Annotated in this window: 50 protein-coding genes and 1 pseudogene (2 of these 51 cut by a window edge); 30 read left to right on the top strand and 21 right to left on the bottom strand. The window is 73.6% G+C overall.

Annotated features, from left to right (window positions below; translation table 11 throughout):
• Window positions 1-741 carry the 3' portion of a sensor histidine kinase gene (locus C8E97_RS01155; protein ID WP_121000810.1) on the top strand. Its footprint begins 429 nt before the window's first position, so the window shows 741 of its 1,170 coding nt (coding positions 430-1,170); the start codon falls outside the window, past its left edge; it ends in the stop codon at window positions 739-741.
• Window positions 742-1,035: 294 nt separating this feature from the next.
• Window positions 1,036-2,337, top strand: coding sequence for an amidohydrolase family protein (locus C8E97_RS01160; protein WP_121000812.1), 1,302 nt, complete (start codon window positions 1,036-1,038; stop codon window positions 2,335-2,337).
• On the opposite strand, the gene C8E97_RS01165 is transcribed toward C8E97_RS01160, so the two are convergent.
• The 7 genes from C8E97_RS01165 to C8E97_RS01195 all read right to left on the bottom strand — a co-directional run bounded on the left by C8E97_RS01165 (window position 2,338) and on the right by C8E97_RS01195 (window position 10,289).
• Window positions 2,338-3,018, bottom strand: coding sequence for an SDR family oxidoreductase (locus C8E97_RS01165; RefSeq protein WP_121000814.1), 681 nt, complete (start codon window positions 3,016-3,018; stop codon window positions 2,338-2,340).
• A 290-nt stretch (window positions 3,019-3,308) separates the two neighbouring features.
• On the bottom strand, window positions 3,309-5,390 hold the full coding sequence (locus tag C8E97_RS01170) for a PhoX family protein (protein ID WP_121000816.1): 2,082 nt from the start codon (window positions 5,388-5,390) through the stop codon (window positions 3,309-3,311).
• A 134-nt stretch (window positions 5,391-5,524) separates the two neighbouring features.
• Window positions 5,525-6,685, bottom strand: a complete 1,161-nt coding sequence (locus C8E97_RS01175; protein ID WP_121000818.1) for an MFS transporter — start codon at window positions 6,683-6,685, stop codon at window positions 5,525-5,527.
• A gap of 337 nt (window positions 6,686-7,022) precedes the next feature.
• Entirely contained in the window at window positions 7,023-7,454 is a 432-nt protein-coding gene (locus C8E97_RS01180; protein WP_121000820.1) for a peptidase inhibitor family I36 protein, read from the bottom strand.
• Window positions 7,455-7,789: 335 nt separating this feature from the next.
• Window positions 7,790-8,233, bottom strand: a complete 444-nt coding sequence (locus tag C8E97_RS01185) for a peptidase inhibitor family I36 protein (protein ID WP_170211563.1) — start codon at window positions 8,231-8,233, stop codon at window positions 7,790-7,792.
• 379 nt (window positions 8,234-8,612) lie between these two features.
• The gene (locus tag C8E97_RS01190) at window positions 8,613-9,704 is read right to left on the bottom strand and encodes an inositol-3-phosphate synthase (protein WP_121000825.1); all 1,092 of its coding nucleotides are present in this window, start codon (window positions 9,702-9,704) and stop codon (window positions 8,613-8,615) included.
• Window positions 9,705-9,746: 42 nt separating this feature from the next.
• Window positions 9,747-10,289 carry a PadR family transcriptional regulator gene (locus tag C8E97_RS01195; protein WP_121000828.1) on the bottom strand — a complete coding sequence of 181 codons (543 nt, stop codon included), beginning with the start codon at window positions 10,287-10,289 and terminating at the stop codon, window positions 9,747-9,749.
• A 166-nt stretch (window positions 10,290-10,455) separates the two neighbouring features.
• Between C8E97_RS01195 and C8E97_RS01200 the strand changes: the two genes are divergently transcribed.
• From C8E97_RS01200 to C8E97_RS01210, 3 genes are all read left to right on the top strand, one after another.
• Window positions 10,456-10,860, top strand: a complete 405-nt coding sequence (locus C8E97_RS01200) for a DUF5318 domain-containing protein (protein ID WP_170211565.1) — start codon at window positions 10,456-10,458, stop codon at window positions 10,858-10,860.
• A 91-nt stretch (window positions 10,861-10,951) separates the two neighbouring features.
• Window positions 10,952-13,930, top strand: a complete 2,979-nt coding sequence (locus C8E97_RS01205; protein ID WP_281275304.1) for a transglycosylase domain-containing protein — start codon at window positions 10,952-10,954, stop codon at window positions 13,928-13,930.
• A 183-nt stretch (window positions 13,931-14,113) separates the two neighbouring features.
• Window positions 14,114-15,667, top strand: a complete 1,554-nt coding sequence (locus tag C8E97_RS01210; protein ID WP_121000832.1) for a glycosyltransferase family 87 protein — start codon at window positions 14,114-14,116, stop codon at window positions 15,665-15,667.
• A 38-nt stretch (window positions 15,668-15,705) separates the two neighbouring features.
• On the opposite strand, the gene C8E97_RS01215 is transcribed toward C8E97_RS01210, so the two are convergent.
• From C8E97_RS01215 to C8E97_RS01225, 3 genes are read right to left on the bottom strand one after another with little or no spacing between them, the layout of a single operon-like run.
• Window positions 15,706-16,383 carry a class I SAM-dependent DNA methyltransferase gene (locus tag C8E97_RS01215; RefSeq protein WP_246018592.1) on the bottom strand — a complete coding sequence of 226 codons (678 nt, stop codon included), beginning with the start codon at window positions 16,381-16,383 and terminating at the stop codon, window positions 15,706-15,708.
• Window positions 16,380-17,777, bottom strand: coding sequence for a glycosyltransferase family 87 protein (locus C8E97_RS01220; protein ID WP_246018593.1), 1,398 nt, complete (start codon window positions 17,775-17,777; stop codon window positions 16,380-16,382). Before C8E97_RS01220 ends, C8E97_RS01215 begins: the two co-directional genes overlap by 4 nt.
• The gene (locus C8E97_RS01225; RefSeq protein ID WP_121000834.1) at window positions 17,774-18,544 is read right to left on the bottom strand and encodes a deoxyribonuclease IV; all 771 of its coding nucleotides are present in this window, start codon (window positions 18,542-18,544) and stop codon (window positions 17,774-17,776) included. The genes C8E97_RS01220 and C8E97_RS01225 overlap by 4 nt, the downstream gene beginning before the upstream one ends.
• Before the next feature lie 152 nt (window positions 18,545-18,696).
• Here C8E97_RS01225 and C8E97_RS01230 point away from each other — a divergent pair, with 152 nt between their 5' ends.
• The 6 genes from C8E97_RS01230 (at window position 18,697) to dnaB (ending at window position 23,290) form a co-directional block, all read left to right on the top strand.
• Window positions 18,697-19,695, top strand: coding sequence for a hypothetical protein (locus C8E97_RS01230; RefSeq protein ID WP_121000836.1), 999 nt, complete (start codon window positions 18,697-18,699; stop codon window positions 19,693-19,695).
• Window positions 19,696-19,928: 233 nt separating this feature from the next.
• Window positions 19,929-20,240: a 30S ribosomal protein S6 gene (gene rpsF / locus C8E97_RS01235; protein WP_121010531.1), complete on the top strand. Its 312-nt coding sequence runs from the start codon at window positions 19,929-19,931 to the stop codon at window positions 20,238-20,240.
• A 12-nt stretch (window positions 20,241-20,252) separates the two neighbouring features.
• Window positions 20,253-20,750: a single-stranded DNA-binding protein gene (locus C8E97_RS01240; RefSeq protein WP_121000838.1), complete on the top strand. Its 498-nt coding sequence runs from the start codon at window positions 20,253-20,255 to the stop codon at window positions 20,748-20,750.
• A gap of 45 nt (window positions 20,751-20,795) precedes the next feature.
• A complete protein-coding gene (gene rpsR, locus C8E97_RS01245) occupies window positions 20,796-21,035 on the top strand; it encodes a 30S ribosomal protein S18 (RefSeq protein WP_015105786.1) in 240 nt (79 codons plus the stop codon).
• Window positions 21,036-21,050: 15 nt separating this feature from the next.
• Window positions 21,051-21,506, top strand: a complete 456-nt coding sequence (rplI, locus tag C8E97_RS01250) for a 50S ribosomal protein L9 (RefSeq protein WP_121000840.1) — start codon at window positions 21,051-21,053, stop codon at window positions 21,504-21,506.
• Window positions 21,507-21,928: 422 nt separating this feature from the next.
• Window positions 21,929-23,290 carry a replicative DNA helicase gene (gene dnaB / locus C8E97_RS01255; RefSeq protein ID WP_374202988.1) on the top strand — a complete coding sequence of 454 codons (1,362 nt, stop codon included), beginning with the start codon at window positions 21,929-21,931 and terminating at the stop codon, window positions 23,288-23,290.
• Window positions 23,291-23,465: 175 nt separating this feature from the next.
• Here the strand turns inward: dnaB and C8E97_RS01260 are convergent, their stop codons facing one another.
• A complete protein-coding gene (locus C8E97_RS01260) occupies window positions 23,466-23,837 on the bottom strand; it encodes a MerR family transcriptional regulator (protein WP_121000842.1) in 372 nt (123 codons plus the stop codon).
• Window positions 23,838-23,905: 68 nt separating this feature from the next.
• On the opposite strand from C8E97_RS01260, the gene C8E97_RS01265 reads away from it, so the two are divergent.
• On the top strand, window positions 23,906-25,135 hold the full coding sequence (locus C8E97_RS01265) for an MFS transporter (RefSeq protein ID WP_281275305.1): 1,230 nt from the start codon (window positions 23,906-23,908) through the stop codon (window positions 25,133-25,135).
• A 36-nt stretch (window positions 25,136-25,171) separates the two neighbouring features.
• On the opposite strand, the gene C8E97_RS01270 is transcribed toward C8E97_RS01265, so the two are convergent.
• The gene (locus C8E97_RS01270) at window positions 25,172-25,738 is read right to left on the bottom strand and encodes a dihydrofolate reductase family protein (protein WP_121000844.1); all 567 of its coding nucleotides are present in this window, start codon (window positions 25,736-25,738) and stop codon (window positions 25,172-25,174) included.
• Between the two features lie 319 nt (window positions 25,739-26,057).
• Between C8E97_RS01270 and C8E97_RS01275 the strand changes: the two genes are divergently transcribed.
• A complete protein-coding gene (locus C8E97_RS01275; RefSeq protein ID WP_121000846.1) occupies window positions 26,058-27,113 on the top strand; it encodes an LLM class flavin-dependent oxidoreductase in 1,056 nt (351 codons plus the stop codon).
• A gap of 29 nt (window positions 27,114-27,142) precedes the next feature.
• Here C8E97_RS01275 and C8E97_RS01280 read toward each other — a convergent pair whose 3' ends face one another.
• Window positions 27,143-28,252 (bottom strand): FAD-dependent oxidoreductase, encoded by a 1,110-nt coding sequence (locus tag C8E97_RS01280; protein WP_121000848.1) that lies wholly within the window; start codon window positions 28,250-28,252, stop codon window positions 27,143-27,145.
• A gap of 65 nt (window positions 28,253-28,317) precedes the next feature.
• Between C8E97_RS01280 and C8E97_RS01285 the strand changes: the two genes are divergently transcribed.
• Complete coding sequence (locus C8E97_RS01285) at window positions 28,318-28,998, top strand: TetR/AcrR family transcriptional regulator (protein WP_121000850.1); 681 nt, start codon at window positions 28,318-28,320, stop codon at window positions 28,996-28,998.
• A gap of 493 nt (window positions 28,999-29,491) precedes the next feature.
• Here the strand turns inward: C8E97_RS01285 and C8E97_RS01290 are convergent, their stop codons facing one another.
• The 3 genes from C8E97_RS01290 to C8E97_RS01295 form a co-directional block, all read right to left on the bottom strand.
• On the bottom strand, window positions 29,492-30,262 hold the full coding sequence (locus tag C8E97_RS01290) for a GbsR/MarR family transcriptional regulator (RefSeq protein ID WP_121000852.1): 771 nt from the start codon (window positions 30,260-30,262) through the stop codon (window positions 29,492-29,494).
• A gap of 164 nt (window positions 30,263-30,426) precedes the next feature.
• Window positions 30,427-30,588 (bottom strand): hypothetical protein, encoded by a 162-nt coding sequence (locus tag C8E97_RS34225; protein ID WP_170211567.1) that lies wholly within the window; start codon window positions 30,586-30,588, stop codon window positions 30,427-30,429.
• Window positions 30,585-33,725 (bottom strand): ATP-binding protein, encoded by a 3,141-nt coding sequence (locus C8E97_RS01295; RefSeq protein ID WP_121000854.1) that lies wholly within the window; start codon window positions 33,723-33,725, stop codon window positions 30,585-30,587. Before C8E97_RS01295 ends, C8E97_RS34225 begins: the two co-directional genes overlap by 4 nt.
• Window positions 33,726-34,222: 497 nt before the next feature.
• Between C8E97_RS01295 and rox the strand changes: the two genes are divergently transcribed.
• The 4 genes from rox (at window position 34,223) to C8E97_RS01315 (ending at window position 38,177) form a co-directional block, all read left to right on the top strand.
• The gene (rox, locus tag C8E97_RS01300; RefSeq protein WP_121000856.1) at window positions 34,223-35,653 is read left to right on the top strand and encodes a rifampin monooxygenase; all 1,431 of its coding nucleotides are present in this window, start codon (window positions 34,223-34,225) and stop codon (window positions 35,651-35,653) included.
• Window positions 35,654-35,819: 166 nt separating this feature from the next.
• Entirely contained in the window at window positions 35,820-36,377 is a 558-nt protein-coding gene (locus tag C8E97_RS01305; RefSeq protein WP_121000858.1) for a TetR/AcrR family transcriptional regulator, read from the top strand.
• A gap of 25 nt (window positions 36,378-36,402) precedes the next feature.
• Entirely contained in the window at window positions 36,403-37,239 is an 837-nt protein-coding gene (locus C8E97_RS01310; protein ID WP_121000860.1) for an exonuclease domain-containing protein, read from the top strand.
• A 104-nt stretch (window positions 37,240-37,343) separates the two neighbouring features.
• Window positions 37,344-38,177: a sensor domain-containing diguanylate cyclase gene (locus C8E97_RS01315; RefSeq protein WP_121000861.1), complete on the top strand. Its 834-nt coding sequence runs from the start codon at window positions 37,344-37,346 to the stop codon at window positions 38,175-38,177.
• A 181-nt stretch (window positions 38,178-38,358) separates the two neighbouring features.
• Here C8E97_RS01315 and C8E97_RS01320 read toward each other — a convergent pair whose 3' ends face one another.
• From C8E97_RS01320 to C8E97_RS01330, 3 genes are all read right to left on the bottom strand, one after another.
• Window positions 38,359-41,979, bottom strand: coding sequence for a hypothetical protein (locus C8E97_RS01320; protein WP_147454970.1), 3,621 nt, complete (start codon window positions 41,977-41,979; stop codon window positions 38,359-38,361).
• Between the two features lie 186 nt (window positions 41,980-42,165).
• Window positions 42,166-42,969: a hypothetical protein gene (locus C8E97_RS01325; protein ID WP_170211529.1), complete on the bottom strand. Its 804-nt coding sequence runs from the start codon at window positions 42,967-42,969 to the stop codon at window positions 42,166-42,168.
• Between the two features lie 212 nt (window positions 42,970-43,181).
• The gene (locus C8E97_RS01330) at window positions 43,182-45,356 is read right to left on the bottom strand and encodes a translocation/assembly module TamB domain-containing protein (protein ID WP_121000867.1); all 2,175 of its coding nucleotides are present in this window, start codon (window positions 45,354-45,356) and stop codon (window positions 43,182-43,184) included.
• A 144-nt stretch (window positions 45,357-45,500) separates the two neighbouring features.
• Between C8E97_RS01330 and C8E97_RS01335 the strand changes: the two genes are divergently transcribed.
• Window positions 45,501-46,832, top strand: coding sequence for an AI-2E family transporter (locus C8E97_RS01335; protein ID WP_246018594.1), 1,332 nt, complete (start codon window positions 45,501-45,503; stop codon window positions 46,830-46,832).
• A 52-nt stretch (window positions 46,833-46,884) separates the two neighbouring features.
• Here C8E97_RS01335 and C8E97_RS01340 read toward each other — a convergent pair whose 3' ends face one another.
• A complete protein-coding gene (locus tag C8E97_RS01340) occupies window positions 46,885-48,081 on the bottom strand; it encodes a GGDEF domain-containing protein (RefSeq protein ID WP_121000869.1) in 1,197 nt (398 codons plus the stop codon).
• A 169-nt stretch (window positions 48,082-48,250) separates the two neighbouring features.
• Between C8E97_RS01340 and macS the strand changes: the two genes are divergently transcribed.
• From macS to C8E97_RS01360, 4 genes are read left to right on the top strand one after another with little or no spacing between them, the layout of a single operon-like run.
• The gene (macS, locus tag C8E97_RS01345; protein ID WP_121000871.1) at window positions 48,251-49,390 is read left to right on the top strand and encodes a MacS family sensor histidine kinase; all 1,140 of its coding nucleotides are present in this window, start codon (window positions 48,251-48,253) and stop codon (window positions 49,388-49,390) included.
• Entirely contained in the window at window positions 49,387-50,040 is a 654-nt protein-coding gene (locus C8E97_RS01350) for a response regulator (RefSeq protein WP_121000872.1), read from the top strand. The genes macS and C8E97_RS01350 overlap by 4 nt, the downstream gene beginning before the upstream one ends.
• Complete coding sequence (locus tag C8E97_RS01355) at window positions 50,037-50,609, top strand: DUF1707 SHOCT-like domain-containing protein (protein WP_121000874.1); 573 nt, start codon at window positions 50,037-50,039, stop codon at window positions 50,607-50,609. The genes C8E97_RS01350 and C8E97_RS01355 overlap by 4 nt, the downstream gene beginning before the upstream one ends.
• Window positions 50,606-51,169, top strand: a complete 564-nt coding sequence (locus C8E97_RS01360; protein WP_246018595.1) for a GNAT family N-acetyltransferase — start codon at window positions 50,606-50,608, stop codon at window positions 51,167-51,169. Before C8E97_RS01355 ends, C8E97_RS01360 begins: the two co-directional genes overlap by 4 nt.
• A gap of 60 nt (window positions 51,170-51,229) precedes the next feature.
• Here C8E97_RS01360 and C8E97_RS33930 read toward each other — a convergent pair whose 3' ends face one another.
• Entirely contained in the window at window positions 51,230-51,496 is a 267-nt protein-coding gene (locus tag C8E97_RS33930) for a hypothetical protein (RefSeq protein WP_147454971.1), read from the bottom strand.
• Here C8E97_RS33930 and C8E97_RS01365 point away from each other — a divergent pair.
• The 7 genes and pseudogenes from C8E97_RS01365 to C8E97_RS01395 form a co-directional block, all read left to right on the top strand.
• Window positions 51,482-52,024, top strand: coding sequence for a DUF5753 domain-containing protein (locus C8E97_RS01365; RefSeq protein ID WP_147454972.1), 543 nt, complete (start codon window positions 51,482-51,484; stop codon window positions 52,022-52,024). The genes C8E97_RS33930 and C8E97_RS01365 overlap by 15 nt on opposite strands.
• Before the next feature lie 16 nt (window positions 52,025-52,040).
• Window positions 52,041-52,244, top strand: coding sequence for a DUF397 domain-containing protein (locus C8E97_RS01370; RefSeq protein WP_121000878.1), 204 nt, complete (start codon window positions 52,041-52,043; stop codon window positions 52,242-52,244).
• A 78-nt stretch (window positions 52,245-52,322) separates the two neighbouring features.
• A pseudogene (locus C8E97_RS01375) lies at window positions 52,323-53,522 on the top strand (SDR family oxidoreductase); the annotation flags it as partial.
• A gap of 36 nt (window positions 53,523-53,558) precedes the next feature.
• Entirely contained in the window at window positions 53,559-54,593 is a 1,035-nt protein-coding gene (gene tdh, locus C8E97_RS01380; protein WP_121000880.1) for an L-threonine 3-dehydrogenase, read from the top strand.
• 1 nt (window position 54,594) lies between these two features.
• Window positions 54,595-55,785 (top strand): glycine C-acetyltransferase, encoded by a 1,191-nt coding sequence (locus tag C8E97_RS01385; RefSeq protein WP_121000882.1) that lies wholly within the window; start codon window positions 54,595-54,597, stop codon window positions 55,783-55,785.
• 153 nt (window positions 55,786-55,938) lie between these two features.
• A complete protein-coding gene (locus C8E97_RS01390) occupies window positions 55,939-56,553 on the top strand; it encodes an RNA polymerase sigma factor (RefSeq protein ID WP_121000884.1) in 615 nt (204 codons plus the stop codon).
• On the top strand, window positions 56,546-57,671 hold the 5' portion of the coding sequence (locus C8E97_RS01395) for a CU044_5270 family protein (protein ID WP_121000886.1). The gene runs 35 nt beyond the window's last position; the window shows 1,126 of its 1,161 coding nt (coding positions 1-1,126); it begins with the start codon at window positions 56,546-56,548; its stop codon lies off the right edge, out of view. Before C8E97_RS01390 ends, C8E97_RS01395 begins: the two co-directional genes overlap by 8 nt.

Consider the following 57,671-nt stretch of genomic DNA (forward strand, 5'->3'; position numbering starts at 1 on the left):
TACACCGGGCCGAGCACCACGGGGCAGCTCATCGCCGGGACGGTCCTCCTGACGCTCTCGATCGGGACCGGCCTGTACTTCCGCGCCCGCGACCGGGAGCGCGCCACGCTGATGCGGTCCGAGGTGGCGGCGGCGCAGCACGCCGAGCGGATGGCGCTGGCCCGCGAGCTGCACGACGTGGTGGCGCACTACGTGACGGGGATCGTCGTGCACGCCCAGGCGGCGCAGGCCGTGCCCGGTGCGGAGCGCGACGTGCTGCCGCTCATCGCGCGGAGCGGCAACGAGGCGCTGACCGCGATGCGGCGGCTGGTGGGCACGCTGCGCGGGTCGGAGACCGACGCGCCCGCCGCGACCAGCGACCTGGCGGACGACGTGCGGCAGGTGGTGGCGCAGTCCGGGCAGCCCGTGCGGTTGAGCCTGGACCTGCCGTCGGTGGTGCCGCCCGCGCTGGGGCGCTCGGTGCTGCGGCTGGTGCAGGAGTCGCTGACCAACACGCGCAAGCACGCCGGCGGGGTGACCGGCGTGGACGTCTCGGTGTCGGTCGTGTCCGACGTGGTGCACGTGGTGGTCACCGACGACGGCCGCGCGCCGAAGTCCGCGCCGGTGGGCGGGTCCGGCGGGTTCGGGCTGGTCGGGATGCGGGAGCGCGTGGAGCTGCTGGGCGGCCGGTTCAGCGCCGGTCCCCGGGAGTCGGGCGGGTGGGAGGTGCGGGCCGAGCTGCCCGTGGCCGAGGAGCCGTGACGCGCCGACCCGGTGGCCGGGCGCGGGTGGCGACGGCGGACCCCGGTCGGTGACACGGTGCGGCGGCGCGCCGGTGCGTGCGACTTGGCGGTGCGGTGGCGCGGCGGTGCGAGCGGCTTGGTGGGCGGCACGGCCTGGCGAGCGGCACGGCTTGACGCGGTGGCGGGGGTTTCAGGGCGGCGCGGCTCGGCGGCTTTCGGCCGGCGGTGCGGCGGGGTGGTCGGCGCGGTTCGTGGTCGGTGATCGGCCGAGCGCGGGAGTGCCGGCGCCGGCGCGTGCGGCAGGATCAGTGGTATGTCGTTGCGCCTGCACGCCCCCGTGGTCCTGCCGTGTGATCCGTCCTGCACCGTGCTGAGGGACGCGGTCGTCGACGTCGTCGCCGGCCGCGTGACCCACGTCGGACCCGCCGCCGACGCGCCCGCCTTCGACGGCGAGGTCCGCGAGCTGACCGGGATCCTGCTGCCCGGCCTGGTGAACACCCACGCGCACAGCCCGATGGTGGTGCTGCGCGGCCTGGGCGGCGACCTGCCGCTGCTGCGCTGGCTGCGGGAGGCCATGTGGCCCGCCGAGGCGAAGATGGTCCCGTCGGACATCCGCGCGGGGATGCTGCTCGGCGCGGTGGAGATGCTGCGCAACGGCGTGACGACGAGCGCGGAGATGTACTTCCACGGCGCGGAGCTCACCGAGGCCGTGCTGGCGGCCGGGTCGCGGGTGGTGTTCGGCGCGGCGATCATGGACCTGCCGGGGCTGCCGTGGCGGCCGATGACCGACGAGATCACGCGGTGGATCGACGCCGACGGCCTGCGGTTCGGGCCGCACGAGCGGGTCGAGCTGTCCTACGGGCCGCACTCGGCCTACCTGCTGTCGCCCGACGCGCTGGCGACCATCGCCGGCGAGGCGCGGGACCGGGGCGCGCTGGTGCAGATCCACGTGGCCGAGTCGCCGGAGGAGGACACCGCCCAGCGCGCCTCGTTCGGGTCGGTGCCGAGGCTGCTGGAGCAGTCCGGGGTGCTCGGCGGGCGGGTGCTGTCGGCGCACTCCGTGCACCTGTCGGAGGAGGACGTCGCCATCTACGCCCGGCACCGGGTCGGCGTCGCGCACTGCCCCGGCTCGAACACCAAGCTCGCGTCCGGCATCGCGCCGCTGCGGGGCTACCTCGACGCCGGCGTGCCGGTGGGGCTCGGCACGGACGGGCCGGCGTCCAACGACGACCTCGACCTGTTCGAGGAGGCCCGGCTGGCGGCGCTGCTGTCGCGGGTGACGACGATGGACGCCACCTCGATGCGCGCGGCGGACGCGCTGCTGCTGGCCACGCGCGGCGGCGCGGCGGCGCTCGGGCGGGACGACCTCGGCGCGCTGGAGGCCGGGCGGTGGGGTGACGTCGTGCACGTGGACGTCGACGACCCGGCCTTCGCGACCGGGCTCGACGCGCCCGACGAGCAGGTGCTGGCGAACCTCGTGTGGGCGTCCGGCACGCGCCGGGTCAAGGACGTGTGGGTCGCCGGCGAGCAGGTCGTGGCGGACGGCGAGACCACCCGCGTGGACCGGCGGGAGGCCCAGGCGGGTGTCGCGGCGGTGTCCCGTCGGCTGCGCTAGCTAGCGGGGTCGCGGGCGCAGGACGACCTCGGTGACGTGCGCGTCCTCGTCGGCCTCGACGGCGGCGAGGACGGCCTTCGCGACCGAGTCGGCGGTCAGGTACCGGTCGGGCTCGTAGTCGCCGGCCTCCTGGGCGCGGATGCCCCGCTGCATGTCGGTGTCGACGCGGCCGGGGTGGATCGAGGTGACGCGGAGGCCGGGCTCCTCGGCGCGCAGGACGTCGGCGTAGGCGCGGAGGGCGAACTTGCTCGCCGCGTACGCGCCCCACCCGGGGTTGGCGCGCAGGCCCGCGCCGGAGTTGACCAGGACGACGTGGCCGTTGGCCGCGCGCAGCAGCGGGAGGGTCAGCCGGGTCAGCTCGGCGACCGCGACCACGTTCAGCTCCAGCGTGCGCCGCCAGGTGTCGGCGGTGGTCCCGACCAGCGTGCCCAGTTCGGCGAGGCCGGCGCTGTGGACGAGGAGGTCGAGGCGGGACAGCGCCGCCGTGGCGTCGGCGAGGGCCCGGTCGTCGGTCAGCTCCACCGGCCACGGCGTGGCGTTGGGCAGGTCGGTGGCGCGGGACAGGGCGTCGGCGTCGCGCCCGCCGAGGAGCAGGTCGTGGGTGGGCGCGAGCCTGCGGGCGACGGCGAGGCCGATGCCTCGGGACGCGCCGGTGATCAGTGCCACGGGTCGATCGGTCATGGGCAGACCCTAAGCTCGCGCGGGGGTGCTCGCGGTGTGAGCACCCCCGGCGCACAGCCGACCACGGGGGTACGACAGAGCCGGGCGGGCGGCTGGAGGAGCCGGACAGGTCGTGGACCCGCCCGGCTCCCGTGGTGGTCCAGCGCCGCCGCCCGCGCGCCGCCGGGACCACCCGTCGGGCACCGCACCGGCGTTCGACCAGGGCCGGCGGTCGGCTACCGCACCGCCGAGGCCACCGTGCCGCCGAGGCCGGCGGTCGGTCACCGCGCCGGTGGTCCACCCACCAACGGTCAGCCGCAGATGCGGCCCCGGTCCTTCTTCCACGCCGCGACCACGGCCGGCCGGGGCTGGCTCGCGCCGCCGTCCGGCCAGTGCGACAGCGGGTTCTTCGCCGACGCCCCGTCGATCTCGCCGGGGTGCTGGACCGACACCAGCACGAAGTCGTCCTCGACCACCGGGCCGCACGTCTCCGCGCCCTTCGGCACCGTCAGGAACTGCTTGACCCTGCCCCGGTACCGACCCTCCACCGGCACGGCGAAGAGGCCGTCGTTGGACTTCAGGGCGTTGCCGTCGGTCGAGATCCACAGGTTGCCGTGCGAGTCGAAGGCCAGGTTGTCCGGGCACGAGATCGGCGACACCTGCGTCTTGTCGTAGCCGCCGAAGTAGGTGTCGGGCGACGTCGGGTCGCCGCACACCAGCAGCAGCTTCCACGAGAACGTCAGCGCGGTGTTGTCGCCGCGCCGCTCCTCCAGCTCCAGCACGTGCCCGTGGCGGTTGTTCACGCGCGGGTTCGGCTCGGTGGCGCCCTCCTTGCCCGCCTTGCCCCGGTCGGTGTTGTTGGTCAGCGCCGCGTAGACCCGCCGGTTGCGCGGGTTGGGCTCGACGTCCTCCGGGCGGTCCATCCTGGTCGCGCCCGCCTTGTCCGCCGCGAGGCGGGTGAAGACGTAGACCTCCTCCGCCGTGAAGCCGTCCACGTGGGACTTGTCGCCGGACGCGAGCGGGATCCACTGGCCGCTGCCGTCGAACTCGCCGTCCGCCGGGAGCTTGCCGGTGCCGTCGATCTCCGCCGCCGGGCTGTCGCCGCTGAACTTCGCGACGTACAGGGTGCCGCGGTCGAGCAGCTTCTTGTTGTGCTCACGGGCGTGGCGGCTGTTGCCCGGCTTGTACCGCTCGGCGGAGACGAACTTGTACATGTAGTCGAACCGCTCGTCGTCGCCCATGTACGCGACGACCCGGCCGTCACGGGCGATGATGACGTTCGCGCCCTCGTGCTTGAAGCGGCCCAGGGCGGTGTGCTTGACCGGCGTCGAGTCCGGGTCGAGCGGGTCGACCTCGACGACCCAGCCGAACCGGTTGACCTCGTTCGGCTCCTGCGCCACGTCGAACCGCTTGTCGAACCGCTCCCACTTGCGGGTCGACGCCGCGCCGGACAGGCCGTAGCGGGCCAGCCGCGCCTTCTGCTCCGGGTCGGTGACGCTGCCCGCGTTGGCGAAGTACTGGTTGAAGTTCTCCTCGCCGGACAGGATCGTGCCCCACGGCGTCACGCCGCCCGCGCAGTTGTTCAGCGTGCCCAGGACCTTCGTGCCGGTCGGGTCGGCCGACGTCTTGAGGTACCGCGAACCGGCCGCCGGGCCGGTCACCTTGAACTCGGAGGTGACCGTGATGCGGCGGTTGTAGCGGCGGTCCACCTTCGGGACGAGCTTGCCGCTGCGGCGGTCGCGCTCCACGAGCACCACGGACAGGCCGTGCGCGGCCCACGCGATCTCGGTCTGCTCGCGGGTCGGGTTGGCGGGGTCCCAGTCGCGGAACAGGAACTCCTCGGTCGTGTACTCGTGGTTGCTCACCATGAGCCAGCGGTTCCAGTGGTCGAGCGGGACCAGGCCGCAGAAGTCGTTGTTGTAGCCGAACTGCTTCGCCTGCGCGGCGGGCGTCTGCCGGTCGAAGTCGAACTCGGGCGCGCCGGGCAGCACCGGGTCGCCCCAGCGGATCACGACGGCCGACTCGTAACCCTCCGGCGTGACGACGCGGTCCTCGGTGTTCGGCGCGACCGGCGCGAAGTTCAGGCCGTCCCGGCGACGGCCGCCGCCGAGGTCGCGGTCCGCCTCGACCTCGGGCGCCGCGCTCGCGGCGCCCGCACCGACCAGCCCGACGCCCGCGCCCGCGACCGCGAGCACCGCGCCCGCCTTCAACAGGCCGCGCCGGCGCACGACCTCGCCGACGACGTCACCGAAGTAGGCGTTGCCGGACGTGTTGGGAGCCTCGTGCGCGCAGGCGTCGCCGCAGCGGTACTTGCAGGTGATCGCCGACCGCCCGAGGGGGTGGTCGGGCAGCAGGGGCAGCAGGCGACGGCCCCGATCGGTGGATGAGGACACGCGGACCTCCGAGATCGCTCAGTGGGAACCCGGCGACCGTAGGTCGGCAACCACTCATCCAACGGACGACGAGGTGAACGGCAGGCGAACACCTCACCCCTTCGCCAACCGGAACCGGCTGGTCACGGCACGTGTCAGCCCACCACGTCCTCGCCGACGAGCACGTCCTCCGCCGTGACCGGCCGGTCCGCCGACCGCCCGACCACCAGCAGGCCGGCGGCGAGCACGCAGCACGCGGCGGCGACCACGAACGGCTGGGCGAGGTGGCTGACGAACGTCGCCGCCAGCGCGCCGCCGAGCCAGCGCAGGAAGTTGTAGCCCGCGCTCGCGACCGGCCGCGGCGCCGGGCTGACGCTCATCGCCGTGCCGGTGAACAGGGTGTTCAGCAGCCCGCTCACCAGGCCGCTGACGATCACCGCGACCACCAGCAGCGACTTGTTCGGCACCGCCATGACCAGCATCAGCGCCGCGAACGCGAGCACGGCGACGACGGTCGCCCGGCGCTCGCCCCACCGGTCGGCCAGCCGCGGCGCGAGCCACACGCTGGACACCGCGACGCACACGCCCCAGCCGAAGAAGATCAGGCCGATCTCCACCGCGCCCCAGCCCAGCACGAACGGCGACCACGCGAGGACGGCGAAGAACGCGGCGGTGTAGAGGGCGGAGCCGAGGGCCGTGCGCAGCAGGCCGGGGTGCTTGAGCGCCTTCAAGGGGTCGAGCAGGCCGATGGACTGCCGGGGCTTGTCGTTGGCGAGGAAGACCGAGCACAGCACGAACGCGACGGCCATCAGCACGGCCGTCCCGACGAACGGGCCGCGCCAGGAGATGCTGCCGAGCAGCGCGCCGAGCAGCGGACCGACGGACAGGCCGAGGCCGAGGGCGGCCTCGTAGAGCAGGATCGCCTTGCCCTGGCCGCCGGAGGCCGCGCCGACGATGACGCTGAGGGCGGTGGCGATGAAGAAGGCGTTGCCCAGGCCCCACACGGCGCGCAGGGCGACGAGCTGGGTGATGTTCGCCGCGAGCGAGCAGAGGAGGGTCGCGACCACGATCAGCGCGAGGCCCGCGACGAGCGTCCGCTTGGCGCCGTACCGGGCGCTGGCCGCCCCGGTGAACAGCATGGCGACCACCTGGACGCCGAGGTAGGAGGAGAAGAGCAGGGTGACTTGCGACGGCGTGGCGTGCAGGCCCTCCGCGATCGACAGCAGGATCGGGTCGACGAGCCCGATGCCCATGAACGCGATCACCGCGGCGAACGCCGTGACCCACACCTGACGGGGTTGGTCGAGGAAACTCACTTAGCTACCCTAACAAACTTTGGTTAGGGTAGCTAAGTAAGTCTGCTCACAGCGGGTGAGCGGAGATCGACGGAAGGCCGGCACCGCCGTCACGGGATGCGGATGCTCCGCAGGGAGCCCACCGGCTGCCCGCCGGCGAAGTCGCTCCACTGGACCCCGCCCCACCAGCGGGGACGCTCCCGATCGCGGCTTTCCACCGGCTGCTCCGACCCGACCACGCCCGGCCCGTCCGGGTGGGATCGCCCACCGATCAAGAAAAGACGGACCCCGCGACCGACCGGGGCCGGGCGCGGGGTCCGGGCAGGGTGAGCGGTGATCGACGCCGGAGCGTCACCGCCTACCGCGGGACGCGGAAGCTCCACACCTGCGAGTCCATCGGCTGCCCGCCGGCGAAGTCGCTCCACTGACCGGGCTGCAACGTGAAGTTGCGGCCGGTGCAGTTGTTGTTGCGGAAGTAGGTGACGGCCTTGCGCGTGTTGTTGTAGACCGAACGAGCCGGCGCGCCCAGCTTGTTGTTGTCCGTGACGTTGTAACAGCCCGGTTGTGACTCGTGGACCTGCCAACCCTTGCCGAGCCCCTTGGGCTTCGTCCACGCGCAGGCGTTGCCCTTGTCGCAGCGGGTGATCACGGGGGACGGCGGAACGGGTTCGGCGGCGGCGACCGGGGCGGCGACGACCGGGGCGGCCTGGGCGTGGGCGACGGGGACGAGCACGGCGGCCAACGCGACCACCGGCACGACCAACGCCAGGCGCAACTTGGTGAGGGCCATCGAAGGGTCCTTTCGAGCTGGGAACCCGGGGCCGACCGACCCCGGCACCCACTGTGTCTACCTCCGACGGAAAACCCCCGCCCGAGCAGCGCGAACCACGATCACGAACACCCTGAGCGGCCGGTGACGGGCGGCGCCACCCACACCGGGCGCGCACCACCTCTGTGAGTGGCTGCACCACCCCACCGGCGGGGGACGTCCCCGATCGCGGCACCCCGCCCGCTGCTCCAACCCGACCACGCCCGGCCCGTCCGGGTGGAATCGCGCACCGATCAAGGAACGACGAACCCCGCGGCCGACCGGGGAGGCCGGGCGCGGGGTTCGGGACCTCCGGGTCACCTGCCGGCGGGGATCAAGAAGCTCCTGATCGACAGGTTCCCGGCGTTCTCGCTGTAGTAGTGGGGGTTCAGGTAGAAGTTGTTCGTCTTCGGGTTGCAGCCCGTGCCTTCGTAGAACCACACGCGCTTGTTGGTCTGGTTGCTCACCGCACGCGCGGGGTTGGGCAACTTGCCCTTGCCGATCACGTTGTAGCAGACGTTCTGGTTGGTGTGGTGATCTTTCTGGTCGTACCTCGCCCCGCCACCGCCGACCTTCTCCCAGACGCAGACGTAGTCGTTGCCACAGACCGGGAACCGGGGGTCACCCGGAAAGGTCGGTTCGGCGTCGACAGCCGGGGCGGACGATGTCGGCGGCTCCGCGGCGTGTGCGGTGGGGGCCAGCGCGGCGGTCAGGAGCATCGCCGGCACCACCAGGGCCGTGCGTAGAGCGGTGGAAGCCATGAGGGAAACCCTTCCGAGCGGAGTAGACGGGCGCCGGAGCCGACCGACCCCGGCACCCACTGTGTCTACCCGCGCCGAAAAACCACCGCCGATCAGCGCGAACACCGATCCCGGCCGCCCTGCGCGGCCGGTGACGAGCGGCGCCACCCACATCGGCGGCCACCACCGCTGTGGGTGGCGCCGACACCGCGCGTGCGGGGGACCGACCGGTCGCGGCACGCCACCGGCTGCTCCGGTCGGCCACGCGCGGCCCGTCCGGGTGGAGCGGTGGACCGATCGGGGAGACGACGAACCCCCGTGCCCGACCGGGAGGCCGGGCACGGGGGTTCGGGTGCGGACGCCGGACGCGGCGGCGAGCCGGCGCGTGCGCGGGGTCAGGTCAGCGTTCGACGTCGCCGCGGATGAACGCCTCGACGGCCTCGTGCGCCGCCGAGTCGGAGTACTGCACCGGCGGGGACTTCATGAAGTACGACGACGCGGACAGGATCGGCCCGCCGACACCCCGGTCCAACGCGATCTTCGCCGCCCGCACCGCGTCGATGATGATCCCCGCCGAGTTCGGCGAGTCCCACACCTCCAACTTGTACTCCAGGTTCAACGGCACGTCACCGAACGCCCGACCCTCCAACCGCACATACGCCCACTTCCGGTCGTCCAACCACGACACGTAGTCCGACGGCCCGATGTGCACATTCCGCCTGCCCATCTCCCGATCGACCTGCGACGTCACCGCCTGCGTCTTGGAGACCTTCTTGGACTCCAGCCGCTCCAACTCCTTCATGTTCAAAAAGTCCATGTTGCCGCCCACGTTCAACTGCATGGTCCGGTCCAACTGCACACCCCGGTCCTCGAACAGCCTGGCCAGCACCCGATGCGTGATCGTCGCACCCACCTGCGACTTGATGTCGTCACCCACGATCGGCACACCCGCCTCCTCGAACCGGCGCGCCCACTCCGGATCCGAGGCGATGAACACCGGCAACGCGTTGACGAACGCCACCCGCGCCTCGATCGCGGCCCGCGCGTAGAACCGGTCCGCCTCCTCCGACCCCACCGGCAGATACGACACCAGCACGTCGACCTCCGCGTCACGCAACGCGGCCACCACGTCCACCGGCGCCTCGTCGGACTCCTCGATCGTCTCCCGGTAGAACCGCCCCAGACCGTCCAACGTCGGCCCCCGCTGCACCGTCACACCCAACGGCGGCACATCGGCGATCTTGATCGTGTTGTTCTCACTGGCCCCGATCGCCTCGGACAGATCCGTGCCGACCTTCTTGGCATCCACGTCGAACGCGGCCACGAACTCCACGTCCCGCACGTGGTAGCCACCGAACTCGACGTGCATCAACCCGGGCACCCGGGTACCCGGATCGGCATCGCGGTAGTAGTGGACACCCTGCACCAGCGACGCCGCGCAGTTGCCAACCCCGACAATGGCCACTCGAACCGTGCGGCGGTTGTCGCCCATGCCGAGTCCTCCTTCTTGTTCACTCCGTCAGTGCCCAGTGGGCTATTCGTCCCGCTCGCGCTGTTCGGCCTGTTCGTGCGCGATCAGCTCGTTGAGCCACCGCACCTCGCGCTCGGTGCTCTCCAACCCCATGCGGTGCAGCTCACGCGTGTAGCGGTCGATCCGCTCGCTCGCGCCCGATAACGCCGTCCGCAGCCCTTCCCGCCGCTCCTCGACCCGCCTGCGCCTGCCTTCGAGGATCCGCATCCTGATCTCCGCGGGCGTGCGGGAGAAGAACGCCAGGTGGACGCCGAACGAGTCGTCGTCCCAGGTCTGGGGGCCCGCGTTGGCCAGCAGGTCGGCGAACCTCTCCTTACCCTCGGCGGTGAGCTGGTACACCTTGCGCGCGCGACGGCCCCAGGACCGGACGTCCTCGGGCGCCTCCTCGACGATCCACCCCTCGCGCTGCAACCGGCGCAGCGTGGGGTACAGCGTCCCGTAGGAGAACGCGCGGAACGCGCCCAGCAGCTCGTGCAAGCGTTTGCGCAGCTCGTAGCCGTGCATTGGAGCCTCGTGCAGCAGCCCGAGGATCGCGAACTCCAGCACCCGGCACCTCCCCGCGCGCACACGCCGATGGGTGTGGCCAGTATATCGGTGCGATACATCCGTCCACGACTTGAGAAGGCCGGTGTCGGCGCAGGTCACACCGTGATCACGACCACTGGCCCGAACGGCCCAACGAAGGGGTTGGGCCGCCACGTACTCTGGTCCCGTGCTGACCCAACGGCAGGTGGTGGACTACGCCTTGCAGCGCCGCGCGCTGCTGGCGGAGGTCTACGCGGGCCGGGTGGGCACGATGGAGGTCTGCGACGCGAGCCCGTACCTGCTGCGAGCCGCGAAGTTCCACGGTCGACCGAGCGACGTGACCTGCCCGGTGTGCCGCAAGGAACCGCTGACCCACGTGTCCTGGGTCTACGGCGACGAACTCAAGCACGCGGCCGGCTCCGCGCGCACCGTCGACGAGCTGACGCGCATGGCGACCCTCTTCGAGGAGTTCACCGTGTACGTGGTGGAAGTCTGCCGCACATGTAGTTGGAACCACCTGGTGCAGTCATACGTCCTGGGAACGCGTGGTGTGGGCTCGCGCAAGCCACGGAGGAGGACCGCGGCGGAGTGAACCGTCTCCGACCTCGGGCGTCGTCCACCCGGACGACGGCGTACGACCACCGAACCGCGTGCGACGGCACGCTGGTCTGGGAGGCCATTTCGTGAACGACCAGCATGACGACAGGCACCGTGGCGCGGAGCCGCAGTGGCCGACCGGGGAGGACCCGGACGGTGGCGCGCACCCGCCGCGGCACGGTGCCGGGGATCAGCCGGAGCGTCCGAACACCTCTCCAGGAGGTTTCGCACGCCCGGAAGGCCCGCCACGGCACGGCACGCCCCCCGGCGGGTTCTCCCGGCCGGGCGCGGGCGGACCGCCTCCGGGCGGCAGGCCGCCGGGCACCCCTCCGGGCGGCATCCCGCAGGGCCCCGGCACCCCGCCCGGCGGTCTGCCGCAGGGCGGCCCGCCGCACGGCACCCCGCCCGGCGGCATCCCGCAGGGTGGCCGCCGTCACGCGCCCGAGCCGGGCGGGCGGCCCGGCGGCCCGCCCGCGGACGGCAGGCGCGGCGGCCCCGGCGTGCCCGGCCCCGGCGTGCCCGGTGGTCCCGGCGCCCGTCCCGGCCCGCACGGCCCCGGCGCACCCGGCCCCGGTACACCCGGCCACGGTGTGCCCGGCGCGGCCAACGCCGACCCCAACGCCACGCGGCAGGTGCCCCGGCCCGCCACCCCTCCCGGCGGCCTGCGCAGGCCGCCCGGCCCGAACGGCCCCGTGCCCCCCGGACGCCCGCCCGCGGGCGGCCCCGGCGGCGCGCGCAGGCCCGGCGAGGAGCCGACCGACCTGCTGCCCCCGGTGCACCAGACGGTGGCGCGCGAACCCGAACTCCTGACCCACCGCGAGGACGAGCTCCCGGTCGAGCCCGTCTACGACGACGACTACGCGGACGAGCCCAGCGAGCAGGAGGTCAAGGCCCTGCGCCGGAAGAAGGTCTGGCGGCGGGTGCGGCGCATCTCCTACGTCGGCATGTTCCTGATGATCCTCGCGCCGGTCGTCGCGTTCGCCATCGCCTACCAGGTCGTGGACGTGCCGAACCCGGAGAAGGTGGCGTTCGACCAGGCGAAGGCCGTCACCATCCTGTACTCCGACGAGTCGGTGATGACCAAGATCGCCCCGGTGGGCGCGAACCGCACCCTCGTCAAGTACGACGACCTGCCCGAGCAGGTGAAGCGGGCGGTGTTCGCGGCCGAGGACCCGACGTTCGAGACCAACCCCGGCTTCGACTTCCGCGCCATCGGGCGCGCCGTCTGGTACCAGCTGACCAACCGCGACAGCGGTGGCTCCGGCCTCACGCAGCAGTACGTCAAGCAGGCGACCGAGGACGACTCCACCACGCTGAGCCGGAAGTTCAACGAGGTCGTCAAGGCGTACAAGATGTCGGAGCAGCAGGACAAGCGCGACATCCTCACCGCCTACCTCAACACGATCTACTTCGGGCGCTCCGCCTACGGCATCAAGGAAGCCGCGAAGGTCTACTTCAACAAGGACAACCTGCACGACCTCACGCAGTCCGAGGCCGCGCTGATCGCCGGCATGATCCAGAGCCCCAGCCGGTCGGAGGAAGCCGCCTACCGCGACGAGCGCTGGAACTACGTCATGGACCAGCTGCTCAAGCACAAGTGGATCGACCAGTCCTACCGCGACGCCGAGAAGCTGCCGCCGCCCCGGCCGCTGGCGGAGACCGTGGAGAACGGCCTGGACGGGCCGCGCCTGCTCATCCGGTTGCAGATCGAGGCCGAGCTGGCGAAGAACAAGTGGGACTCCGAGAAGATCCAGCGGGCCGGCGCGATCGTCCACACCACCATCGACCCGCGGATGCAGACCGCCGCCGAGGAGGCGGTCAACGAGGTGATGGAGGGCCAGCCCGACGTGCTGCGGACCTCCATGTCGGCCATCGAGCCGGGCACCGGCGCGGTCCGGGCCTACTGGGGCGGTGACGGCAACGGCATCGACTACCAGCTCGGCACGCTCCAGGAGCCCGGCTCGTCGTTCAAGCCGTTCGACTTCGTCGCCGCGCTCCAGAAGGGCGAGGGCGCGGGCAAGCTCTACGACGGCAGCTCGCCCCGGACGTTCCCCGGCCGCGGCGAGAACAACCCCGTGCGCAACTCGCCCGGCGTCAAGTGCGACAACCCGAAGCACTGCAGCGTCCGCGAGGCGATGGTCAAGTCGGTCAACACCGTGTTCTTCGACATGGCGATCCAGCTCGGCACCGGCAAGGTCGCGGAGGCCGCCTTCCAGGCGGGCATCCCGCGGCAGATCCAGATGGACGGCAAGACGCGACCGCTGCTGGTCTCCGAGAGCGGCGGCCAGCCGGACGGCAACATCTCCATCGGCGGTGGCCAGACGCTCGTGCGACCGTTCGACATGACCTCGACGTACGCGACGTTCGCGGCGCGCGGCGTGTACCACGAGCCGTACTTCGTCTCGAAGATCACCGACGCCGCGGGCGAGCCGCTGTACACGCACACGGACGTCACCCGCTCGGCGTTCGACCCGGACCCGAAGAAGAGCCAGGACATCGCCGACAACGTCACCGACGTGCTGAAGGCGATCCCCTCCGGGAAGATCGCGTGCGCCGAGAAGCGCGAGTGCGCGGGCAAGACCGGCACGCACGAGCTCGCCAACAGCACCAAGAACGCCAAGGCGTGGATGGTGGGCTACACGCCGACCCTCGCCGCCGGCGTGTGGGTGGGCACCGACGCGGGCAACATCGCGCTGGTCGACAAGGACGGCGACGACATCTACGGCAGCGGCGTCCCCGGCAAGATCTGGAAGACGTTCATGGACAAGGCGATGGCCGGCGCGCCGATGGACAAGTTCCCCAAGCCGAACCCGATCGGCCAGCTGGAAGCGCCGAAGATCACCACCACGGTGCCGACCACCACGGTGCCGAAGGACGAGGACGAAGAGGACGACAAGGACAACCGGACGACGACCACGACGCCGACCAGGCCGACGCGGGACGAGACGACGGCCCCGACGACCCCGACGACCAAGCCGTGCGTGGGCCTGCGGTGCCAGACCACGACGGTGCCGACGGACCCGCCGGACCCGAACCCGATCAACGGCAACCCGCCGACGAGATAGCGCCGGCACCGGTCGGAGGACGGCGAGGCACGCGATTCCCGCGTGCCTCGCCGTTTTTCGCGCCCGGGGGCGGACCACCGAGGTCGCGGCGTCGAGGTCGCGGCGAGCGGCACTTCGGGCCGCGGTGATCGGGAAGGCGCTCCTTCACCGCGATCGTCGACCGCTGCCCGTAGCATCCGGCACGTGGTGAGTCCTTCGCAGCACGTGCCGGTGCACGCCGACGACACCGATTCGCTCGGCGCCGACGAGCGCGTCCGCCCGACGTGGACCGAGCCGTTGGCGCGAGCGGCGGCCAAGCCGCTCGGCGGACCGGTGGGCAGGCACGCCGCGGTCGGCAGGCAGTGGTTCTGGACGCCGCTGCGGGTCGTGCTGCTGCTGGCCGTGGTGACGCTGTCGTTCGCGTACCTCCAGAAGTCGCCGTGCATCCAGCAGTACGTGGACGCCAACGGCACCGTGCAGCTCGACTGGCGGGGCAGCAAGCAGTTCACCGCACTGTGCTATTCGGACACCGTGCCGCTGTACACGGCGGAACGGCTCGACAAGCCGGACACCTTCCCCTACAAGACGTCCTGGGTGGACGACGAGGGCAAGCCGACCGAGCACGTCCGGTACATGGAGTACCCGGTGCTGACCGGGATGTTCCAATGGCTCAACGCGCGGATGGCGCAGGGCTGGACGCGGATCGCGGAGACCGGCTGGCTGCCGAACCCGATGACCGTGATCGTCTACTTCGACATCACCGCGCTGTGGCTGGCGCTGGCGTGGCTGGTGACGACGTGGGCGGTGGTGGGGCTGGCGCGGCGGCGGCCGTGGGACGCGGCGCTGGTCGCGGTGTCACCGCTGGTGGTGGTGCACGCCTTCACCAACTTCGACACGCTGGCGACGGCGTTCGCGACCGCCGGCCTGCTGGCGTGGGCGCGGAAGAAGCCCTTGGTGGCGGGCGTCCTGCTGGGCCTCGGCGGTGCGGCCAAGCTGTACCCGCTGTTCCTGCTCGGCCCCCTGCTGCTGCTGTGCTGGCGCGCGGACCGGATGAAGGCGGGGCTGACGACGCTGAGCGCGACGCTGGCGACGTGGGCGGTGGTGAACGCGCCCATCGCCTACCTGTACCCGGACGGGTGGCGCGAGTTCTTCCGGCTCAACACCGAGCGCGGGGTCGACCCCGACTCGCTGTACAACGTGGTCGCGCAGTGGACCGACTGGCGCGGCTTCGACCCCGGCCTCCTGCCGGGGCAGGCGCCCGAGGTGCTGAACACGGTGAGCGCGGTGCTGTTCCTCCTGTGCTGCGCGGCGATCGGGTACGTGGCGCTGTCCGCGCCGACCCGCCCCCGGTTGCCGCAGCTCGGTTTCCTGGTGGTGGCGGCGTTCCTGCTGACGAACAAGGTGTGGAGCCCGCAGTACTCGCTGTGGCTGGTGCCGCTGGCCGTGCTGGCGCTGCCGCGCTGGAAGCCGCTGCTGGCGTGGATGGCGGTGGACGCGCTGGTCTGGGTGCCCCGGATGTACTTCTACCTGGGCGTGGAGAACAAGGGCCTGCCGATCGACTGGTTCCTGGGCGCGGTGCTGGTGCGGGACGTCGCGGTGATCGCGCTGTGCGTGCTCGTCGTGCGCGAGGTCTACCGGCCGTCGCTGGACCTGGTGCGGCGGACGGGCGACGACGACCCGTGCGGCGGTTTCCTGGACGAGGCCCCGGACAAGCGGGTGCTCCGCGTGCCGCGCCGCGCCGCGCCGCGGCACGCCTGACGCACCCCGGCCCGTCCCCCGGCGCGCCGGGGGACCGGTCAGGGCTTGCGCACGAGCAGGTACGCCTGCGGCGTCTTCTCGTTCGGCGGTTCCGGCGCGCGCACCAGCGTGGAGTGCGGCTCGAAGCCGGCGTCGACGAGCTGCTCGGCGACCCGCTCCGGCCGCAGCCGGTAGGCGCTCAGGGTGATCTCGTGGCCGTACCCCTCGGTGAAGTCGCGGCGCTCGTCGCCGACCTGGAACGCCACCAGCAGGTGCCCGCCCGGCCGCAGGACGCGGTGGAACCCCGCGAACACGCCGGGGTGCAGGTGCGGCGGGACGTGGATCACCGAGTACCACGCCACGACACCGCCCAGGCCGCCGTCCGGGTGGTCGAGGTCGGTCATCGAGCCCACCTCGAACCGCAGGTCCGGGTACCGGGTCCGGGCCACGGCGACCATTCCGGGCGACAGGTCGACACCGGACACGTCCAGGCCGAGGCCGGCCAGGTGGGTGGTGACGCGGCCGGGCCCGCAGCCGACGTCCAGGACCGGCCCCGACGCCGATTCGGCGAACGCGCCCAGCACCGCCCGGTCCACCACGCCGCGCGCGAGCTGGTCGCGCAGCAGCGCCTCGTAGTCGACCGCCACCGCGTCGTACGCGGCGCGGGTCGTGTCCAGGAAGGCGGGGTCGGCCCCGGCGGGCCCGGTCGAGGACACCGCCGGTGGGAGTTCGGTCACGCGTCGATCACCCCCGCGGTCGGGGACCGCGCCGGCGGCCGGTCGCGGAAGGACACCTGCGACCTCAGGAACAGGAAGAACAACACCGCGAGCAGCGCGGCCCGGCCCCACACGCCGATCACCACGGCCTGCGCGGAGAAGCCGTCGTAGATGCCGGACGGCTGGCCGAACTGGATCGCGTAGTACCAGCGGAAGATGCCGATGCCCATCGCGAGGTCCGCCGCGAAGTACGCGAACACCCAGCCCAGCGGGACGCGCAGCAGCACGAACATGGGCACCAGCCACAGCGTGTACTGCGGCGAGTGCACCTTGTGCAGCAGCAGGAACCCGCACAGCATGGCCGCCGACACCGACACCCACGGGTACACGCCCTCGCGCCGGTACCGCCGCCAGCCGATCCAGCACGCGAGCGCGAACGACAGCAGGATGCCCACCGGCGACAGGACGTTCACCAGGGCCTGCATCGTGTCGTCCGGCATGAACGGCCGCATCGACCAGAACCAGACGGAGTTCGTGGTGATGTCCACCCGGCGCAGCTGCTGGAAGGTGAACGACGCCTGCCAGCCCTCGAACCCGACCACCGCGAACGGCAGGTTCACCAGGGCGACGGTCGCCACCGACGCGAGGGCGACCTTCACCGCGCCCTCCCAGTCGCGGGCGCGGCCCTCGGCCGGGCCCTCGCGCCCACCGGTCAGCACGTACAGGCACAGCGGCAGCACGAAGGCCGCCGGGTAGAGCTTGAACGCGAACCCGAGGCCCAGCAGCACGCCCGCCACGACGGCCCGGTCGACCAGCGGTCTCGGCGTCCGACCCCAGCCCCGGTGCACCACGTACACGGCGGCCACCGAGCAGAACGCCACCGGCAGGTCCCAGTTGTGGTACGCGTAGAGCACCATCGGCGGCCCGATCGCCCACAGCAGCGCCCGCCACCCGCTCAGCTTCCCCAGCAGCCACGCCGCGGCCAGCCCGAACGGCGCCATCAGCAGCGCCGAGAACAGCAGGAAGCCCGCGTCGTCGTGCGCCGGGATCGCGCCCGCCCAGATCAGCAGGCCCGTCAGCACCGGGTACTCGACCGTGCCGCCGGTCAGCACGCCCTTGTCGGTGATGCCGCCGTCGACGTAGGGGAACACGTGCCGGTCGATGTCCCGGCCGATCCACAGGTGCTGGATGTCCGAGTAGCAGACGTCCGCCTTGTTGCGCTGCTCGTAGTGGGGCTGGCTGCGACCCCACTGGTCGAACGCCGGCCCCGTGCAGCGGTCCTTGTTCGCGAACCCGAGCAGCAGGGTGAGCCCGCACAGCAGGACCAGGGCGGCGAGGGCGGCGCGGCCGAACCGGTGGGACCGCCGCTCGGAGCGGTGTCCGGGCACGGTCGCGCCCACCCGCGTCGCGCTCACCGGGCCAGGTGCTCGCGGAGGAACGCGATGTCCTCCGCCTGCCCTTCCTCCGGGGTCTCGACCAGTGCCGGCGCGCCCGCCGCGGCGACCACCGCGACCAGCTGCGCCGGGTCGATCGTGCCCGACGCGAGGTTGGCGTGCCGGTCGCGGCCGGAGCCGAACTCGTCGCGCGAGCTGTTCAGGTGCACGAGGTCGATGCGGCCGGTGATCGCCTTGACCCGGTCCACGATGCCGACCAGGTCCTCGCCGGACGCGAACGCGTGGCAGGTGTCCAGGCAGAACCCGGCGTCGAACTCGCCGACCGCGTCCCACAGGCGGCCCAGCATGTCGAACGTGCGGGCCATCGCGTTCTCGCCGCCCGCGGTGTTCTCGATCAGGATCGGGACCGCGAACCCGCCGTCCGCGGCCTGGCGCTCGAACATCTTGCGCCAGTTCGCGATGCCGTCGGCCGGGTCCTCGCCCTTGGCGACGTGGCCGCCGTGCACGATCAGGCCCTTCGCGCCCACCTTGGCCGCGGCCTCGGCGTGCTGGAGGACCATCTTGCGGGACGGGATGCGGATGCGGTTGTTGAGCGACGCCACGTTCGCCAGGTACGGGGCGTGGATGAAGACGTCGAGGTCGGAGGCCACCAGCTCGTCGGTCCGCGGGTGCGGCTTGGGCGCCTTCCAGCCCTGCGGGTCGGCCAGGAAGAACTGGACGACCTCGGCCCCGCGAGCGACCGCGGCGCCCAGCGGGTCGTCGTCCCGGACGTGGGCTCCGATGCGCATGGCTGAAGCGTAGTCGGGTGCACCGACAAGCCGGCCGGCACCGCCGACGCGAAATTTTGTCGCTTCCGGCATGACGCACGTCACCACGAGGCCCTAGGCTCGTTACTTGCAAGTAGGGACGGTGCGGAGCCGAGTACAGGGGAGGCCCAGCCATGCGGACCCGAGTCACCCGGCTGTTCGGCGCGACCGCCGTGGTGTGCGCGGTCGCCGGTGCCGGCGCGGGCACCGCGTCCGCCACCGAGCCCGTGGTGGTCGGCGAGTGCGCCACCACCGTCCAGGGCGCTCCCGGCGCACCGGTGTCGCTGAGCCCCACCGCGGTCGTGCAGCCGGTGGTCGACCTGGTCCGCGCCGTACCGCTGCTCGGGCCGCCGCTCGCGGAGCCGTTCAAGGCGGCGTTCACCGCGCTGCCGCCCATCCCGATCGGCGCGGTGCCCACCGGCTCGGGCGTCATCACCGGCGGCGAGATCGCGGACAGGGTCGTGGCGGAGTTGGACAAGCTCCCGCTGCTCGGCCCGGTGATCACCACGCTGACCACCAGCGTGCGGACCACCCTGACGAAGCTCTGCGGCGTGACGGTGACCGGCGTGAACGCCGCCGCCGCGCCCGTGCAGGACGGCTCCAAGGCGGTCGCCGACGCGTCCGGGCAGGTCACCGGTCGGCTGCCGGGCCTGCCGGAGGGCAAGCCCACGCCCAACCCCGGCACGCCGCCGACGGGCCGGCCCGGCACCGGGCAGCCCGGCGGCACGCCCGGCCTCGGGCAGCCCGGCGACGCCCGGCCGGGCTCCACCCCGGTCGGCGGCGTCGGCGCGCTGGACCTGCCGCTGTACGGGGCGGACCCGTTCGGCGGGAACTTCGGCCGCGTGCCGCTGGTCGGCTACGGCTCGCTGCCGTTCGCCGTGCCCGGCCGGTTCGCCCCGTCGCCCGGCGTGCGCTACGGCGGCACCGTGCCCGGCTACCGGCCCGGCCACGGCCTGCCGGGCGCGGACGCCGACGGCGTGCAGACCGCGGGCCGCGCCCAGGCCCTGCCCGGCACGGGCCGGGGTGGCGGCGGCGTGGCGGCGCCGGTGCTGCTGGCCGTGCTCCTGCTGTCGTGCGTGACGGGCGCGCTGGTCCGCACGTGGGTCCTGCGCCGCGCGGTCCGGACCGGCTGACCCCGCCCCACCTCCAGCGGCGACCCGGCCCCTCGCGGTCGCCACCGTGCGCGGACGCCCACCGGTCGCGGGCCCTCCCGCGACCCGGCCCACCCCGCCCCGGCCGCCCGCCGGCCGCCCTGGCGCGGGGTCCACCCGGCGGTTTTGCTAACCTCTCCGGGTTGCTGACGCAACGACCCCTCCTGCCACGGAGAGTCCGTGGCCGCCGAGTCCACAGGAGGTGAGTGGTCTTCATGCGTCATTACGAAGTCATGGTCATCCTGGACCCCAGTCTCGACGAGCGCACCATCGCGCCCTCGCTCGACACGTTCCTCAACGTCATCCGCACCACGGGCGGCAACGTCGAGAAGGTCGAGGTGTGGGGCAAGCGCCGGCTGAGCTTCGAGATCAGCAAGAACACCGAGGGCATCTACGCGGTGCTCGACCTGATCGCGACGCCGGACGCGGTGAAGGAACTGGACCGCCAGCTCGGTCTACAGGAGACGGTGCTCCGGACCAAGGTCCTGCGCCGCGAGCCCGCCAAGGCCGCACCCGCCAAGGCTTAGGAGCACTCCGACATGGCCGGCGAGACGACGATCACGGTGGTCGGCAACCTGACCGCCGACCCCGAACTGCGCTTCACCCAGTCCGGTGCCGCGGTGGCGAGCTTCACCGTCGCCTCCACGCCCCGGACCTTCGACCGCCAGAGCGGCGAGTGGAAGGACGGCGAGGCGCTGTTCCTGCGGTGCAACGTGTGGCGGCAGGTCGCGGAGAACGTGGCCGAGTCGCTCACCCGCGGTTCGCGGGTGATCGTGAGCGGGCGGCTGCGCCAGCGTTCCTTCGAGACGAAGGAAGGCGAGAAGCGCACCGTCATCGAGCTGGAGGTCGACGAGATCGGCCCCTCGCTGCGGTACGCGACCGCGAAGGTCAACAAGGTGAGCCGGGGAGACGGCGGCGGCGGCTTCGGCGGCGGCGGCCAGACCCGCGGCGGTGGCGGCGCGCCGGCCGACGACCCGTGGGGCTCCGCGCCCCCGGCCGGTTCGGGCGGCGGCTTCTCCGACGAGCCCCCCTTCTAGACCCGCACCCATCAACTTCACCGCGTTATCCCAGGAGTGACCCACATGGCCAAGCCGCCTGTGCGCAAGCCCAAGAAGAAGGTCTGCGCGTTCTGCAAGGACCGCAACGCGCACGCGATCGACTACAAGGACACCACCCTGCTCCGGAAGTACATCTCGGACCGGGGCAAGATCCGCGCCCGCCGGGTGACCGGCAACTGCTCGCAGCACCAGCGCGACGTCGCCGTCGCGGTCAAGAACGCCCGCGAGATGGCGCTGCTGCCCTACACCTCGACCGCTCGCTGAGAAAGGGGAGACACCGTGAAGCTCATCCTCACCGCTGACGTCAGCGGCCTCGGTGGCCCCGGCGACATCGTCGAGGTCAAGGACGGCTACGGCCGGAACTACCTGCTGCCCCGCGGCCTGGCGATCCTCGCCACCAAGGGCGCGGCCAAGCAGGTCGAGGTCATCCGCCGTGCGCAGGAGACCCGCCGGGTCCGCGACCTGGACCACGCCAAGGAGATCAAGGCCAGCCTGGAGGGCCTGGGCTCCGTGACCCTCAAGGCGAAGGCCGCCGTCGGCTCGAAGAAGCTGTTCGGCTCGGTCACCTCGTCCGACGTCGTGTCCGCCGTGCGCAACGCCGGTGGCCCGACGCTGGACAAGCGCGCCGTGGAGATCGGCGGCCACATCAAGACCCTGGGCAAGCACACCGTGTCGGTGCGCCTGCACCCGGAGGTCACGGTGTCGCTGGCCGTCGAGGTCGCCGCCGCCGGCTGATCGCACCCGCGATTCGTCACCGAGAGCGCCGTTCCGCCGGATACTCCGGTCGGGCGGCGCTCTCGTGCGTCCGCCTGTGGACAACCCGTGTGACAGGTCCACCGCGACACGCCGTGCGGCCGGTTACACGCGACACGCCGAGGGTGTGACGAAGGACTTTTCCACAAAGTTATCCACAGGGTGCTACCTGCGAAAACTTCTGTCACGGCCCGAGTTGTACCCAGGTTGTCCACAGCTTTCCACGGCACTGTGGCCAATCCGCGGGAACCATCCCCAACCTGTCCACCGGTCTGTCCCCAGGGGCGGTTGCCTGCGCCATCCGGGTGCCTCTAGCGTCCGCGAGGTCACGGGGTGTGGCTCGCGGGAATTGTCGTACCCGCGGGGTAGAACTGGGGACTCGGACTGATTGGGGTGAGTGCGCGGTGGCGCTGGTGGACGACCGGGGCATGGCCGAGCCCGGTTTCGAACGGCAGCCGCCACAGGACCTGGCCGCGGAGCAGTCCGTGCTGGGCGGGATGCTGCTGAGCAAGGACGCCATCGCCGACGTCGTCGAGGTGCTCGCGCCCAACGACTTCTACCGGCCCGCGCACCAGGCGGTGTACGACTGCATCCTCGACCTCTACGGGCGGGGCGAGCCCGCCGACCCGATCACGGTGTCGGCGGAGCTGGAGCGCCGGGGCGAGCTGCTGCGCGTGGGCGGCGCGCCGTACCTGCACACGCTGATCGCGACCGTGCCGACCGCCGCGAACGCCTCCTACTACGCCGAGATCGTGGCGGAGAAGGCCGTGCTGCGGCGGCTGGTGGAGGCGGGCACCCGGATCGTCCAGCTCGGGTACAACGGCGCGGAGGGCGCCGACGTGGACGAGGTCGTCGACCGCGCGCAGGCCGCCATCTACGAGGTCACCGAGCGCCGCACGACCGAGGACTACGTGGTGCTGGAGGAGCTGCTCCAGCCGACGATGGACGAGATCGACGCCATCGCCTCGCGCGGCGGCTCGTCGCTGGGCATCCCCACGGGCTTCGCCGACCTGGACGAGCTGACCAACGGCCTCCACCCCGGCCAGATGATCATCGTGGCGGCCCGCCCCGGTGTCGGCAAGTCCACCCTGGGCCTCGACTTCGCCCGGTCGTGCTCGGTGAAGCACGGCCTGACCAGCGCGATCTTCTCGCTGGAGATGAGCCGCACCGAGATCGTCATGCGGATGCTGTCCGCCGAGGCCCGCATCCGGCTCGGCGACATGCGCGGTGGCCGGATGAGCGACGACGACTGGACCAGGCTGGCCAGGCGGATGAGCGAGATCAGCGAGGCGCCGCTGTTCGTCGACGACTCGCCGAACCTGACCATGATGGAGATCAGGGCCAAGGCCAGGCGCCTCAAGCAGCGCCACGACCTGCGCCTGGTGGTGGTCGACTACCTCCAGCTGATGTCGTCGGGCAAGCGCAGCGAGTCGCGCCAGCAGGAGGTCTCGGAGTTCTCCCGGAACCTGAAGCTCATCGCGAAGGAGCTGGAGGTGCCGGTCATCGCGATCAGCCAGCTGAACCGCGGCCCGGAGCAGCGGACCGACAAGCGGCCCCAGCTGTCGGACCTGCGCGAGTCCGGTTCGCTGGAGCAGGACGCCGACATGGTGATCCTGATCAACCGCCCGGACGCGTGGGAGCGCGACGACCCGCGGGCGGGCGAGGCGGACCTGATCATCGCGAAGCACCGCGCCGGCCCGACCGCGACCATCACGGTGGCCCACCAGCTGCACTACAGCCGGTTCGCCGACCTCGCCCAGGGCTGAGCACCGCCTGCGCAGGGTCTCGAACCCGACTTCATCTTGAGCTGCTCGGCCTATGGGAACGGTGATGGCGAGTACGCCAGATCCGGAATCGTTTCGCGTTTTGGGAGTGTTCGGTCGTGGGTGCGGAGAAGCTGACCGAGTGGCCGGCAATGGGCTCCAGCAGGCCCGACATCGGTTAGGAGGCTCGGATATTTCGGCGCACGGCGTCGAGGTAGTCGGTGATGGCCTGGTGGTTCTTGGTGAGGCATTCGATTTTTTCGGCCATGCGGTCGCGTTCACGTTCGAGCGTCGCGACCATGTCCGGCGTGACGTAGGGCATGTGGATCGTGCGGGGGGTGTTCAGGCAGGGCAGGATCTGCTTGATGATCCGTGTGGGCAGCCCTACATCGAGCAGACCTCGTACCTGGAGAACCCGGTCGACGACGTACTCCTCGTAGTCCCGGTATCCGTTGGGCAGTCGAGCTGACTCGATCAGCCCCTGCTCCTCGTAGTAGCGCAGCAACCTCATCGGGGTCCGGGTGCGCGTCGACAGCTCACCGATCCGCATGTCCCTCTCCTCGCCCTCTGTGGCCGGCGTTCTGTGACTTGGCGGACACCGAGTGGACCTTCACACTGATGTCACCCATCGATGATAAGGCCATGTCACGACCAGGTACTCTGCCACTTCACTCGACAACGAACGCCCGGCTCCCGCTGGCGGGTCTGCTGGCCTTGGCCACCACCGGGTTCATCACGCTCCTGACCGAGACGATGCCCGCCGGGGTGCTTCCCGAGATGAGCCGAGACCTGGGGGTGAGCGAGACTGCTGCCGGGCAGAGCGTCACCGCCTTCGCGATCGGGGCGATCCTCGCCGCGATCCCGCTCACCGCGGCGACGACCGGCTGGCCGCGCCGACACCTGCTGCTGGTGGCCATCGCAGGATTCGCGATCGCCAACACCGTCACCGCGCTCTCCGAGAGCCTCGCGCTCACGCTGGCCGCCCGGTTCCTCGGCGGCATCGTCGGCGGGCTGCTCTGGGCGCTGTTGGCCGGGTACACGCGACGGATGGTTCCCCCACATCAGCGCGGCAAGGCGATGGCGATCGCGATGGCGGGCGGAACCGTTGCCCTGTCCGTCGGAGTTCCTGCTGCCGCGCTCCTGGCCAAGCTCGTCGAGTGGCGGTACGCGTTCGGGATCATGACCGCCCTCACGCTCGCGTTGATCGTGTGGGTCGTCGCGGCGGTGCCGAACTTCCCCGGACAACCCAAGGGCTCACGGCTCCCGCTCGCCCGCACCTTCCGAATTCCCGGCGTAGCGCCCGTGCTCCTCGTGACCCTCACGTTCGTGCTCGCCCACAACACCCTCTACACCTACATCGCCCCGTTCCTCACGCCGCTCGGCATGGCAGGTCAAGTCGACGCCGTGCTGCTCACCTTCGGCCTGGTGTCGCTGGTGAGCATCTGGATCGCCGGAGCGCTCATCCACCGGCACCTGCGCCTCCTCATGATCCTCGCGTGTGTGCTCTTCGCGACGTTTGCGGTTCTGCTCGGCTTCTTCTCCAGCGCGCCTGCGCTCGTCTACGCCGGCGCAGCGCTCTGGGGGCTCGCGTTCGGCGGCACTTCCACCCTGCTGCAGACCGCGGTCGCCGAAGCAGCGGGCGACGCCGGCGATGTCGCCCAAGCACTCCTCACCACCGGGTGGAACGTCGGGATCGCCGGTGGTGGCGTCATCGGAGGTCTCGTCCTCGGCGGATTGGACGCATCCTGGCTGAGTTGGGTCGCGCTCGCACTGCTCGTCCCTGCACTCGCCACTGTGCTCACGGCACGCGAACACGGGTTCACCAAGGGGGAACTCGGCAGCCGCTGAACCACCGCTTCCCGCGGCCCAAGAACTGACGAGCGCTCAGCGCCTCGTCTCGTACCTGGTCAGGACCACGCCGCCGGGGAACGTCCGCGTCTCCACCAGGTTCAGGTTCACCCAGCTGTCCAGCGCGGTGGAGAACGGCGTGCCGCCGCCCACCAGGACCGGGTAGGTGGCCAGCTGGTACTCGTCGACCAGCCCGGCCCGCACGGCCGCCCCGGCGAGCGTCGCGCCGCCGATGCCCATCGGTGCGCCGTCCTCGGCCTTGAGCCGGGTGATCTCGGCGACCGCGTCGCCGGTGACCAGGCGGGTGTTCCAGTCGACCTCGTCGATCGTCGAGGAGAACACCACCTTCGGCGTCTCCCGCCAGTTCCGCGCGAACTCGACCTCCGCCGGGGTGGCGTCGGGCCGCTGGTCGCCGGTCGGCCAGTAGGAGCTCATCGTCTCCCACAGCTTGCGCCCGTACAGCAACAGGCCGACCGCGCGCTCCCGGTCGAGCCACCACTGGAACAGCTCGTCGCTCGGCGGCCCGCCCCAGCCGATGTCGTCGCCGGCCGCGGCGATGTAGCCGTCCAGGGTGACGTTCATGCCGAAGATCAGTTTCCGCATGGCGCCACCCTCCCGCAAGTCGGTCCCACCTGTACAGACGGGGGCGGCGCGGGAACTCACCGGTGCGCGGGCGCGGAGGGGCGGGGTGGTCCCGCCTGCTGGTCCGGGCTTGCGGCGGAGATGAGGTTCATCGCGTTCCCGAGCCTCCCGTTCGAGCGCGTCGCCGACGCGTACCGGGTGCTCGACAGCGGACACCTCCACGGCAAGCTCGTCCTCACCCCCTGATCCCCGGTGCGTTCGGCCCGGTGCGTTCGGCCCCGGTCGTCCGGCGCACAGGTCTATCCTCGCCATCGACGACGATCACGCCGGGGAGGTCCCCATGCGCGCAGGCGTCGTGGCCACCGCGCGACCGGGCGTGGAGGACCTCGCCGTGCGGGCCGAGGAGCTGGGCCTGCACAGCTTCTGGCTCAACGACACCCCGATGGTCCACGGCGACCCCTTCATCGCCTTGGCCCTGTGCGCGAAGGCCACCCGTCGCATCAAGCTCGGCATCGGCGTGACCTCACCGGCGCTGCGCTCGGCCCCGGCCGCCGCGAGCGGGTTCGCGGGCCTCAACGCCCTGGCGCCGGGCCGAATCGTCTGCGGGGTCGGCACCGGGAACACCGCCCGGCGCACCCTGGGCATGCCGCCGACCACGACGGCCGCGCTGGAGGAGTTCACCGCCGCGTTGCAGGACCTGTGCGCCGGGCGCTCGACCGGGTACCGCGAGGGCGACCGGGTCCGCGACATCCGGTTCCTGCACACCGGGGCGCACGTGAACACCACCGACCCGATCGAGTTCGTCGTGGCCGCGCTCGGGCCGAAGGCCGCCGCCGTCGCCGGCCGCCTCGGCACCGGCCTCGTCTCCTTCGGCCTGCCGGACCCCGCCGCCTGGCGCGCGCTGCACGACGCCCGCCGCCACGCCGCCCGGGGGACGCACCGCCATCCCGTGGATTCCTACCTGGTCACCGCGCTCCACGTGCTCGACGAGGACGAGGACCCCCACGGCGACGCGGCCCGCGACGCGACCGGCCACCTCGTCCTGTCGCTGCTGGCCTTCGCCGCCGACACGGCCGCCGACACGCCCTCCTTCGCCGAGCGGCTCGGCCCCGGTGAGCGCGAAGCGGTGCGGCGACTGCTCGACCGGCGCGGCACCACCGCCACCGCGCCGGACCGGCACACCAAGCTCTACCCCGGCTACCTCGGGCGCATCGCACCGGAGGACCGCGACCTGGTCCTGCCCTCGCTGATGACCAGGCTGGCCCTGGTCGGCACCCGCGACGACCTGCGCAGCCGCATCACCGCCCTGGCCAGGGCCGGCGTCGACGAACTCCTCGTCCAGCCGGTGGTCGACCCGCCCACCGAGATGGCCCGCCTCGCCGAACTCCTCGCCTGAGGGCCCCCGCCGGCCGGGCGCCCGGTCGCTCAGCCGGGCTGGAAGAACGCGAGCATCTTCCGCGCGGCGTCCGGTGACATCAACAGTTCGTGCACGTCCGCGGACATCCGGGCGGCGGCAGCGGTGCGCTCGAACATCTCGCGCTCGTACTCCGCGACGGCGGTGGGGTGGTCGTCCGGGTGCGCGGCCAGCGCGAGGCCCAGCGAGGCGCCGTCGAGCAGCGCCATGTTGGCGCCCTCGCCCACCGGCGGCATCAGGTGCGCGGCATCGCCCAGCAGCGTGACGCCCGGTGTCGACGGCCAGGTCAGGCCGATCGGGAGCGCGGTGATCGGCCGAGGCACGACCACGTCGTCGCAGGCCGCGATCAGCGCGGTGAACCGCGGGTCCCAGCCGGCGAGCAGGTCGACCAGCCGCGCCTTGGCGGCGGCCGGGTCGTCGAACGGGATGCCGCTGGTGGCGATCCAGTCCTCGGCGGTGCGGTGGAAGCCGAGGCCGATGCGGACGCGGCCGTCGCCGTTGCGCTGCGCCGCCAGGGACAGGCCGTCGCCGAGCACCCAGTAGTTGCCGCGCCCGACCATCGCCGCGAGGTCGGGGCGGGTGCGGTCGATGTCGGGGATGCCGAGCTCGACGACGTGCCGGCCGATGTGCGCCGGTCGGGCGTCGGTGAGCAGCGCGCGGACGCGGGAGCCCGCGCCGTCGGCACCGACGAGCAGGTCGTGCGTCGCGCTGCCGCCGTCGGCGAAGCGCAGCACGCCGCCGTCGGCGGACGCGAAGGCGCGGCCCCAGCGCACCGTGCCCTCGGGGAGCGAGTCCAGCAGCAGGTCGCGCAGGTCGGCGCGGTCGACCTCGGGGCGCAGCAGCGGGGCGTCCTCGGGTGTGTCCTCCTGCCACAGCAGGGTGCCGTCCGGCTCCAGGAGCCGCATGTCCTGGCCCTCGGCGCGGGCGATCGCGTGGAACCCGTCGACCAGGCCGGCCTCGCGCAACGCCCGCTGACCGGAGTGGATGTCCAGCATCCCGCCCTGACCGCGCGCGTGGCGCGACGACTCGCGCTCGTACACGACGGCCTCGATGCCGTGCACGTGCAGCACCCTGGCGAGGGTCAGGCCGCCCAACCCCGCGCCGACGATGGCGATGGTCATGGCCCACTCCTTCGATACAGTGTATTTGTCGATACAGCGTATCGTACGCGTGTATCGTCGGCGGCATGTTGGTGTGGGAGCGGCCGGAGCCGCCGGAACGGCCGGCACCCGCCCCGCTGAGCCGGGAGCGGATCGTCCGGGCGGCGATCCGGCTGGCCGACGCGGACGGGCTGGACGCGGTGTCGCTGCGCAAGGTCGCCGCGGTGCTGGGCGTCGGCCCGATGCGGCTGTACGGCTACATCGCCACCAAGGAGGAGCTGCTCGACCTGATGGTCGACGCGGTCCACGTCGAGATCCGGCCGACCGGGGACGGGTGGCGGGAGGTGCTGCGCTCCCTCGCCGAGGCCACCCGGCAGGCCGCCCACCGGCACGAGTGGCTGGCCGACCTGCTCGGCGGGCGACCCCGGCTCGGGCCCGCCACGCTGGCCGCCGGCGAAGCCGTGGTGGCCGGGCTGGGCGGGGTCGACCTGGCCACCGTCGTGCCTGCGGTCGCCGCGGTCAACGCGTACGTGGTCGGCGCGGTGCGGCGGGAGATCACCGAGCGGCGCGCCGAGCGTGCCTCCGGGCTGGACCAGGCGCAGTGGCAGGCCGCCTTCGGGCCCTACCTGGAGCGGACCTTCGCGACGGGCCGGTTCCCCGCGCTGGCCTCGGTCGTCCGCGACGGCCCCCACCTGGACGCCGACCAGACCTTCCGGGCCGGTCTCGACTTCCTGCTCGACGGCATCGAGGCGCGGATACGGGGCTGACGCACGAGCACCGCGGGGAGCGGCGGACGACGACCGGTGCGCGGGCGACCGGGCCCGTCAGCCCGCGCTCTCAGGACGGCACGGCGAAAACGTCGTACCTCTGTGATCCAATGAAAATCGGGGAACCCCCAGGCGGGGACCTCTGCGCGAGCGTTGGTGCGGAGACCTCTGCGCCGGCGGCTGCGGCGGACGGCGGGCCGGGGTCGCGTGGTCGGTGACCCGCCGGTCCCCGCCGGGCAGGCCACGCAGCGCGCGCGTGCCTGGCGGACAGCGGACCGGGGCAGTTCCTCGCCGCCGCCGGACGCCGACTCGGCCGATCACGGGGCCGCGGGCGGGGTGCGGGCTCGGCCGATCACCGGGTCGCCGGCGCGCGCGGGCTCGACCGGTCGTGAACCGCCGCCGGACGCGGGCTCAGTCGATCGCGGGCCGCCGCCGGCGCGGCTCGGCCGATCGCGGGCCGCCGGCGGGCGCGGGGGCGCTGCCGGGCCGGAAGTCACCGCGCTCGGCCGGGCGCGGGGTCCTCGTCGATCTCGGCGTCGTCGGCCTCGGCGGTCGGGTGGGTGGCGTGGACCCGGCGCCAGTGCTTGGCCGAGCGCACCAGGTCGTCGCTGACGTGGTGGAGGAACTGGCCCATGTTCTCCAGCCGCGCGCCGGCGGGTGTGGCGACGCCGAGCCGCCGGGCGCCGTCCCGGCACTCCGCGGCGATCCGGGCGTCGATGCGCGCGCTCGCCATGATGGCCTGGAACCACACGTCGTCGTCGATGGCGTAGCGCTCCGCGCGGTGGTGCGGGTCGCGCTCGCGCTTGATGATCTCCATCCCCTCCAGGTAGCCGACGGCCTTGGAGACGGAGGCGGGGCTGACCCGCAGGCGTCGCACGAGGTCGGCCGACGTGAGGCTGCCGCTGTCGGTGGTGAGCAGCGCGGCGAGCACCCTGGCCGGCATCCGCGCGAACCCGGACTGGACGAACAGCTCCGCGTTCCGCGCGGCCACCCCGTCGACGAGCCGCGGGTCGCGCCCGCCCAGGTCGGCTCGCCGCGGTGCCGGGGTCGGCGGCGTGGTCCCGCGCCGGGGCGCGCGCCGGGTGCCCTCCCGGTGCGCCCGGTCGGCCTGGTAGCCGCCCGGCCCGCCGTGGCGCATCACCTCGCGGGTGACGGTCGAGGTCGGCCGCCCGATGCGGCGGGCGATCGCGGCGTAGGTCAGGCCGTCGCGCAGTCCCGTGGCGATCTGCCGCCGGTCCTGGTGGGTGAGCCTCTCTCCAGGCATCCGCGCCCCTTGCCGCTCGACGTCAGGAACCACTTCTCACGGCAAGATCATTGCATTACCGGACTGACGAACGCAACGAAGACCGTCCGCTGACCTCAGCAGATGTCCGTTGCTTCAGGGCTGTCCGGTCAACCGCGCCGTGCATGCGACCCGGCGGCCGGCGGTCAGTCGGCGTCGGCCAACCACATGTCCGACAGGTGGGACCGGGCCTCCTCCGTGTGCCGCACGCGGAAGCACGACATCCGGAACTCCGCCGCCCCGACGGTCCTGGCCTCGGGGTGGCGTTCGGCCACCGCCGTGACGATCACCCCGCGGGCGCGGCTCACCCGTCGAGCACGGCCGCGACCAGCTCGTGCCAGTCCGCCCGCGCGCCCTCCCGGACGGCCTCGGCGAACCGCGCGTCGCCGAGGTGGCCCCGCGCGGCCCGCTCGACCCGCTCCTCGTCCGGTTGGGAGCGGTCCGGCAGTCCCCGCACGGCGGCGCTCGCCCCGAGCAACCGCGCGGCCTGCTCGTGCTGCTCCCGGCGCAGCGCCAAGTCCGCGACGCCCACGACCACCTGCGCCGTCGTGGGCGCGTTCCCGGCCTCGTCGGCCGCCCGCAGGGCGGCGGCGCGGTGCTCGCGCGCCTCGGCGAGCCCCTCGGCCAGGTAGCCGAGGAAGTTCCGCACCAGCGCGCGGACGTTCGGCCGGTCGACGGCCTCGCCGAGCAGGGCCGTGGCGACGCCGAGGTGCCGGGACGCCTGCTCGACGTCGCCGCTCCAGCGGGCGAGTTCCGCCCTCGACAGCGCCAGCTCGACCAGCGCCTCCGGCCAGGCGACCCGTTCCGCGCACCGCTGCGCCTCGGCCAGGGCGGTCGCGCTCGCCTCCTCGTCACCCGCCAGCCGGTGCAGCTGGGCCTGCCGCGACCGCATCCGCACGACGTCCTCCAGGGCGCCGACCTCGGTGACGACGGCGATGGCGTCCTCGTAGTGCGCGCACGCGGCGGCGAAGTCACCGCGCACGGCGATCCGGTCGGCCAGCTCGCTCAGGGCGAACGAGGTGCCCCACCGGTCGCCGATCGCGCGGAACTCGGCCAGCGCCGTCTCCAGGTGGGCGTCCGCCTCCCGCCCGGCGACGCCGTGGACGATCCGCATCTTGCCGAGTTGCAGCCGGGCGAGGGCGCGGACCCAGGGGTCGTCGTGGTCGAGCAGCGGCTCGAACGCGCGCTGGAACTCGTCCGGCGCGCGCACCAGGTGTTCCAGGGCGGCGAGGAACGCCGCCGTCGGGTGCGGGTCCCGGACGCGCCTGCCCGCCTCGTGCCCCTCGCGGATCCACCGCTCCGCCTGGTACTGGTCGCCGCCCCGCCCGGAGGACAGGAACATCGTGACGAACCCGTACACGACGACCCGGATCTCGTCGGGCACCTCGCCGGGCGTGGCGGTGGCCGCCGTGATCAGCTCGTTGCCCTCGACCTTGTGCCCGCCGAGCCACCAGTACCAGCCGGCCGCCGCCGCGAGCCGCATCGCGCCGTGCGCCTCGCCCGCCGCGAGCGCGCCGCGCATGGCGGCGGCGATGTTGTCGTACTCGGCGTCGAGCACGGCGAGCCAGTCCAGCTGCTCGGCGCGGCGCAGGTGCGGCTCCGCGGCCTCGACCAGCTCGGTGAAGTGCGCGAGGTGCGCGTGGCGCGTCGACTCCGCCTCGCCCGCTTCCGCGAGCCGGTGCGCGGCGTACTCCTTGACCGTGCCCAGCATCCGGTAGCGCGGCGCGCCCCCGCCCTCGGTGCGCACCAGCGACTTCTCCGTCAGGGCGGTCAGCAGTTCGAGCACCTGCCCCGCCTCGACCGCGTCGCCCGCGCAGACCCGCTCGGCCGCTTCCAGGCTCGCGCCGCCGGAGAACACCGAGAGCCTGCGCAGGACGACCCGCTCGGCGTCGTTGAGCAGCTCCCAGCTCCAGTCGATCACCGCGCGCAACGTGCGGTGCCTTGGCAGCGCGGTTCGGCTGCCGCCGGTCAGCAGGCGGAACCGGTCGTCCAACCGGTTGGCGAGCTGGTCGAGGGACATGGTGCGCAAGCGGGCCGCGGCGAGTTCGATGGCCAGCGGCATCCCGTCCAGCGCGCGGCAGACGCGCGCCATCGTCGCCGACACCTCCGCGTCCACCGCCAGGTCCTTGCGCACCGCGCCGGCCCGGTCCCGCAGCAGCCGGACGGCCGGGGAGGACTCGATCCCGTCGGCGTCGGCGTCCGCCGCGGGCAGGGCCAGCGGCTCGACCGGCCACAGCGCCTCGCCGGTGATGCCGAGCGGTTCCCTGCTCGTCGCGAGGATGCGCAGCCGACGGCACTCGCCGAGCACCCGGTGGGCGAACTTCGCCACCGAGTCGACCAGGTGCTCGCAGTTGTCCAGGACCAGCAGCGCCTCGCGCTCGCGCAGCGCGGCGACGACCCGTTCGATCGGCTCCGCGTCCGGTGTGCCGCCGAGCAGCGCGTCCCGCAGGCCCAGCACGGCGAGCGTCGACTGCGCCACGTCACCGCCCGCGCCGACGGGCGCCAGCTCGACCAGCCACGCGCCGTCGGGCAGGTCGTCGAGGACCGTGCGCACGGTTTCCGCGGCCAGCCTGGTCTTGCCCGAGCCGCCCGGCCCGACCAGGGTGGTGAGCCGGTGCCCGGCGACGAGCGCGCGGACCGCGGCGACGTCGTCCTCCTTGCCGACGAAGCTGGTCAGCTCGGCGCGCAGGTTGGTCCTGCGGTCCTCCTCCCGCCGGCCCACCTCGCCCCGCAGCAGCGCGACGTGCAGCTCGGACAGCTCCGGCGAGGGGTCGACGCCCAGCTCGTCGGCGAGGGCCTCGCGCGCCCGCTGGTACACCAGCAGCGCCTCGGTGCTCCGGCCGGCCGCGCCGAGCGCGCGCATCAGCGCGGCGACGAGCCGCTCCCGCAGCGGGTGCGCGGCGACCAGCTCGGTCAGCTCCGCGACCAGCCCGGCACCGCGCCCGAGGCGGACCTCCGCCTCGAACCGGTCCTCCAGCGCGGTCAGGCGCAGCCCCTCCAGCCGGGTGACCGCCGCGTCGAACGCCGCGCTGTCCGACAGGCCGACGTCCTGCATGGCCGCGCCGCGCCACAGGCCGAGGGCCTCGCGCAGCAGCTCCACCCGGCGCGGCTCCCCGTCGTCGCGGGCACGGGCGACGAGCTGTTCGAACCGCACGGCGTCCACGGCGTCGGGCGCCACCGCCAGCCGGTAGCCGCCCGCCTGCCCGTCCACCACGCCGTCCGGCAGCACCCTCCGCAGCCGGGACGCCAGGCGCTGGAGGGCGTTCGCCGCGTCGGACGGCGGGTGCTCGCCCCAGATCCAGTCGATCAGCGTCGCCTTCGGGACCACGCGGCCGGGTTCCAGCGCGAGGGCGACCACCAGCGCGCGCAGCCGGGCGCCCGGCACGCCCGCCGCGCCGCCGTCGTCCGTGTGGACCTCGAACGGCCCCAGCATCCCGATCCGCACCCGGCCGATTCTCCCCGGGCGACCGGCGGTCGCCGGTGCCGGGGTCGCCGACCACCCGCGGCACCGCGAGCAGCCGCAACCGCGTGTCGCCGAACCGCAGCAGGTCGGCCACCCCCTCCGGCGTGCGCGGCGGCCGGGCCCGCATCGCCGCGTGCCACTCCTCCCGCAGCGTGCCGGGGATGTAGCGCAGCCGGTCCCGCACCACCACCTCGCGAAATCGACGGCAGCGGGCCGGAAACGGGAATTCCGGGCATTCGAGGCGGGGTCGGGAGGCTTTCCTCGTCGCAGGCGGGAGCCGCAGGGGTTTGTAAACCCCCTCCACTTTCAACGTATAGCGCACCGGGGGTCTTGCCACAAGACCCCGGTGGTGCCGCACAATCTCCGGCCGATGCCGCGATCCGCGTGTCACCGGGGATTTTCCCGGAATACCGGCGGATGCGGTCTCGGCGGACGGCGTGCGCGGCCGACCGGAATGCCGACTCCGAATTGGGGGGTTCATGTTCGACGTGATCATCGCCGGTGGTGGGCCGACCGGGCTGATGCTGGCCGCTGAACTGCGGCTGCACGGGGTGGACGTCCTCGTGCTGGAACGGGAGGCGGAGCCGACCGACCACGTCCGCGCGCTCGGCCTGCACGTGCGCAGCATCGAGGTACTGGACCAGCGCGGCCTGCTGGAGCGGTTCCTCGCGCACGGCAGGCAGCACCCGCTCCGCGGTTTCTTCGCCGCCATCGACAAGCCCGCGCCCGAGGGGCTGGACACCGCGCACGGCTACGTCCTGGGCATCCCGCAGCCCGTCACCGAGCGCCTGCTGGCCGAGCGCGCCGCCGAGCTGGGCGCGGAGGTCCGGCGCGGCCACGAGCTGGTCGGGCTGGAGCAGGACGAGCGCGGGGTGACCGTCGAGCCGGCCGACGGCGCGCGGCTGCGCGCGCGCTACCTCGTCGGCTGCGACGGCGGTCGCAGCACGGTCCGCAAGCTGCTCGGCGTGGGCTTCCCCGGCGAGCCGACCAGGGTCGAGACGCTGCTGGGCGAGGTGGAGGTGGCCGTGCCGAGGGAAACGGTGGCCGCCGTGGTGACCGAGGTCCGCAAGACCCACCTGCGGTTCGGCGTCGGCCCCTACGGCGACGAGGGGCTGTACCGCGTCGTCGTGCCCGCCGAGGGACTGGCCGAGGACCGCTCGGTCCCGCCGACCCTGGAGGAGCTGAAGCGGCAGCTGAGGGCGTACGCCGGCACGGACTTCGGCGTGCACTCGCCGCGCCGGCTGTCGCGCTTCGGCGACGGCACCCGGCAGGCCGAGCGCTACCTGACCGGCCGGGTGCTGCTGGCCGGCGACGCGGCGCACGTCCACCCGCCGGTCGGCGGGCAGGGGCTCAACCTCGGCATCCAGGACGCGGTCAACCTGGGTTGGAAGCTGGCCGCCGAGATCGACGGCTGGGCGCCGGCGGACCTGCTGGACAGCTACCACGCCGAGCGGCACCCGGTGGCCGCCGCCGTCCTGGAGATGACCCGCGCGCAGATGCAGCTGATCTCGTCCGAGCCGGGCGCGCGGGCGGTGCGCGCCCTGGTGGCGGAGCTGCTGGACTTCGACGACGTGCACCGGCACCTGGTCGAGCGGCTCACCGCGATCGCGATCCGCTACGACTTCGGCGAGGGGCACCACCTGCTCGGGCGGCGGATGCGGGACGTGCGGTTGAAGCGGGGCCGCCTCTACGAGCTGACGCGCGGCGGGCGCGGGCTGCTGCTCGACCAGACCGGCCGGCTGTCGGTGGCGGGCTGGGAGGACCGGGTCGACCACGTCGTGGACGTCAGCGAGGAGCTGGACGTGCCCGCCGTGCTGCTGCGGCCGGACGGCCACGTGGCGTGGGTCGGCGACGACCAGGGCGACCTGCTCGACCGGCTGCCGGTGTGGTTCGGCACGGCCGTCGGCTGAGCGCGCGGCCGGGATGGCGTCGCGGGCCGGCCGGTGCGGCCGGGTGGCCGGAGTGGCGGGTGGCCGGGTGGTCGGTGTGGCCGGGTGGTCCGCGCGACAGCGGTCCGGGCGGGTGGTCCGCTCCGCGCGGTGTGAACGCCCACAGCACGGCGCATACGATCAAGGGATGCCACCCGACGCGGCGCGGCGCAGCGACCGTTCGCGGTTGGCCGTGCTCACGGCCGCTCTGGAGCTGGTCGAGGAGCTCGGCTACGCGAAGCTGACCGTCGAGGCGGTCGCCGCGCGGGCGGGGGTCGGCAAGCAGACGATCTACCGGTGGTGGCCCACCAAGGGCACCCTGCTGTTCGACGCGTTCGTCGAACTCCGCGCGGCCGGGCGGGACGTCCGGCCGCGCGGCGAGTTGGGCGACGACCTCAAGCTGGAGCTGCGGGAGGCGATCGCCGAGCTGGTCGAGCGGCGGTTCGACCAGGTGTGCCGGATGCTGGTGCACGAGGCCCGGACCGACCTGGTCACCCTGCTGCTGACGCCCCGGCGGGTGGTGCTGGAGCAGCGGCTGGCGGAGGCCGGGCGGGCCGGGGAGATCCGGTCGGACGTGGACGTGCCGACGGCCGCCGAGCTGCTGCTGGGCCCGGTGTACCAGCGGTGGCTGCTGCGGACGGGCCCGTTGACGGGCGCGTTCTCCGACACGGTCGTCGACCTCACGCTCCGGGCGCTGCGGGCGTGATCGGCCTCGGTATGGTCTGCCGATCATGGGGTATGCCGTGGTCGACGTCGAGACGACCGGGTTCGCGGCGGGCCGGTCGGACCGGATCGTCGAAGTCGCCGTGGTGCACGTGGACGAGCTGGGCAGGCGGACCGGCGAGTGGTGCACGCTGCTGAACCCCGGCCGCGACCTGGGTCCCCAGCACGTGCACCGGATCAGCGCCGCCGACGTGTGGGACGCGCCCACGTTCGCGCGGGCCGCCGGCGCGCTCGCCCGCAGGCTCGCCGGGCGGGTGCTGGTCGCGCACAACCTGGGGTTCGACGCGCGGTTCCTGGCGGCCGAGTTCGGCCGGCTGGGCGTCGACCTCGCCCTCGACGGGCTGTGCACGATGCGGTTGGCCGCGCGGTACCTGCCCGGCCGCGGGCGGTCGCTGCGGGAGTGCTGCGCGGCGGCGGGCGTCGCGTTGGACGACGCGCACTCGGCGCTGCACGACGCCCGCGCCACCGCCGGGCTGCTCGCGCACTACCTGCGGCACGGTGCGTTGGCGGGGCCGACCGTCCCGTGGCCCCGGCTGCCCGGCGACGACGTCGGCGAGGTGCGCCGGGGCCACGCGGTGGCGACCGCGCCGATCGAGCGGGTCGCGCTGCGGCCGGGCGACCGGGTGGCGTTCACCGGTCAGCTGGCGGAACCGCGCGACGTGTGGATCTCCCGCGCGCACGACGCCGGGCTGGTGAGCCAGAGCTGCGTGACGCGGTCGACGCGGGTGCTCGTCGCGGCCGACCCGTTCACGTTGTCCGGCAAGGCGCGGCGGGCTCGGGCGTACCGGGTGCCGATCGTGCCCGAACGGGCGTTCGGCGCGCTGGTCGAGGCGTTGCGCCGGTGATCGAAGATCACCGTACCGGGTGGTATGCGTGCACTTGAAAAGCCTGCTACCCGTGGGGATGCTCGTCGTGGACAAGCCTGCACACGGCGGAGGGCACAGGTCCTATGAGTACCGCGCAGACGACGGCATCCCGTGCGGTGTGGGACGAACTCGTCTCCGCGCTCCCCGTCGGCGTGCTGCTCCAGGACGCGAGCGGCGCGGTGCTCGCGGGCAACCGGCTCGCCGCGTCGCTGATGGGCGTGCCCTGCGCCGAGCTGCGCGGTTTCCGGCGACCGGCCGCGTGGGACGCGTCGGGCGCGCCGCTGCCGTCGTGCGCCGAGCTGTCGTCGCAGGTGCTGCGCACCGGTGCGCCGTTGACCATCCCGATGGTCCTGCCGCACGCGCGGCTGTGGGCCGAGTACCACCCGCTCGAACCCCGGCAGCAGGTGCTGGTGGTGCTGCGGCCGGTGCAGTCGGACGTGCCGCACTCCGCGCGCCTGCTCGACGGGCTCACCGGGCTGCCCGGCCGGGCGCTGCTGCTCGACCGGCTAGACCAGGCGCTGACGCGGGCGCGCACGCACGGCACGCTGGCGTCGCTGGTGCTGGCCGACGTGCACCGGATGGCGGCGGTGAACCGGGCGCACGGTTTCCAGCGCGGCGACGAGTTGCTGACGGCGATCGCGGGGCGGCTGCGGCAGGGGCTGCGCGACGACTACACGGTGGCTCGGTACGGCGGCGACGAGTTCGCGGTCGTGGCGGAGCACCCGAACGGCAGCGGTGAGGCGGTGGCGGCGCGGGTGCGGGAGCTGGCCGGGCGGTCCGTGCGGATCGGCGGTGTGCGGCTGCGGCCCGGTGTGCGGGTGTGCTGGGTGACCAGTGACGGCGACGCGGCGGTGCACTCGGTGCTCGCGCACGTGGAGGAACGCCTGCGGCACACCGGTCCGCGCACGCCGGCCTGACGCCGGGACCGGCGCGGCGGGGGCGGGCGAGATCCCGACCCGGACGACGCGGTCCCGCTCCGGACCAGCGAATTCGGTGCCGGCAGGGCTGAGCCCCCGGCGCGGTGGGCGCCGGGGGCTCAGTCGTGGAGCCGGGAGGCTCGGTGTCGCCGAGCCACGCGGGCTCGTCGTGCCGGATCGGTCAGATGCGCGGCAGGATCTCGGTCGTCTCCAGCGCGCCGAACACGGTCCGCGCGTCCAGGCCGGCCATCGCCGGCGTGCTGACGCGCTCGGCGATCGCCGTCACCGGCCGCGTCGCCGCGACCTGGCCCAGCGCCTCGGTGCTCCCGCCACCCAGCACCGGCTCGACGAGGGCGTGCTCGCCCAGCACGGGGAGCGCCGTGCGCGGCTGGCCGACGCCCGCCACCGGCACCACGAAGGGCAGGGCGACGGGGGACGCGACCGGCAGGCTCGGCAGGTCGCGCTGGAGGTCCCGCACCGGCAGGAGCGCTTCCACCGCCGAGGTCGACAGGACCTCGTCACCGACCAGCGGCAGGGTGCCGCTGAACGACCGCTCGGCGGTGTCCAGCAGGCCACCGTGGTTGGCGGCGAACACCGGCTGGGACAGGTCGGCGTTCCGGACGACGGTCGTCTGCGCCCGGTCGACGTGGCCAACGGGCTCGGCCCGGTCGAGGTGGCCGGTCAGCGTCGAGAACGCGCCGGGCCGCGCACCCTGGACGGACCGGGCGCGCTCGGACCGGGTGGCCTGCCGGGGCTGCGCGGTCGGCTGGAACCGGTCGGTCCGGAACTCGGTGGGCCGCTGGAACCCGGTGGGGCGCTGGAACTCGGTGGGCCGCTGGGACCGGGCGGCCCGCTGGGGCGACCGGGTCCGCTGGGCCGACCGGGACTGCTGGGGCTGCCCGGCCCGCTGGGGCTGCGCCGCCTGCTGGGGGTGCGCCGCCTGCTGGGGGTGCGCCGCCTGCTGGGACTGGCCGGTCCGCGGCAGGTGCGCGGTGTCGGCGGACCGCAAGCCCTCGGTCAGCCCGCCCAGCGCGGTCTGGCCGGCGAACGCCAGTGCGCCGCCCGGCCCGTCGGTGGGCAGGCCGTGCCGGCCGATCACCTGCGTCAGCACCGGCAGCACGGCCGGCTCGGACACCGCGGACCGCTCGGCCGACCGCCCCGGCAGCGCGTTCGGGACCACCGCGGTCGGCTGCTGCCGCACGCCCAGGTCGGACATCCGGTCCAGGCTGCCGAACGACGCCAGCCGGTCCAGCCCGGCCAGCGCGGGCAGCTCGGTCGGGCCCATCAGGCTGTCGACGCTGCTCGGGAGCTGGATGCTCTGCGGGCTCAGCTCACGGGTCGCCTCGTCGTCGCCCCCGGTGCGCTGGCGTGCGCTGTCGCGCACGTCGAGGGTCGCGGTGCCGAGCACCTCGCCGGGCACGTCGTGCACGACGGGACGCGTCTCGGTCGGCAGCGAGAACTGCTGCGCGGCCATCGAGCCCCGGCCCGTCGCGCCGGACTTGCCGCCCGACTCGGACAGGCTGGTGTTGCGGGTCTCCGTCGCGGAGTGGCCGGCCACGGCCACCGCGTCGCCGAACGCGCCGGACTGGGCGTTCACCGGCGCGGCCAGCAGGTTGCCGGACAGCGAGGAGTCCATCGCCTCGGTCTCGTGGTCGCCGCCGGCGACCACGGCGTTGTCGTTGGCGGCGACCGACTTGCCGTTGCCCGCGGCCGACACCGTGTCGCCGAACACCTGGAGCGGCAGGGCCGCCGGCGCGCTGACGCCGTTGCCCGCCACCGATCCCCGGTTGCCCGCGGTGCGCACGTCGCCGCCGGAGAACGAGGTGTAGTCGTTCCGCACGGCGCTGGTCGGGTTGCCCGCCGCGCCGACCGCGCTGCCGTACACCTGCGGCGACGACGCCTGGGGCGCGGACAGGACGTTGCCCGCGACCGTGCCCTCGTCGCCGGTGGACAGCGCCGAGCCGCCGGACCGCGCGTCGAGCTGGTTGCCCACCTCGGACGAGCTGTTGCCGACGCCCACGGCGGAGAGGCCGAACAGCTGCGCCGGGTTCGAGGTCGGCGCCTCGACGATGTTGCCGGACGCCGAGCCGTGCTTGCCGGTCGCCTCGGCCGGACCGCCGGCCACGACCGTGGTGTCGCTGTCGCCCTTGGCGTACGGGTTGCCGACCGCGCCGGCCGCGTCGCCGAACGCCTGCGCGCCGACGGCCGTGGGCGCGGTGATCACGTTGCTCGACCCGGTGCCGTTGTCGTCGCGGCTGTTGGGCGCGCCGCCGGCGCGGATCACCTTCCGCTCCGCGGCGGTGCCCGAGGCCGCGCCACCGACACCGGCGCCGTTGCCGAACCCCTCGGCGGGCACGCCCAGCGGCGCCTGGCCGATGTTGCCGGAGCCCACGCTGTCGTTGCCGGTGGTGCCGTTGTAGCCGCCGGCGTTGGACTCCACCCGGTTGTCGCAGCGGGCGGTGGCGACGCCGCCGCCGGACACGCCGTTGCCGCACAGGTCGACCGCGCCCGCCGGAGGCGTGTTCGCCGAGTTGCCGGACAGCACCGAGCGGTCGCCGTTGGTCAGCGTCTCGCCGCCGGCGGTGGCGGCGGAGTCGTTGCGGTGCGTGGCCGAGCTGTTGCCGAGCACCGACCCGACCGCGTTGCCGCCGCCGGACACCGGCAGCGCGACCGGCGCGTCGGCGATCGTGCCGGACACCGTCGAGTCGTCGCCGCTGGTGTCCGTGACGCCGCCGGCCTTCGCGGTGTTCGCGCTGGTGCTGGCCGCGTCCGCGGTGGCGGCGCCGGCGGCGGCGTTGTCGTTCAGCGTGACGGGGCCGGCCAGCTGCGGCTGGACCACGTTGCCCGCGACGGTCGAGTCCTCGCCGCTGGCGTCGATGAACCGGGCCGCGCCGTTGCGGGCGATCCGCGAGCCGCCCGCGGTGGAGCTGGTGGCCGCGTCGGCCCGCGTGTCGGCGTTGCCGAGGGCGCCGCCGACGGCGTTGCCGTTGGCCGTGGCCGCCGTGGCGAGGGGCACGCCGACGACGTTGCCGACCGCCGAGCCGCGGTCGCCGTTCGCGGTGAGCGCACCGCCGGAGCGCGCGGTGCTGTCGGCGGACGCCGTGCTGGTGGCGACACCGGCCGCGCCGATGCCGTTGTTCGCCGCCTGGACGGGCGTCGCCTGCTGGAGCGCCACGACGTTGCCGGACAGGGAGCCGTCCGAGCCGTCGGAGTCGACGCCGCCGCCGGCGACGGCGTCCTGCCGCGCGGTGCTCTCCGAGTGGGCGGTCGCGCCGACGGCGACCGCGTTGCCGGTCACCAGGACCGGGTCCGCGGCGTGGGCGGCGACGGTGTTGCCGGCCAGCGAGCCGCGCGAGCCGTCGGCCTCGATGTCGCCGGTGCTGTGGGTGGACTGGTGGCACTCGGCGGCGGAGCGGGCGTCGCCGCCTGCCGCGATGGCGTTGCCGCACGCCTTGACCGGCACGACGACGTCGCCGTCGACCGAGTTGCCGCGGGTCACGTGCCCGGTGTCGGTCGAGGCCAGGCGGCCCTGCGCCGCGCGGACCAGCGGGTTGTGCGGGACGGTGGCGCGCAGGCTGTCGGTGCTGATCTCGTGCTTCAGCTCCGGCAGGTTCCGGTTGCCGACCGGCGTGCCCAGGTTGTTCTCGTCCACCTCGATCGGCACGCGGACCTTGGTGTCCAGCGGCGAGGGAGGCGCGTCGGGGCTGACGTTCTCCTGGGCTGAAGCGATGCCCGTGCCGAGCATCAGCAGACCACCCGTGACAAGTGCGGACTGGATACCGCGCTTGGCCCAGGTTTGCATGGGTTCTCCTTCTTCAGTGTCCCGTTGCGGGAGGTGAGGGGTGGTCGGACGCGGTTGCCAACGTCGGGCCGGCCACCCGGATCGGGGGGTGGTGCGCGGCTTCTCGACCGGGTGCGGACGTGCGCGAAGAGCGCGTCGGTCGATGACCGGGACGGCCGGCAGGCCGCCGCGGACCGCGCGCGTGGATCAGTCGGGGGTGGTGCCCGGCTGCTTGCCGGGCAGCGTGGTGTTCCGCTCGGTGGCGGGCAGCAGCGCCCTGGCCACGGCGGTGTCGACGCCGTCGGCGGTCACGCCCGTGGCCGGGCCGCTGCCGCCGGCGGCGGAACCGGCTCCGTCGCCGCCGCACGAGCAGTGCGCGGGCACGCCGAACGGGGGCGTGAACGGGGCGAGCGGCACGTCGACCGGCTCACCCCGCCGAACGCCTGGCTCGTCGGCGGGCAGCGCGCCGGGCGACTGCTCCGCCGAGGCCGCCCGGATCTCGCCGAGCAGGCTGAACGGCCCTTGCACCACCGGGGTGCCGAGGGAAACCGGCACGGCGGTGGCGGTCGGGGCGGTCTCGGTGGGCCGGGCTTCCGCCACGCGCCCGCCGTGCTGCGGCCGCCCGGCGCGGTGCTCGCCGCGGACCGGGACGGCGGTGGGGTGCTCGAACCAGGAACCCACCCGGTCGACCGCGCCGCGGATCTCCTCCGCGACCTGGCCGAGGTCGGGCGGCGTCACGTCCTCCGCCCGCTGGGCGCGCAACGCGGTGTCGAGGTCGCGCACGGTCGCGGTGGTGTCGAGGTCGCGCACGGTCGCGCGGACCGGCGCGACGGCCTCCTGGACGGGCCGGTGCTCGGCGACGACCCGCGTGACGACGCCGACCACGCCTTCGTGGTCGGCCGCCTGCGCGGCGGCGGGCGCGGCGGACAACGCCCACGCGGCGGCGGTGCCCGCCAGCGCGCCGCCGCCGACCAGCAGGGCGCGGGAGAGCAGCCGCCGGACGCGGCTCACCCCCGCACCCGCTCGCTGGCCGGCCGACGACAGCACTGGAACCTCCGCCTGGACGCTGGATTCGCCGGCACCGTCGATCGGAAGTGATCAAGCCGACGCCGACGAGCGTGCCAGGAGCCGGGGCGGGCGCGCACCCGTTCGCCGCCCTGTTCGCCGGATCGTGTGATCGACACTCCGTGTTGTCGGATATGACCGAGCGTAACCTACTCTGGTCAGACCCGCTTCAGCACGCGGGCCGCGCCGGCCGCCGCGGTCGACGCGAGGATCCAGCCGACCGCGATCAGCGAGCTGGAGATCCACTGCGAGGCGCCGCTGAACTTCCACTTGCCGTCCTGGCCGAGGTCCACGATCGGGACCAGCAGGTCCACCGACAGCAGCCACGGGTTCCACGTCGGCGACTCGTCCTCGTTCAACCTGGGCATCTCGTGCCCGAGGAACCACAGCGCCCCGGCCAGCCAGAACGCCGCCAGCCAGGCGATCGCCAGCCACGGCCGGTACCCGTAGCCGACCGTCCAGCGCTGGAGGAAGCCCCACACCCGCCCGGCGCTGCCCAGCTCGGAGTACCGGCGGTGCTGCTTCTCCAGCTGCACGTGCTGCGCCAGCTCCTCCTCGCCACCGTCGCGGTAGACGTTCGCCAACTGCTCGTAAGGACCCGGCGCGAAGTCCGGCTGCACCTCGCGCAACCAGCGCAACCGCGTACGCACGTCCACGTGCGGCGTGGACGAGATGGAGGAGAACGTGAAGTCCTCCACGTCCACGCCGCCGGTGGCCGCCCACAGCCCCGGACCGTCCTGCACGGCGGTCGCGCCCACCCGCCGCAGCACCACGCGACCCACCGGCGCGGCGTCCTCCGCCATCCGCAGCACGAGCTGGCTGACGGTCAGCCCGTAGGCGTCCAGCGCGGTGTCGATGCCCGGACCGCCCAGCCGCGCGCCCGTGAACGTCGCCATCTTGCCGACCTCGGCCAACCGGACCCGCACACCGCCGACCGCCGTGAAGCCGTGGCTGCACAGGAGGTCCTTGCCGATCGTGGCGACCCGCGCGTCCAGCGACGGCTTGAGCGTGCCGTCCGGCCGGCGGCGCGGCAGCAGCAGCACCGCGCCGGAGCAGTCCAGGGTCGACCCGATCGCGGCGTTCTGGAGCCGCAGCGAACCGCGGGCGCGCAGGCCGCGCAGGAACAGCGTGCCGCCCACCCGCAGCCGGTCGGCGAACAGGACGTCGATGCCGGAACCGTGCAGCTGGACGCCGGACAGGCTCGCGCTGCCCCGCACGTGCGCGTCCACGAGCCGCACCTGCCCGTAGGCGCGCAACGCCGACTCGGCCGCACCGCCGCCGCGGAACCCGCCGTCGACCGCGCCGCGCGCCTCCAGGTCGCCGCGGACCTGGATGCCGTCCGCGTGCAGGGCGACCGGGATGCGGTCCACGACCGCGCGGTCGGCCAGCTCGTCCACGAGGTCCCGCCTGCCGATCACCGCGCCGGACAGCCGCAGGTAGCCGCCGACCTCCGCGTTCGGCAGCCGCACCGTGCCGCTGGAGGTGAAGCCGTCGTCCAGTTCGACGTTGCCCTCGACCCGAAGGCGGTCGGCGACCAGGGCCGCCGCCTCGTCCGCCGTGCCGCGCGGGATCACCAGGACCGGGCGGTCCACGACGCTCGCGCGCAGCCGCGCGCCGGAGAACACGACGTTGCCGCCGACGCGGGCGCCGTCCAGCAGGACGCGGCCCTCGGTGGTGAACCGGCCGCCCTCGGCGTCGCAGAACAGGTTGCCCGCGACGGTGACGCCCGAGGCGTCCAGCGCGTTCCGGCCGGGGTTGACCAGCCGCGCGCCGCCCAGGTGCACCGAGCCGCCGACGTTCGCGCCGCGCAGCCGCACCTCGCCGTCCGCCCGCAGCGCGCCGGCCTGGAACGAGCCGGCCAGCCGCACGCGCGCGGCCAGCAGCGCGTGACCGCCGCCGCCGCGCAGCACCGAGCCCGCCAGGCGCAACGTGCCGTCGACCGCCGCGTCCGTGAGGTCCACCACGCCGTCGCTGGTGAAGCCGGCCTCCAGCACCAGGTCGCTGGCGACCCGGAGGTTGCGCCCCCACAGGCCGGGCACCTTGCAGCCGCGCATCCGCAACCCGACCAGGTGCGCCATCCGCAGGTCGGGCGGCTGCTCGAAGGTGCAGTCCAGGAAGTCGACGACGTGCTCGACGCGCCGGCCCTCCAGCCCGAGCAGGCCGGTGACGTGCGCGCCGACCAGGCGCAGCGCCGCGCCGGGCAGCGGCCGGGCGAGCAGCGCGGCGAGGACGTCGCCGCGCACGGCCCGGTCCCGCTTGGCCGCCTTGGCGTCGAACGCGACGCGACGGCCGGCGGCGAAGGCGGAGCTGATCGTCTCCTCGGCGTCGATCACGATCCGATCCGATCACCCGGACGGCGCCGCCGGCCGGCGTTCGGGCAATCCGTGACGAGGGATACCCCGCGGCGCGGCGACTCGCGACCCGGTGTTGGCGGTTTGTTCGACTCGCGGCGGCGGTGCGCGGGCTACGGTGATCGTGTGACGGGGAGTGATTCGGGGATCAGTGCGCGGGTGCCACGGCTGCTGAGGGTCAGCGCGGCGCTGAGCTGGCGGTTCGTCGCGGTCGTCGCCGCGCTGTACGTCGTCGGCATCGTGGTCAGCTACCTGACCACGATCGTCATCCCGGCGGGTGTCGCGCTGCTGCTCGCGGCGCTGCTGTCGCCCGCGGTGTCGCAGCTGGTCCGGATCGGGGTGCCGCGGGGGCTGGCGACCGGTCTGGTGCTGATCGGCGGCATCGCGGTGGTCGGCGGGGTGCTCACGTTCGTGATCACCGAGTTCTCCAACGGCCTGCCGGAACTCCAGAAGCAGGTCAGCGCGAGCCTCGACACGATCCGCGGCTGGCTGCGCGACGGGCTGCACCTGAGCGACCTCCAGCTCCAGCAGTACCTCGACCGCGTGCTCCAGACCGTGAAGGAGAACCAGGCCGAGATCACGTCGGGCGCGCTGACCACCGCGGCGACCGTCGGCGAGCTGCTGACCGGCCTGCTGCTGGCGCTGTTCACGCTGATCTTCTTCCTGCACGACGGCGACGGGATCTGGCGGTTCCTGATCCGGGCCGTGCCCGCCGACGTGCGGGACCGGGCGGACGTCGCCGGGCGGCGCGGGTTCGCGTCGCTGGTGTCGTACGTGCGGGCGACGGCGCTGGTGGCCGTGGTGGACGCGGTCGGCGTCGGCATCGGGCTGTGGATCGTGGGCGTGCCGCTGGTCGTGCCGCTGTCCGCGCTGGTGTTCCTGGGCGCGTTCATCCCCATCGTCGGCGCGGTGATCACCGGCGCGGTGTCGGTGCTGGTGGCGCTGGTGGCCGAGGGCCCGGTCGCGGCGCTGATCGTGCTGGCCGTGCTGATCGGCGTGATGCAGCTGGAGAGCCACGTGCTCCAGCCGCTGCTGCTGGGCCGGGCGGTCAAGCTGCACCCGCTCGCGGTGGTGCTCGCGATCACGGCCGGGTTGGTGGTGGGCGGCATCGCCGGCGCGCTGCTGTCCGTGCCGCTGCTGGCGGTGCTGAACTCGGGCATCCGGTCGCTGCTGTCGGACTCGGACAGGGCCGTCCGGCCGCGTGAGGTGGACGTGCACGAACCGCAGGAGACCGGTCCGCCGGACACCGGCGGTGAGCGCGTCGGGGACCTGGAGGACGGTCCCGGCGCGGCCGGCGGCACCGCGTCGGGCGGCACCGCGTCGGGCGGCACCACGTCGGGCGGCACCGCGTCGGGCAGCGCCGCGGCCCAGGACGCCGCCGGGGGTTCCGCGACCGGGAAGCACGGGAAGCACGGGGCGACCGGCGCCGGGCCAGGGGACGCCGCGCAGGGCGACTGACCCCGGACCTCGCCCGCCACCACCATCGCCCGAGGCCGGGGGACGCCCGACCTCAGGCCATCTCGACCAGGTTGCGGCCGTAGCCCTTCGCCGCGAGCAGCGCCGCGTCGGCCGCGACCAGCAGGTCCGGCAGCTCGTAGCCGAACCGGCTGGTCGTCGCCACGCCGATGCTCACGGTGAGCCCGGTGAGCAGGTGCTCCCGCCCGTCGGTGCCCACCGTCGCCACCGCCAGGTCCTCCACCGCCAGCCGCACGCGCTGCGCGACGGACCGGGCGACCGAGGGCTCGGCGTCCGGCAGCAGCACGACGAACTCCTCGCCGCCGAACCGCCCGACGAGGTCGCCGCGCCGCACCGTGCCGGACAGCAGCACGGCGACCGCGCTCAGCGCCGCGTCGCCCGCCAGGTGCCCGACCCGGTCGTTCACCCGCTTGAAGTGGTCGAGGTCGAGCAGCAGCACGGCCATCGGCCGCTCGCGGACGCGGGCCTTGGCCAGCTCGTACCGCGCGCGGCCGTCCCAGTGCACGGCGTTCGCCAGGCCGGTCTTCGCGTCCCGCTGCGCCGAGCGCCGCCACTGCGGCAGCTGCGCGGCGCGTTCGAGCAGCGCCATCGGCGCGGCGGCCATCACCGCGTGCACCGGGGTCGTCGTCGCCACGAAGCCCATCAGGCCGCCGATGCTGACCGCGACGATGCCGAGCACGGCGTCGATCGGCTCGCCCACGACCTCCTCCGCCGCCGCGCGCGGGCTGCGCAGCTTCAGGCCCGCCGCGATGAGCCCCGCCCGCACCACGAGCAGCACCGTCGCGCCCAGCGACATCACCAGCAGCCCGTGCGCGGGCTCGGCCCACCCGACCAGGAAGCGGGTGGCGAACACCGACAGCGCGGTCGCGGACAGCGTGAACACCCAGCGGTGCGACTCCAGGCGCTGGGCCAGCACCCCGTGCAGCGCCGGGCCGAACAGCAGCAGCACCAGCAGGTTGCCCGGCAGCGCGATCACGCCCGCCGTCAGGTAGCAGAGGTGCGCCGCCCACGGGTTGCGCTCCGTCTCGCCGACCCGGTGGCTGAAGATCGAGCTGCCGATGATCACCGCGCCCGCCGTGCCCGCGATCACGCCGAACCGGGCGATCTCCGCCGGCTCGGGCCGCGGCAGGGACGCGATCACGTACACGACCAGCGCGAGGGCGAGGGCGTCGACGAGCAGCCAGTAGGCCAGCGCGGAGCGCCGCAGCGTCCACAGTGGCCAGTAGCGCACGCTCAGCCCACCCCCGGTCCGTAGGAGTCGAATGGCGCGGTGTCCCCCGACGGTCACACCCAGTGACGTTGGCCAGCCTTCCACACATGTCGGGGTCGGAACAGACCGCCACCTGGGGGTTAGCCGCGACACGCCGACACGGCAAGATTGGGGGCGAAGGGAGCACACCGTGCACACAAAGCCGGCGCAGGCAGGTCCATCGGTGACCGAGGACCCCGTCGCGCACCTCTGGCGGGGAACCGTTGCGTTACGGATCGTGACATTCCTGTTCGCCCTGGGCAACGCGATCGTGCACCACGGCACCTACGAACGGCCCTGGCTCGCCTGGGTGGCGATCGGGGCGATGGCCGTCTGGTCGCTGGTCACGATCCGGGCGTACAGCCGCGAGGACGGCCGCCGGCCGTGGTTCGTGTGCGCCGACCTGCTGGTCGCGTGCGGGCTCATGTCGCTGTCGCCGCTGATCATGACCGACACCCAGTTCCTCTACAACGTCCCGCTGATCACGACCATCTGGGCGTGCTGCCCGGCGGTGGCGGCGGGCGCGCTGGGCGGCCAGGTCGCGGGCGCGCTGTCGGGTCTGGTGGTGGGCGTCAGCACCTACCTGAACCGGCGCGAGCTGAGCGTCGACCTGGTCCGGGACGTGGTGCTGCTGGCGGGCGCGGGCCTGGTCGTCGGCATGGCGTCGACGACCGCGCGCCGGTCGGCGGTCCGGCTGGCGCAGGCGTTGCGCACCGAGGCGGCCACGGCCGAGCGCGAGCGCCTCGCGCGGTCCATTCACGACGGTGTGCTCCAGGTGCTGGCCCGCGTGCGCAAGCGCGGCTCGGAACTCGGCGGCGAGGCGGCGGAACTGGCGGAACTGGCCGGTGAGCAGGAGATCGCGCTGCGGTCGCTGGTGGCCGCCGCGCCCGCCGAGTCGACAGTGGACGGTGACGCGGACCTGCGGCCCGCGTTGCAGCTCCTCGCGACGCCGCGCGTGCAGGTGTCCACACCGGCCACCCGCGTGATGCTGCCCGCGCTGACGGTGTCCGAGCTGGCGGCGGTGGTGCGCGAGGCGCTGTCCAACGTGGACAAGCACGCGGCCGGCGCGAAGGCGTGGGTGCTGCTGGAGGACCTGGGCGACGAGGTCGTGCTCAGCGTCCGCGACGACGGCCCCGGCATCCCGGAGGGGCGGTTGTCGGCGGCGGAGGCGGAGGGCCGGATGGGGGTCGCGCAGTCGATCCGGGGCCGGGTCGAGGCGTTGCGTGGGACGCTGGAGTTGCAAACCGGGCCGGGGGAGGGCACGGAGTGGGAGGTGCGGGTCTACCGATGAGCGTGTCCGTGATGGTGGTCGACGACCACCCGCTGTGGCGGGACGGTGTCGCGCGCGACCTCGCCGAACGGGGCTTCGACGTGGTGGCGACGGCGGGTGACGCCGCCTCGGCGGTCCGGATCGCCCGCGCCGTGCGGCCGGACGTGGTGCTGATGGACCTCAACCTGGGCGGCCCGTCCGGGGTCGAGGCGACCGCCATGATCACCGGTTCGCTGGACGCCACGCGCGTGCTGGTGCTGTCCGCGAGCGGTGAGCACGACGACGTGCTGGAGGCCGTGAAGGCGGGCGCGTCCGGCTACCTGGTGAAGTCCGCCTCGGCGGAGGAGCTGGTGGAGGCGGTCGAGCGGACGGCGGCGGGCGACGCCGTGTTCACGGCGGGCCTCGCGGGCCTGGTGCTCGGCGAGTACCGGCGGATGGCCGCGACCCCGGACGAGGACCGGCCGCAGCTCACCGACCGCGAGACCGAGGTGCTGCGGCTGGTGGCGAAGGGCCTGACGGCGCGCCAGATCGCGACCCGGCTGGTGATCTCGCACCGGACGGTGGAGAACCACGTGCAGTCCACCCTGCGCAAGCTGCAACTGCACAACCGTGTCGAGCTGGCGCGCTACGCCATCGAGCACGGGCTGGACGTCGAACCGGAGGGGACATGACCGATCCGAGGCAGTGGCGGGTGTCCGACGCCGAGCGCGAGCACGTCGTCGGGGTGCTCCAGAAGGCCATCGGGCGCGGGCTGCTCACGCTCGACGAGTTCACCGAGCGGGCCGACACGGCGCTGGCGGCGCGGACGCGGGCCGAGCTGAACTCCGTGCTGCTGGACCTGACCGGTGTCGTGCACAGCGAGCAGCACGCGCACCCCGTCGCGGCGGAGGAGCAGGTGGAGCTGAGGTCGACGCTGTCGACCGTGCGCCGGAAGGGCATGTGGCTGGTGCCCCGGTCGATGGTCGTGCGCAACCGGATGGGCACGACGGAGCTGGACTTCCGGGAGGCCACCATCACCCACCCCGTGGTGGACGTCGAGCTGGACGTGGCGGGCGGCGCGGTGAAGCTCACGCTGCCCGAGGGCGCGACGGTGAACACCGACGGCGTGCAGGTGTCGCTGGGCACGGTCAAGGACAAGGTGGGCGGCGGTGGCGGTCGGCCGCACTTCGTGGTGCACGGCAGCGTCACGGCGGGCTCGCTGGAGGTCAAGCGGAAGAAGGGCTGGTTGCGCAACGCGTGAGGTGGACGGGGGCGAAGGTCCGGCTGCGCGGTGTCGAGCCGGAGGACTGGCAGGCGTTCATGCGGTTCGACTCGCACGTGTCGGACATGCGCGACGCGGACATGGTGCACCCACCCCGGTCGACCGCCGGCTACCGGGCGTGGGCCGAGGCCGAGTCGCTGCGGGAGGCGGGTGACGAGTTCCGCCTGGCCATCGAGTCGGTGGCGGGCGGTGAGCTGGTGGGTTCGCTGGCCACGTCGGCGGTCGACACGCGGGCCGGGCGGTTCTCCTACGGGATCGGCATCGGGCGCGAGCACCAGCGGCGCGGCTACGCGGGTGAGGCGGTCGTGCTGCTGCTGGCGTACATGTTCGGGGAGCGGCGGTTCCACAAGTGCGAGGTGGCGATCCACGCGTTCAACGGCGCGTCGATCGCGCTGCACGACAAGCTCGGCTTCCGGTCGGAGGGTCGGCTGCGCGACCACGAGTTCTTCTCCGGACGCCACCACGACGTGGTCCTGATGGGGCTGACGGCGGCGGAGTTCACGACCCGCCACCCGTTCCCGCCGCTGCGGCCCGCCTGACGCCGGCGGGGTGGCGTGCCACGGCCACCCTGCCCGTCCCCGCCCGTCGGACCGCGCCGGTCAGCGCGCCTCCGCCGCCCTCATGGCGTCGAGCGCCTCCTGACCCGCGGCGATCATCTTGGTCAGCGCGTGCTCGCTGAAGGTCAGCTCCACCTGCCCGCCGGGGAACGTGAACTTCGCCCAGTCACGCCCGGTCTGGTGGTCGATCCGCACCTCGTCGTCGAAGTCCGCCGCGGTCCACAGCTCGGCGGCCTCCAGGCGCGGACCCGACCCGGTGCCGGGCGCACGCCCGCCTGGGGCGACACCTACCGGGTGCTGGAAGCCCACGCGGCCGAGATCAAGACCTTCCGGGAAACCATGCTGCCCGGCACGGTCCAGACGGAGGACTACGCACGGGCGCTGCTGTCGATGTCGCTCACCACGCCGCCGGCCGACGTGGGCAACGCCGCCCGCGAACGCGCGCTGCGCCAGGAGCTGCTCACGTCCGACAACCCGCCCGCCTTCTGGCTCGTCCTCGCGGAACCCGCCCTCCTGCGCCCGGTCGGCGGCACGGCCGTGTTCCGCGCCCAGCTCGAACGGCTCCGCGAACTGGTCGACCTGCCGAACGTGACGTTCCAGGTGCTGCCGCTGGACCGGGGCGAGCACCACGCGCTCGGCACGCCGTTCACCCTGCTGCGCCTCGACGTCCCGGCGCTGGCCATCGCGTACCTGGAAGGTCTGACCGACGCGAACTACCTCGACCACCCCAAGGCCACCGACGTCTACGCGCTGGCGTTCGACCGGTTGAGGGTGACTGCCCTGGACGACCGGGCATCGGCGAAGATGCTGGATCGTCGGATCAGTGCACTCAAGTAGCGAAAGGGGCACCCGAATGCCGGCCCCGAACCTCTCCTCCGCCCGCTGGCGCAAGGCTAGCTACACGGAGGGCAACAACAACTGCGTCGAGGTCGCCCACGCTCGCGGCGTGGTCGCCTTCCGCGACTCGAAGAACAGCTCCGGCCCGGTGCTGGTGGTGCCACCGGCCGCGTTCACCGGGCTCTTGGACGACCTCAAGGCCGGCCGGCTCGACGGTTAGCGCGCGGTGCGCCTCGGCGGGCGGGGTCCGGCCCCGCCCGCCGTGCGTGATCGCCCCGCGCCGCCCAGGATCGGTGGTGCCGTGAACACCGCGCGCGCCGCCGAGGAGGCCAGGGTGCGGCGGATCGTCTACCTGGGCGGGCTGCACCCGCCGGGCGCCGCGCTGTCGCCGCACCTCGCGTCCCGCAAGCAGGTCGGGGACGTCTTCCTCGCCTCCCGCGTGCCCGCGGTGGTCTTCCAGGCGGCCGTCGTCATCGGGTCCGGGTCGGCGAGCTTCGAGATGCTGCGCTACCTCACCGAGCGGCTGCCGGTCATGGTCACGCCCCGGTGGGTGCGCAACCGCGTCCAGCCGATCGCCGTGCGGGACGTGGTGCGGTACCTGGTGGAGGCCGTCGGCCTCCCCGAGGGCATCAACCGCGCGTTCGACGTGGGCGGGCCGGACGTCCTCACCTACCGGGACATGATGCTGCGGTACGCGGCGGTCGCCGGGCTGCGGCCCCGCCGGGTGGTGGGGGTGCCCGTCCTCACGCCGAAGCTGTCCTCCCACTGGGTGAACCTGGTGACGCCCGTGCCCCGGTCGATCGCCGCGCCGCTGATCGAGTCGCTGGTGCACGAGGTGGTCTGCCGGGAGGACGACGTGCTGCGCCTGCTGCCCGGCCCGCTCACCGGGTACGACCGGGCGGTGGGGTTGGCGCTGGCCCGGATCAGGGCGGGCGACGTGGAGACCCGCTGGTCGAACGCCTCGGTGCCGGGCGCGCCGAGCGACCCGCTGCCCACGGACCCCGGCTGGTCGGGCGGCTCGTCGTACGTGGACCTCCGCGAGCGCCGCACGCACGCGCCGCCGGACCGGCTGTGGGCCGTCGTGGAGGGCATCGGCGGCGAGCACGGCTGGTACTCGTTCCCCCTGGCCTGGGCGGTGCGCGGCTGGGCGGACCGGCTGGTGGGCGGGGTGGGGCTGCGGCGGGGCAGGCGGGACGCGCGCCGCCTGCACGTCGGCGAGGCGCTGGACTGGTGGCGCGTCGAGGAGGTCGAGCGGGGCCGGCTGCTGCGGTTGCGGGCGGAGATGCGGGTGCCGGGGCGCGCGTGGTTGGAGCTCCGGGTGGCGGACGACGGCCGGGGCGGGTCCACTTACCGCCAGCGCGCGGTCTTCGTGCCGCGCGGCCTCGCCGGGCACCTCTACTGGTGGCTGGTGTGGCCGTTCCACGGGCTGGTGTTCGGCGGCATGGTCCGGAACATCACCAGTGAAGCGGAACTTACAAGCGAATTCAGAAAGTCCTGATGGACTGCACAAGCGCGACGGGAGCACACTGCCGGCATGAAGGCTCTGGTCAAGACGACCGCCGGGCCGGGGCTGTCGTTGACGGACGTGCCCGACCCGACCCCCGGTCCCACCGACGTGGTCGTCCGGGTGCTGCGCACCGGCATCTGCGGCACCGACCTGCACATCGACTCGTGGGACGAGTGGGCCGCGCACAACATCAGCGCGCCGCTCGTCCTCGGCCACGAGTTCGTCGGCGAGGTCGTGGAGACCGGGCCCTCGGTGACCGGGGTCGCGGTCGGCGACCTCGTCAGCGGCGAGGGGCACCTGGTGTGCGGCACGTGCCGCAACTGCAAGGCGGGCCGCCGCCACCTGTGCGCGCACACCCGCGGCCTCGGTGTGCACAGCGACGGCGCCTTCGCCGAGTACGTCGTGCTGCCCGAGCAGAACGCCTGGGTGCACCGCGCGCCCGTGGACCTGGACGTGGCCGCGATCTTCGACCCGTTCGGGAACGCCGTGCACACCGCCCTGTCGTTCCCGGTCATCGGCGAGGACGTGCTGATCACCGGCGCGGGGCCGATCGGCATCATGGCCGCCGCCGTCGCCAAGCACGCGGGCGCGCGGAACGTCGTGATCACCGACATCAGCGAGCACCGGCTGGACATCGCGCGGAAGGTCGGCGTCGACCTCGCGCTCGACGTCGGCAGGCGCACCATCGCCGAGGCGCAGGCCGAGCTGGGCATGTCCGAGGGGTTCGACGTCGGCATGGAGATGTCCGGCAAGCCGCGCGCCCTCCAGGACATGATCGGCAACATGGCGCACGGCGGCCGGATCGCCATCCTGGGGCTGCCCGCCGAGGAGTTCCCCGTCGACTGGAGCAGCGTCGTCCTGAAGATGCTGCACATCAAGGGCATCTACGGGCGCGAGATGTTCGAGACCTGGTACTCGATGTCCGTGCTGCTCCAGCGCGGCCTGGACCTCACGCCGGTGATCACGCACCGGTTCGACTACACCGAGCACGAGCGGGCGTTCGCCACCGCGCGCGACGGCCGGTGCGGCAAGGTCATCCTCGACTGGACGGGAGCTCACTGAGATGTACGGCGCGATGCGCGAGGACCTGCTGACCGGGCTGGCCGAGATCCGCGCGGCCGGCCTGTACAAGGCGGAGCGGGTGATCGGCACACCGCAGAACTCCGCCGTCCGGGTGGGCGGCGGCGACGAGGTGCTGAACTTCTGCGCCAACAACTACCTGGGCCTCGCCGACCACCCGGCGCTGGTGGCCGCCGCGAAGGACGCGCTGGACCGCTGGGGGTTCGGCATGGCGTCCGTGCGGTTCATCTGCGGCACGCAGGAACCGCACAAGGAGCTGGAGAAGCGCCTGTCGGAGTTCCTCGGCACCGAGGACACGATCCTCTACAGCTCGTGCTTCGACGCCAACGGCGGCCTGTTCGAGACGCTGCTCGGCGCGGACGACGCGATAATCTCCGACGAGCTGAACCACGCGTCGATCATCGACGGCGTGCGGCTGTCCAAGGCGCGCCGGTACCGGTACAAGAACCGCGACCTGGACGACCTGGAGCGGCAGCTCAAGGACTCCGCCGACGCCCGGTACCGGCTGATCGCGACCGACGGCGTGTTCTCGATGGACGGCTACCTCGCGCCGCTGGACGACATCTGCGACCTCGCCGACCGCTACGACGCGCTGGTCATGGTGGACGACTCGCACGCCGTCGGCTTCACCGGCCCGACCGGGCGCGGCACGCCCGAGCTGTTCGGCGTGCAGGACCGGGTGGACGTCGTCACCGGCACGCTCGGCAAGGCGCTGGGCGGCGCGAGCGGCGGCTACACGTCCGGGCGGGCCGAGATCGTGGAGATGCTGCGGCAGCGGTCGCGCCCGTACCTGTTCTCCAACTCGCTCGCGCCGTCCATCACGGCCGCCGCGATCGCGGCGCTGGACCTGCTCAGCTCGTCCGGCGAGCTGCTCACCCGGCTGCGGGAGAACACGGCGCTGTTCCGGCGGCGGATGACCGACGAGGGCTTCGACCTGCTGCCCGGCGAGCACCCGATCATCCCGGTGATGATCGGGGACGCGGCGGAGGCGTCCCGGATGGCGGACCTGCTGCTGGAGCAGGGCATCTACGTCATCGGCTTCTCGTACCCGGTGGTGCCGCACGGCAAGGCGCGCATCCGGACGCAGATGTCGGCGGCGCACTCGGTGGACGACGTGAACCGGGCGGTGGACGCGTTCGTCGTGGCGCGCGAGCGGATGCGGGAGGCCGGCTGAGCGGGGGCGGGTTCCCCTCCGGGGTTCCGCGCGCGGCGGGTCGGTCCGGTGCGACACCGGTCCGGCCCGCCGCCGTCGTCCGACGCCGTGGACGCCGCCGGTCCCACCCGTGAACGCGACGGGCCGCTGCGGGCAATACCGCGTGTGAGGACGATGAGCGAACGCTCGACCAGCGGCTCCCGACCGGGTGACGGGGACGACGGCGACGACGCGGACGACCGGCCCGACCTGTCCGGCCCCGAGCCGGGCCGGGCCGTCGGGCGGCTGTTCGACCGCCACGCCCGGTCGCTGCACCGGTACCTCGCGCGCCGGGTCGGCGACCTCGCCGACGACCTCGTCGGCGAGACGTTCCTGGTGGCGTTCCAGACCCGGACCGCCTACGACCGGGAGCGCGGCACCGCCCGCGCGTGGCTCTACGGCATCGCCACCAACCTCCTGCGCAGGCACGTCCGGCAGGAGGTGCGCGGCCTGCGCGCCGCCACGCGGGCGGCCGGCCCGGCGACCGGCGACGACGACCACGGCAACCGGGTGGCCGACCGGGTCGACGCGGCGGCGTCCACCCGGCGGCTGGCGGGCGCGCTGGCGGAGTTGCGCGAGGGCGACCGGGACGTCCTGCTGCTGACGAGCTGGGCCGGGTTGGACACGAACGAGGTCGCCGAGGCGCTCGGCATCCCGGTCGGCACCGTCCGGTCCCGGCTGCACCGCGTGCGCCGCCACCTGCGCGCGCACGCCTCGACCACCGACCGAGCGAGGACCGGCGATGAGTGACGACAACGTCCGCCGCATCTGGACCGACGCCGAGCTGGACGCCGCGCTGGCGGCGTTCAACGCCGACGTCCGCACGGACGAGCGGGTGATCGCACGGGCCAGGGCCACCCTGGCCGCGACCGCTGCGACCACCACCACTGCGACCACGACCACTGCGACCGCCACCACTGCGACCGCGACCGCTGCGACCGCCACCACCCGACAGGAGACCGACGTGACGACGACGCACGAGAGCCGGCCGCGCCGCTCGAAGAGGCGGTGGCTCGCCGGTGCGGCGGCCGTCGCCGTGCTGGTGGCGGGCGGGCTGGTGGTGCAGACCGTGTCGTTCGGCCGCCGCGCGCCCGCGACCGCCGAGGCCGTGGCGACGCTCGACCGGGCGGCGGCGCGGACCATCGGCGCGGTGGACCACGAGGTCGGACCCGGCCAGTACAGGTACGTGGCCACGCGCGCGTGGTGGATGGCGTCGACCGGCGGCGACCAGGGCGAGTTCGCCCGGCTCGTGGAGAACGTGCTGGAGACGTGGGTGCCGGCCGACCCGCGCGCCGAGTGGCTGCTGCGCCGCGACGTCACCGGCAACCAGCGGTGGGTCGTGGGCACCGAGGAGCAGGCGAAGGCCGCCGGGGTGGACACGCGAGGCGGCTGGCCGGAGGGCGAGTGGCGTGCGCCGTGCGGCGAGTTCTTCGCGCCGTCGCCGGAGCGGCGGTGCGCCGAGGCGGGCAGCTGGCAGCACCCGACCGCCGAGTGGCAGGCGGGGCTGCCCACCGACCCGGACGCGCTGTTCGAGCGGCTCGCCGCCGACGCGCCGGACGACCGGGGCGACGCCGAGCTGCTGGTCTACGCCGCCGACGCCCTGCGCAGCGGCCTGATCGGCAAGGACGTCCGCGCCACCCTCTACCAGGCGCTGGCCAAGCTGCCGGGCCTGGAGGTCTCCGAGCAGCGGGCCAACCTGGACGGCCGGACCGGCACCGCGCTCGGCATCGACGACGGCTCCCGGCGGCAGGAGATCATCATCGACCCGGAGACCGGCCGGTTCATCGGTGAGCGGCAGGTCGCGACCGACGACTCGGGCGGGTTCAAGGCGGGCACCGTCCTGACGTTCACCTCGGTGACGACGGGGG

It is taken from the genome of Saccharothrix australiensis (assembly GCF_003634935.1).
GTDB classification, from domain to species: Bacteria; Actinomycetota; Actinomycetes; order Mycobacteriales; family Pseudonocardiaceae; genus Actinosynnema; species Actinosynnema australiense.

Excerpts from the sequence above, each read along its gene's own strand:
- C8E97_RS01180 (WP_121000820.1), bottom strand. The coding sequence starts at position 7,454 with ATGGCCCTCACCAAGTTGCGCCTGGCGTTGGTCGTGCCGGTGGTCGCG.
- C8E97_RS01230 (WP_121000836.1), top strand. The coding sequence starts at position 18,697 with ATGCGGACCCGAGTCACCCGGCTGTTCGGCGCGACCGCCGTGGTGTGC.
- C8E97_RS01280 (WP_121000848.1), bottom strand. The coding sequence starts at position 28,252 with ATGACCATCGCCATCGTCGGCGCGGGGTTGGGCGGCCTGACCCTCGCC.
- tdh (WP_121000880.1), top strand. The coding sequence starts at position 53,559 with ATGAAGGCTCTGGTCAAGACGACCGCCGGGCCGGGGCTGTCGTTGACG.
- C8E97_RS01305 (WP_121000858.1), top strand. The coding sequence starts at position 35,820 with ATGCCACCCGACGCGGCGCGGCGCAGCGACCGTTCGCGGTTGGCCGTG.
- C8E97_RS01390 (WP_121000884.1), top strand. The coding sequence starts at position 55,939 with ATGAGCGAACGCTCGACCAGCGGCTCCCGACCGGGTGACGGGGACGAC.
- C8E97_RS01190 (WP_121000825.1), bottom strand. The coding sequence starts at position 9,704 with ATGGGCGACAACCGCCGCACGGTTCGAGTGGCCATTGTCGGGGTTGGC.
- C8E97_RS01350 (WP_121000872.1), top strand. The coding sequence starts at position 49,387 with ATGAGCGTGTCCGTGATGGTGGTCGACGACCACCCGCTGTGGCGGGAC.
- C8E97_RS01275 (WP_121000846.1), top strand. The coding sequence starts at position 26,058 with ATGCGCGCAGGCGTCGTGGCCACCGCGCGACCGGGCGTGGAGGACCTC.
- C8E97_RS01315 (WP_121000861.1), top strand. The coding sequence starts at position 37,344 with ATGAGTACCGCGCAGACGACGGCATCCCGTGCGGTGTGGGACGAACTC.
- rpsF (WP_121010531.1), top strand. The coding sequence starts at position 19,929 with ATGCGTCATTACGAAGTCATGGTCATCCTGGACCCCAGTCTCGACGAG.
- C8E97_RS01160 (WP_121000812.1), top strand. The coding sequence starts at position 1,036 with ATGTCGTTGCGCCTGCACGCCCCCGTGGTCCTGCCGTGTGATCCGTCC.
- C8E97_RS01320 (WP_147454970.1), bottom strand. The coding sequence starts at position 41,979 with ATGCAAACCTGGGCCAAGCGCGGTATCCAGTCCGCACTTGTCACGGGT.
- C8E97_RS01225 (WP_121000834.1), bottom strand. The coding sequence starts at position 18,544 with ATGCGCATCGGAGCCCACGTCCGGGACGACGACCCGCTGGGCGCCGCG.
- C8E97_RS01310 (WP_121000860.1), top strand. The coding sequence starts at position 36,403 with ATGGGGTATGCCGTGGTCGACGTCGAGACGACCGGGTTCGCGGCGGGC.
- C8E97_RS01355 (WP_121000874.1), top strand. The coding sequence starts at position 50,037 with ATGACCGATCCGAGGCAGTGGCGGGTGTCCGACGCCGAGCGCGAGCAC.
- C8E97_RS01265 (WP_281275305.1), top strand. The coding sequence starts at position 23,906 with ATGTCACCCATCGATGATAAGGCCATGTCACGACCAGGTACTCTGCCA.
- rpsR (WP_015105786.1), top strand. The coding sequence starts at position 20,796 with ATGGCCAAGCCGCCTGTGCGCAAGCCCAAGAAGAAGGTCTGCGCGTTC.
- C8E97_RS01370 (WP_121000878.1), top strand. The coding sequence starts at position 52,041 with ATGCCGGCCCCGAACCTCTCCTCCGCCCGCTGGCGCAAGGCTAGCTAC.
- C8E97_RS01260 (WP_121000842.1), bottom strand. The coding sequence starts at position 23,837 with ATGCGGATCGGTGAGCTGTCGACGCGCACCCGGACCCCGATGAGGTTG.
- C8E97_RS01165 (WP_121000814.1), bottom strand. The coding sequence starts at position 3,018 with ATGACCGATCGACCCGTGGCACTGATCACCGGCGCGTCCCGAGGCATC.
- C8E97_RS01240 (WP_121000838.1), top strand. The coding sequence starts at position 20,253 with ATGGCCGGCGAGACGACGATCACGGTGGTCGGCAACCTGACCGCCGAC.
- C8E97_RS01290 (WP_121000852.1), bottom strand. The coding sequence starts at position 30,262 with ATGCCTGGAGAGAGGCTCACCCACCAGGACCGGCGGCAGATCGCCACG.
- C8E97_RS01270 (WP_121000844.1), bottom strand. The coding sequence starts at position 25,738 with ATGCGGAAACTGATCTTCGGCATGAACGTCACCCTGGACGGCTACATC.
- C8E97_RS01285 (WP_121000850.1), top strand. The coding sequence starts at position 28,318 with ATGTTGGTGTGGGAGCGGCCGGAGCCGCCGGAACGGCCGGCACCCGCC.
- C8E97_RS01185 (WP_170211563.1), bottom strand. The coding sequence starts at position 8,233 with ATGGCTTCCACCGCTCTACGCACGGCCCTGGTGGTGCCGGCGATGCTC.
- C8E97_RS01385 (WP_121000882.1), top strand. The coding sequence starts at position 54,595 with ATGTACGGCGCGATGCGCGAGGACCTGCTGACCGGGCTGGCCGAGATC.
- rox (WP_121000856.1), top strand. The coding sequence starts at position 34,223 with ATGTTCGACGTGATCATCGCCGGTGGTGGGCCGACCGGGCTGATGCTG.